This window comes from Aliivibrio sp. S3MY1, from assembly GCF_028765575.1.
GTDB lineage: Bacteria > Pseudomonadota > Gammaproteobacteria > Enterobacterales > Vibrionaceae > Aliivibrio.
Genome location: NZ_JARACO010000001.1, coordinates 346029 through 403699, shown reverse-complemented (window position 1 = coordinate 403699; position 57671 = coordinate 346029). Strand labels below are relative to the sequence as shown.

42 protein-coding genes and 1 pseudogene (2 of these 43 cut by a window edge) are annotated in these 57671 nt (G+C 38.5%); 20 read left to right on the top strand and 23 right to left on the bottom strand.

Translation table 11 applies throughout. The features are described from left to right. On the bottom strand, nucleotides 1-429 hold the 5' end (the start) of the coding sequence (locus PVK62_RS01675) for a peptide MFS transporter (RefSeq protein WP_274442781.1). It extends 1089 nt beyond the left edge of the window; 429 of the gene's 1518 nt are visible here — the first part of the coding sequence; it begins with the start codon at nucleotides 427-429; its stop codon lies off the left edge, out of view. A gap of 360 nt (nucleotides 430-789) precedes the next feature. After that, the gene (locus PVK62_RS01670; protein WP_274442782.1) at nucleotides 790-975 is read right to left on the bottom strand and encodes a hypothetical protein; all 186 of its coding nucleotides are present in this window, start codon (nucleotides 973-975) and stop codon (nucleotides 790-792) included. 468 nt (nucleotides 976-1443) lie between these two features. Between PVK62_RS01670 and PVK62_RS01665 the strand changes: the two genes are divergently transcribed. Next, nucleotides 1444-4284: a M66 family metalloprotease gene (locus PVK62_RS01665; RefSeq protein ID WP_274442783.1), complete on the top strand. Its 2841-nt coding sequence runs from the start codon at nucleotides 1444-1446 to the stop codon at nucleotides 4282-4284. Between the two features lie 212 nt (nucleotides 4285-4496). Further along, a complete protein-coding gene (locus PVK62_RS01660; protein WP_274442784.1) occupies nucleotides 4497-4730 on the top strand; it encodes a D-fructose-6-phosphate amidotransferase in 234 nt (77 codons plus the stop codon). A gap of 164 nt (nucleotides 4731-4894) precedes the next feature. Here PVK62_RS01660 and PVK62_RS01655 read toward each other — a convergent pair whose 3' ends face one another. The 8 genes and pseudogenes from PVK62_RS01655 to PVK62_RS01620 all read right to left on the bottom strand — a co-directional run bounded on the left by PVK62_RS01655 (nucleotide 4895) and on the right by PVK62_RS01620 (nucleotide 13920). Beyond that, nucleotides 4895-5146: a hypothetical protein gene (locus PVK62_RS01655; protein ID WP_274442785.1), complete on the bottom strand. Its 252-nt coding sequence runs from the start codon at nucleotides 5144-5146 to the stop codon at nucleotides 4895-4897. A 274-nt stretch (nucleotides 5147-5420) separates the two neighbouring features. Beyond that, nucleotides 5421-6482, bottom strand: a complete 1062-nt coding sequence (rsgA, locus tag PVK62_RS01650) for a ribosome small subunit-dependent GTPase A (RefSeq protein WP_274442786.1) — start codon at nucleotides 6480-6482, stop codon at nucleotides 5421-5423. Between the two features lie 457 nt (nucleotides 6483-6939). Continuing rightward, nucleotides 6940-7578, bottom strand: a complete 639-nt coding sequence (locus PVK62_RS01645; protein WP_274442787.1) for a 3'-5' exonuclease — start codon at nucleotides 7576-7578, stop codon at nucleotides 6940-6942. A gap of 146 nt (nucleotides 7579-7724) precedes the next feature. Continuing rightward, nucleotides 7725-9338 carry an ABC-F family ATPase gene (locus PVK62_RS01640; RefSeq protein ID WP_274442788.1) on the bottom strand — a complete coding sequence of 538 codons (1614 nt, stop codon included), beginning with the start codon at nucleotides 9336-9338 and terminating at the stop codon, nucleotides 7725-7727. 191 nt (nucleotides 9339-9529) lie between these two features. Continuing rightward, complete coding sequence (locus tag PVK62_RS01635) at nucleotides 9530-11068, bottom strand: methyl-accepting chemotaxis protein (protein WP_274442789.1); 1539 nt, start codon at nucleotides 11066-11068, stop codon at nucleotides 9530-9532. 280 nt (nucleotides 11069-11348) lie between these two features. After that, nucleotides 11349-11447, bottom strand: a pseudogene (locus tag PVK62_RS01630) (rhodanese-related sulfurtransferase); the annotation flags it as partial. Nucleotides 11448-11533: 86 nt separating this feature from the next. Then, nucleotides 11534-12985, bottom strand: a complete 1452-nt coding sequence (locus PVK62_RS01625; protein ID WP_130047082.1) for a catalase — start codon at nucleotides 12983-12985, stop codon at nucleotides 11534-11536. Between the two features lie 62 nt (nucleotides 12986-13047). Continuing rightward, on the bottom strand, nucleotides 13048-13920 hold the full coding sequence (locus PVK62_RS01620) for a patatin-like phospholipase family protein (protein WP_274442790.1): 873 nt from the start codon (nucleotides 13918-13920) through the stop codon (nucleotides 13048-13050). An 846-nt stretch (nucleotides 13921-14766) separates the two neighbouring features. Here PVK62_RS01620 and gfa point away from each other — a divergent pair. Next, the gene (gene gfa, locus PVK62_RS01615; RefSeq protein WP_274442791.1) at nucleotides 14767-15324 is read left to right on the top strand and encodes an S-(hydroxymethyl)glutathione synthase; all 558 of its coding nucleotides are present in this window, start codon (nucleotides 14767-14769) and stop codon (nucleotides 15322-15324) included. 79 nt (nucleotides 15325-15403) lie between these two features. Here gfa and msrB read toward each other — a convergent pair whose 3' ends face one another. Further along, nucleotides 15404-16543: a peptide-methionine (R)-S-oxide reductase MsrB gene (gene msrB, locus PVK62_RS01610; protein ID WP_274442792.1), complete on the bottom strand. Its 1140-nt coding sequence runs from the start codon at nucleotides 16541-16543 to the stop codon at nucleotides 15404-15406. 229 nt (nucleotides 16544-16772) lie between these two features. Between msrB and PVK62_RS01605 the strand changes: the two genes are divergently transcribed. After that, complete coding sequence (locus PVK62_RS01605; protein ID WP_274442793.1) at nucleotides 16773-17879, top strand: M20/M25/M40 family metallo-hydrolase; 1107 nt, start codon at nucleotides 16773-16775, stop codon at nucleotides 17877-17879. Nucleotides 17880-18028: 149 nt separating this feature from the next. Here the strand turns inward: PVK62_RS01605 and PVK62_RS01600 are convergent, their stop codons facing one another. From PVK62_RS01600 to PVK62_RS01590, 3 genes are all read right to left on the bottom strand, one after another. Further along, on the bottom strand, nucleotides 18029-19336 hold the full coding sequence (locus tag PVK62_RS01600; protein ID WP_274442794.1) for an alpha/beta fold hydrolase: 1308 nt from the start codon (nucleotides 19334-19336) through the stop codon (nucleotides 18029-18031). 77 nt (nucleotides 19337-19413) lie between these two features. Continuing rightward, a complete protein-coding gene (locus tag PVK62_RS01595) occupies nucleotides 19414-19761 on the bottom strand; it encodes a RidA family protein (protein WP_130047075.1) in 348 nt (115 codons plus the stop codon). A 355-nt stretch (nucleotides 19762-20116) separates the two neighbouring features. After that, nucleotides 20117-22102: a replication initiator protein RctB domain-containing protein gene (locus tag PVK62_RS01590; RefSeq protein WP_274442795.1), complete on the bottom strand. Its 1986-nt coding sequence runs from the start codon at nucleotides 22100-22102 to the stop codon at nucleotides 20117-20119. Between the two features lie 1165 nt (nucleotides 22103-23267). On the opposite strand from PVK62_RS01590, the gene PVK62_RS01585 reads away from it, so the two are divergent. Beyond that, on the top strand, nucleotides 23268-24491 hold the full coding sequence (locus tag PVK62_RS01585) for a ParA family protein (protein WP_130046015.1): 1224 nt from the start codon (nucleotides 23268-23270) through the stop codon (nucleotides 24489-24491). Nucleotides 24492-24494: 3 nt separating this feature from the next. Continuing rightward, entirely contained in the window at nucleotides 24495-25469 is a 975-nt protein-coding gene (locus tag PVK62_RS01580; RefSeq protein WP_274442796.1) for a ParB/RepB/Spo0J family partition protein, read from the top strand. A 102-nt stretch (nucleotides 25470-25571) separates the two neighbouring features. Here the strand turns inward: PVK62_RS01580 and PVK62_RS01575 are convergent, their stop codons facing one another. Beyond that, nucleotides 25572-26144 carry a nucleoside triphosphate pyrophosphohydrolase family protein gene (locus PVK62_RS01575; protein ID WP_274442797.1) on the bottom strand — a complete coding sequence of 191 codons (573 nt, stop codon included), beginning with the start codon at nucleotides 26142-26144 and terminating at the stop codon, nucleotides 25572-25574. Nucleotides 26145-26277: 133 nt separating this feature from the next. Here PVK62_RS01575 and PVK62_RS01570 point away from each other — a divergent pair, with 133 nt between their 5' ends. The 5 genes from PVK62_RS01570 (at nucleotide 26278) to PVK62_RS01550 (ending at nucleotide 34743) form a co-directional block, all read left to right on the top strand. Beyond that, nucleotides 26278-28404: a GNAT family N-acetyltransferase gene (locus tag PVK62_RS01570; RefSeq protein ID WP_274449329.1), complete on the top strand. Its 2127-nt coding sequence runs from the start codon at nucleotides 26278-26280 to the stop codon at nucleotides 28402-28404. A 208-nt stretch (nucleotides 28405-28612) separates the two neighbouring features. Further along, nucleotides 28613-30004 (top strand): HlyD family type I secretion periplasmic adaptor subunit, encoded by a 1392-nt coding sequence (locus tag PVK62_RS01565; protein ID WP_274442799.1) that lies wholly within the window; start codon nucleotides 28613-28615, stop codon nucleotides 30002-30004. Between the two features lie 24 nt (nucleotides 30005-30028). After that, a complete protein-coding gene (locus tag PVK62_RS01560) occupies nucleotides 30029-30697 on the top strand; it encodes a transglutaminase-like cysteine peptidase (RefSeq protein WP_274442800.1) in 669 nt (222 codons plus the stop codon). A gap of 4 nt (nucleotides 30698-30701) precedes the next feature. Next, complete coding sequence (locus PVK62_RS01555; protein ID WP_274442801.1) at nucleotides 30702-32627, top strand: bifunctional diguanylate cyclase/phosphodiesterase; 1926 nt, start codon at nucleotides 30702-30704, stop codon at nucleotides 32625-32627. A 1-nt stretch (nucleotide 32628) separates the two neighbouring features. Beyond that, on the top strand, nucleotides 32629-34743 hold the full coding sequence (locus tag PVK62_RS01550) for a type I secretion system permease/ATPase (RefSeq protein ID WP_274442802.1): 2115 nt from the start codon (nucleotides 32629-32631) through the stop codon (nucleotides 34741-34743). An 80-nt stretch (nucleotides 34744-34823) separates the two neighbouring features. Here PVK62_RS01550 and PVK62_RS01545 read toward each other — a convergent pair whose 3' ends face one another. Next, on the bottom strand, nucleotides 34824-35429 hold the full coding sequence (locus PVK62_RS01545; RefSeq protein ID WP_274442803.1) for an OmpA family protein: 606 nt from the start codon (nucleotides 35427-35429) through the stop codon (nucleotides 34824-34826). Between the two features lie 2 nt (nucleotides 35430-35431). After that, nucleotides 35432-36754, bottom strand: a complete 1323-nt coding sequence (locus PVK62_RS01540; RefSeq protein ID WP_274442804.1) for a TolC family outer membrane protein — start codon at nucleotides 36752-36754, stop codon at nucleotides 35432-35434. A gap of 541 nt (nucleotides 36755-37295) precedes the next feature. Here PVK62_RS01540 and PVK62_RS01535 point away from each other — a divergent pair. Together PVK62_RS01535 and pdxH are read left to right on the top strand one after the other, a co-directional pair. Continuing rightward, nucleotides 37296-44660: a cadherin domain-containing protein gene (locus PVK62_RS01535; protein WP_274442805.1), complete on the top strand. Its 7365-nt coding sequence runs from the start codon at nucleotides 37296-37298 to the stop codon at nucleotides 44658-44660. A 115-nt stretch (nucleotides 44661-44775) separates the two neighbouring features. Continuing rightward, nucleotides 44776-45411 (top strand): pyridoxamine 5'-phosphate oxidase, encoded by a 636-nt coding sequence (pdxH, locus tag PVK62_RS01530; RefSeq protein ID WP_274442806.1) that lies wholly within the window; start codon nucleotides 44776-44778, stop codon nucleotides 45409-45411. 60 nt (nucleotides 45412-45471) lie between these two features. Here pdxH and punR read toward each other — a convergent pair whose 3' ends face one another. Next, complete coding sequence (gene punR / locus PVK62_RS01525; protein ID WP_274442807.1) at nucleotides 45472-46380, bottom strand: DNA-binding transcriptional activator PunR; 909 nt, start codon at nucleotides 46378-46380, stop codon at nucleotides 45472-45474. Nucleotides 46381-46510: 130 nt separating this feature from the next. On the opposite strand from punR, the gene punC reads away from it, so the two are divergent. Then, nucleotides 46511-47692, top strand: a complete 1182-nt coding sequence (gene punC / locus PVK62_RS01520; protein ID WP_274442808.1) for a purine nucleoside transporter PunC — start codon at nucleotides 46511-46513, stop codon at nucleotides 47690-47692. A gap of 108 nt (nucleotides 47693-47800) precedes the next feature. Here punC and PVK62_RS01515 read toward each other — a convergent pair whose 3' ends face one another. The 3 genes from PVK62_RS01515 to arfB all read right to left on the bottom strand — a co-directional run bounded on the left by PVK62_RS01515 (nucleotide 47801) and on the right by arfB (nucleotide 51883). Further along, nucleotides 47801-49441 (bottom strand): DUF342 domain-containing protein, encoded by a 1641-nt coding sequence (locus PVK62_RS01515; RefSeq protein ID WP_274442809.1) that lies wholly within the window; start codon nucleotides 49439-49441, stop codon nucleotides 47801-47803. A gap of 109 nt (nucleotides 49442-49550) precedes the next feature. Further along, nucleotides 49551-51470: a RecQ family ATP-dependent DNA helicase gene (locus PVK62_RS01510; RefSeq protein ID WP_274442810.1), complete on the bottom strand. Its 1920-nt coding sequence runs from the start codon at nucleotides 51468-51470 to the stop codon at nucleotides 49551-49553. Beyond that, nucleotides 51470-51883: an alternative ribosome rescue aminoacyl-tRNA hydrolase ArfB gene (gene arfB / locus PVK62_RS01505; RefSeq protein WP_274442811.1), complete on the bottom strand. Its 414-nt coding sequence runs from the start codon at nucleotides 51881-51883 to the stop codon at nucleotides 51470-51472. The genes PVK62_RS01510 and arfB overlap by 1 nt, the downstream gene beginning before the upstream one ends. Nucleotides 51884-51969: 86 nt before the next feature. On the opposite strand from arfB, the gene PVK62_RS01500 reads away from it, so the two are divergent. The 5 genes from PVK62_RS01500 to PVK62_RS01480 all read left to right on the top strand — a co-directional run bounded on the left by PVK62_RS01500 (nucleotide 51970) and on the right by PVK62_RS01480 (nucleotide 55201). Next, complete coding sequence (locus PVK62_RS01500) at nucleotides 51970-52326, top strand: YibL family ribosome-associated protein (RefSeq protein ID WP_274442812.1); 357 nt, start codon at nucleotides 51970-51972, stop codon at nucleotides 52324-52326. A 145-nt stretch (nucleotides 52327-52471) separates the two neighbouring features. After that, entirely contained in the window at nucleotides 52472-53434 is a 963-nt protein-coding gene (gene rlmF / locus PVK62_RS01495) for a 23S rRNA (adenine(1618)-N(6))-methyltransferase RlmF (RefSeq protein WP_274442813.1), read from the top strand. 165 nt (nucleotides 53435-53599) lie between these two features. Further along, nucleotides 53600-53851, top strand: coding sequence for a hypothetical protein (locus PVK62_RS01490; RefSeq protein ID WP_274442814.1), 252 nt, complete (start codon nucleotides 53600-53602; stop codon nucleotides 53849-53851). Nucleotides 53852-53934: 83 nt separating this feature from the next. Further along, complete coding sequence (locus tag PVK62_RS01485; protein WP_274442815.1) at nucleotides 53935-54732, top strand: Cof-type HAD-IIB family hydrolase; 798 nt, start codon at nucleotides 53935-53937, stop codon at nucleotides 54730-54732. A gap of 130 nt (nucleotides 54733-54862) precedes the next feature. Beyond that, the gene (locus tag PVK62_RS01480) at nucleotides 54863-55201 is read left to right on the top strand and encodes a cytosolic protein (protein ID WP_274442816.1); all 339 of its coding nucleotides are present in this window, start codon (nucleotides 54863-54865) and stop codon (nucleotides 55199-55201) included. Nucleotides 55202-55296: 95 nt separating this feature from the next. On the opposite strand, the gene PVK62_RS01475 is transcribed toward PVK62_RS01480, so the two are convergent. Beyond that, entirely contained in the window at nucleotides 55297-55734 is a 438-nt protein-coding gene (locus PVK62_RS01475; RefSeq protein WP_274442817.1) for a PACE efflux transporter, read from the bottom strand. 139 nt (nucleotides 55735-55873) lie between these two features. Between PVK62_RS01475 and PVK62_RS01470 the strand changes: the two genes are divergently transcribed. After that, nucleotides 55874-56773 carry a LysR family transcriptional regulator gene (locus tag PVK62_RS01470; protein ID WP_274442818.1) on the top strand — a complete coding sequence of 300 codons (900 nt, stop codon included), beginning with the start codon at nucleotides 55874-55876 and terminating at the stop codon, nucleotides 56771-56773. A gap of 34 nt (nucleotides 56774-56807) precedes the next feature. Here the strand turns inward: PVK62_RS01470 and PVK62_RS01465 are convergent, their stop codons facing one another. Next, a protein-coding gene (locus tag PVK62_RS01465; RefSeq protein WP_274442819.1) for an aspartate kinase crosses the window boundary here: on the bottom strand, nucleotides 56808-57671 show its 3' portion. It continues 564 nt past the right edge of the window; 864 of the gene's 1428 nt are visible here — the last part of the coding sequence; its start codon lies off the right edge, out of view; the stop codon is at nucleotides 56808-56810.

The window sequence follows — 57671 nt, the reverse complement described above, 5'->3', positions numbered from 1 at the left end:
ACCTTGCTGGAAAGACTCTCGGTTAGTCTCAGAATATGAATTACCAAATAGCACGGTTGGACAGGTCGCAGATAAACCACGAGCAAAACCAATTAATGCGATAGATAAAATACTCATTGGAATGTTAAGTTGACTTGCTCCAATACCGAGTAATAAAAAACCAACTAAGTAGGTTGCATAACCAATATAAACGGCACGAAACGCGCCAATAAATTTATCTGCTAAAAAGCCACCAACGGCCGAGAATACCGGCCCAACCGCACCAAACGCCCCCATCATCATGATGGTATCGGATTCACTGTAATTAAGATCATTAAGGAAGAACTTAGTTAAAAGAACAAAGGCACCATAGAAAGCGGCACCCCACAAGAATTGTCTAAGAATAAGAATTTTAGCTATCGTGGGAAATCGTGCATTACTGTCTTGCATACTGCTACTCCAGAATCATAACGACATCGTTAATACCTACTTTTTGTAGGTGTATTTTTGCCTTTATATCATCTGTTTACTTCACCATTTGATACGTAAGTCCCAAACTTAAGCGTCAATTAATTCTCTTTTATAGAATGAGACGCAACCCTTAATTTTATTTACTTTTAACTGGTAAATGTATTAATTATAGCGATATGAGTTAGCCGTTAATCACAGTAGTAGGCTTGAATCCCAAAATAAAATCCATATACAAGACTTTACACTTAGGCTGGTATTCCATAAAAAAAGACAATCACAAACTAATGATTGTCTTTAATGTTTATATCCATGCTAGCTTTACGCTGATTATGATTCAGCTTATTCGACAGGAACTAGCTCAATAAACTCTTGCGTAAGTGATTGTCGAAAGAAATCCGGCATTGAATCCATACTAAAAATAGCGGCATCTTCAAAAATGGTGGTAGAACCACTAAGTGTCCAATAAGAACTTCCTTTGATAGTATTCACTTTGACTTTAAAACGCGCTGGGGTGGTGGTAACCATTTTTCTATCCCTTAAATAACACACAAGAACATGCTACCACTTCCATTTTATGAAACCAGTGTTTTACCTGATGATTTTTATATTACTTCTTTATTGTCAATAACTTGAACGTAAATAGTTATCAGAACGTTACCTTTGAAATGCTGACTGCTTATGATTTCAGGAAAAACATTCGATCAAGTTAACGAATATAAAGTATCTCCAAAAACATTATTAGATTAATTATGGAGGTCATTTGCCTTTAGCAAGAAAGAACAGACCATTAAACGTTACTGAGTTTAAAAGCGATGTTGCTGCCTAATGCCTTAACCCTTCTTACTTTTTACATTAAAAATTTGGAATAAAAATCTTATTTTCAAAACATTTGAATATCTTATTTATGGCTTTGATTTATAACTTATGTGAATACGTAAGGGGTATGTAAAGCACTCTTACTATTTCAATAACAACAATCAAAAAGAGATAGTTATGATGAAAAAGAAAATCCTAGGCGTAATAATCGGAACGATATTATCTACAAGTGCATATTCAGCGAGTCATCCAATAGAAGAAGCAAGCCTTCAAATTACAAATAAAATGGCTGAACTGGCCACTTTAGCCAGTAATCCAGAAAATGTAATCCAAGATGGCGACAAAAAATACCTTGATTATAAAAACCAAAAATTAAGAATCAATTATGACGGTAATGTTATATTTGATTTCATGGATTTTGAATCTCAATTTGAAACCGTATTTGATTTTCTTCCTGCTACATGGGAAAAATATTGGTACGACGGTGGTTTCGATATTTTCCCTGAAGGTTCATCTAGCGCTGAAAAATGTACTTTCGGCCTTTACTCAGCAATGAGAGGCTCAAAAGACAACGAAGGCAACTATATATGGGAACGTGATATGACGACCCATTTAGATACCTCTGCTTGTGCGGATATTATCCCAAAACCAAGCATCATGTTTAACACCAATCAATTAGACAATATGCTTGTAGGTAAATTGTCTGGTGGCGTGTTATTTGCTCAAGCACACATCATTCCTGCAAAAACAGAATCACAAGAAAAACGCATGCATCTGGTGGCTCAGCGTGTCACAAAGGTCATGTTTAAACCGACAGAAGCCTTTCCTTCGTATTCTGAAGTCAGCGTAACAGCAACAGATCGTGATGGTAAAACTCTAGGTACAATAGAGATGAAGCGCCCTGATCAATTAGCGCGTAATGTCATGGCGATTTCAGAGATCACCGATAGCAACATTGATTTCAGTTATGATCCTGAAGCGGTCTTTAATGTCCGTGAAGTCTCAAGTGACGCGATTTCAGACGCCCTTATTGATCACAATGTCGTGCAACTTCGTACGTGGAATGGCCATTGGCTTGGAGAGTTTGCTCTAGAACAAAATAACCCTAAACTTGATGGAAAAACCGTTATCTTTACCTCAAGTGCTGGTTATAACTCACAGGTAAGTTACTACCCACAGCGCTCTAAAACGATTGTAAGCGGGACCTCAACCATATTTAAAAACGTTAAAGGAACATGGGTACTTGAAGACGATTTGATTTTTAATGAGATCGGATACGCAGACGGTTTCTGGTCAGCAGAGTTACCGAAAGAGTGGCTAAATGCCGGCCTACAGCTATCATTTGAAAATCAAGGAAACACGGGTAGATTAACGCAAATAAAAGTTGGCGCACCGACTGAGCTACTAATACATACCATTGATGTAGGTATGCTTGTTGAACCTCGCAACGCATTCCATTTCCAAACGGATAAAGAAGCACAACGCGAGTACTTTGAGACCGCACCAATCAGTAAAATGATCGTGAGTGAATACGAGCCAGTACACTTAACAGAAGTGATGTTGCCTGACGGTACGTTACTAACAGATCTTGACCCAAGTGACGGCGGTTGGCATTCAGGAACAATGCGTCAACGAATTGGTAAAGAGTTGTTCTCTATTGGTATTAATAACGCGAACTATGGTATCCACTCAACGGCTGGTGTTGGTGAAGGTGAAAACCCATATTTAGCCGCTCAATTAACGGCTCATAATACCCGTGGCAACTACAATAACGGCGTGCAAGTTCATGGTGGTTCTGGTGGTGCAGGTATGGTGACACTTGATAGTTCAATCGGGAACGAATTTAGTCATGAAGTCGGCCATAACTACGATTTAGGCCACTACCCTGGTGGGTTTGAGGGCTCGATTCACCGACCATCAAACATGACTAACTCTACTTGGGGTTGGGATTCTGAGCACGATGTATTTATTCCAAACTTTTCCCCAGTAAATAGCGGTGTAGAAAGCTGTTTTGAAGGTCAATGTGTTGAACCATTTAACGATATGTTCAGCTTTGGCTCTGATTCAATGGCTGGTGGATGGGCAATGTATGGTGCACAACGATTCACGCTATATACCCCTTATTCAATGCACTTCATTCAAAAGAACTTAGAAAGCAAAGCCGTCTTTGATGAAACCTCATCAACAGGCTTTAGAAAATGGGATGAAGCAACAGAAACAATGGTTGAGTACACGCACTCTATCGATGCTTTAGAAATCACATCCGTTAATCCATGGGAAGCAAATGAAAAACACATTGCGACCCTATTCGCTGATTTTGATAAAGTAGAGCTTTCAACGTTTAACGGCCATTGGGCACAAGATATGTCGGTTCCTGCGGCATCGTCAGCGAATAAGGGTAAGATCTTTACCTTTAATTCTGATGCAGGTTACAACTCTAACTTAGCCATTAATGGTGAAAACATCGTGGTTAACTACGGCAGTCGTTTGGTGTTTGTCTCTAATGGAGATACTTGGATCCAAAATGGCGAGTATGTGCAAAACAAAGTTATTCGTCCTAGCTCGTTTGGTGTTCCAGTAACGACATTAGTGGGTTATTACGATCCTAAAAACACATTGAATAGTTATATTTTCCCTGCAATGCACGGTTCTTATGGTTATGTTTACCCTGATGACTCTGCAAGCTTAATCGCAAATAATTGTAGACTAGAAGTAAGTATGAAAAATGGCGATGTTCAGAAATTTGCGTTGAAGAACAACCGCCGTAATGCAGATAACATGAACAAATTCCATGTGAACGTGGCTCGTTCTGAAAACCCAGTGGCGGCCTCTGTTGTGTGTGATGGTAAGGTACTTAACTCAATGGCGATAAGCAAACCAACGCTTGAGCCAATCTATACCCTACAAGGTGGAAATAAACTTGAACGCGCAGTGATGCAACCTGTGAGTAATGCACCAAGAGTATTAGCAGAACGCTACGATCCTAAACATTGTGATAATGCTGAGCACAATCATTAATTAATATTCTAAATTAGAAAATTTTATTTCTTATAGAAAACCAAAAGGGTTAAGATTTTTTTTATAAAAAATTTCTTAACCCTTTTTACTTTAATGGCTAAATTGTAAATATTATTTTTCATCTTCTCCCATACTAAATATTGATATAGCTCAAAAAACACCTGCTGATTAAGCGTAAATTAAAATGTACATTACATTTTGAGGGAATAACAATGACTATATCAAAAGTATTTCAAAGAGACCTTCTGGGTTTGGTCTTAGTTTCTTTAACGGCTTTAGTTGCACTTTATGTTCTACTAAATATGTTTGCTTTATTTGCTTACGTAAATAAAGAAACACAGATTGCATCAACTTTCTTAGATCAGTCTTTTTATCTTATCGTCTTTGTTATACCACCTTACTTTATCGAGAAATATATTAAGCATCTGAATGCAGTAATACCGTAAACAATATTGGCTAACAGAAAGAAAAGCTGAATGCTTGGTTGGGATGACAAAGAATGAATTGTAGAAGGGTGGCATTTATCTGCGAAATGATTTATCTCTATTGTTCCTAATTATAGTTTAAAACCGAATATCTAATTAAGAACAATAGAGCTAATACGCTTGAATTAATGCGTGGTACGGCTTGGGCCATTACGCACTAAATCTTGACCCGTTTGGAATACTTCTTCTGTTACCCAACGAGATAATAATAATTGGTGTTTATCATCCAGTACAGCAACAAAGCGACGACCATCTTTATTGTTTGTTGCCATTGCAATACCTGCAACGTTTATTAAACCAAAACCACCATTTTCAACAGAGATTAAAAACGTTTCTAGATCTTCAAGGTTTGTGATCATGCTTGTTTCTTGGTTCATATTGCTATTCTCTTATAGACTCAATCGATAATCACAGAATGGTACGATTTTTACCTTACCAAGGCAATAATTGCTACCGTACAAAACGATTCTTTCTCCCCTAGAGCCTCAACTTTGCTTTATTCTGATAAAATTCACAGCTCACTACTGCCTTCTTCATACAAAATATCATCGAGGTTAATAGCGGACACTTTTCTATACTCAAACAAGCGTAAAAAAGCCGCCAATCAAAGACGGGCGGCTTATTACATAAACTTGATGTTATATCGCCAAATTAGTAGGCGTTTGACTCATAGTCTTTTTTACGAGAACGAGCATCAGCAATAGCGCCATGCACCATTTTGCCAAACGCTTTATCTTTTGCACGTTGCTCAGCTAACGTAGCACCATTAATAGCCTGCTCACGCATCAGTTTTTGATAACTCACTAAGCGGCGCTCTTCTAATTCACCTGACTCAACCGCCTTTAGTACGGCACAGCCTGGCTCTGAAATATGAGTACAATCACCAAAGCGACATTTTTCAGCAAGATCAGTAATCTCACTGAAGGTTGCGCTTACACCTTGCTCACAATCACTTAACTGAAGCTCTCGCATTCCCGGAGTATCCATTAATAGACCTCCTTGTGGCATCAATTTAAGTGCTCGGTGTGTCGTCGTGTGGCGACCTTTGCTGTCGTCTTCACGGATATCACCCGTTTTCAACGCTTCAAAGCCAAGTAAGCCGTTTACCAGTGTTGATTTACCGACTCCTGATGATCCTAAGAAAGCAATCGTTTGTCCATTTTTACAATAACTATGTAAAGCAACTAAATCATTTTTATCAAGGGCATTTACACTGTAAACACTCATCATTCGATTCAGTTTCTGAACTTGGTCTTGCTTGTCATCTGCATCGTCACATAAGTCGGCTTTAGTTAGTACCACAACTGGTTCTACTTCGGCTTCTTTTGCAATGGCAAGATAGCGCTCAATACGACTTAAATTAAAGTCATTATTTAATGAACACACAATCATGACGTTATCTACGTTCGCTGCAATTAATTGCGTTGCAACTTTTGACCCTGGTGCTTTGCGATCAAACAGAGATTGTCTATCCAATACACGTTGAATTCGTAGATGTTCATCAAACAATACCCAATCACCGACACAAACACGATCATCTCCTGATGGTGGTAATAAGCTTACTTGGCCCTGTTCACTCAAAACAATAATACTGCTTCGGTGCTGCTCGATAATTCGACCAGTCTGTAAGTCAGTTAAATCATCTAGAGTCAATTGTTGTTGAAAATAAGGACGCCAGCCTAGTTGTGATAGTGTGAGAATTTGCTCACTCATTTGTTGCTCCATACATATGGTAGATTGTTTACCATTGATAGCCGCTAATGTATTTAATATACGTGCGACTTAGATGCCACTGCACATCAATGGTAAACACTCTTAAACTGTAAATTAACGCTGTTTAAGTGGCTTTTTAACGAAACGAATAGTAGCACCATACATTTAAAAAAGAGCAATAATACTTTTTCTATTAATGCTTATTTTCATCATTTTAAGATCTTGGTAGCAATTATTTGACTTAACTTCTACTGCCATCAATACGTTTACTACTATTATCAAATGTTCAACACTATAAAATATGGTCCTATCCCTCACTGATGTAAAACAAGTTAGCCTTATCATTACGATAAAAATAATTAATGAACCATTGGGCTATATATAACAAAAAAGCCCCATTGAATATCTTAACTCAACGGGGCTTAATCATTTTAAAAACAGAACGCTAATCTTCCTACTAAACGTGTTTTTTTAAGAAATTAACAATCGAACCTTTCGGCGTTTTTCCTATTTTCATCATTAAATCAAAGCTTGGGTTAATAATGCCATGATCACGCTCTAACGCTTCTAGTTGTACTAACCATAGTGAAGCTGTCACCTCAGCATCGGCTAATGCTCTGTGAAAAACACCATCATTTTCAATTTGATGGTATGCCACTAGGTCACCCAATTTATGCGATGAAACCTCTTGAGTTAGTCGTCTTGATACCAGTAATGAACACGCAAAATTACCATCGTAACTGCGCTGGATTAGCTCTAATTCACCATCTAAAAAACGCTTATCAAAGGAGGCATTGTGGGCGACTAAATTGCAGCCTTGGATAAAATCAGCAAACTCATTCATTACGACATCACAACTTGCTGCATCAACTAGCATTCGATTTGAAATACCCGTGTAGTTCTCGATAAATGAACTCACTCTAAATCCCGGGTTCATCAAACCTTGAAAGCGATCAACCACCACTCCATTTTCTAATTTAACCGCACCAATTTCTATTGCACGATCGCCCTGATTAGGAGATAAGCCTGTGGTTTCGAAATCGAGTACGACGACGGTATTTGCTGGGACTGTTTTGTTAGATCGAATTACTGACACAAATAATTTCCAAATAAATAGTAAGAATGGAGTTACGTTAATCGTAAGAATGAAGCAAAAGCATATTGAATTAGATCAAAAAACGCGAGCTGATAACCAGTCTCGCGTTTTTAAATATACTTAATACTTATCTTATAAAGATAAGCTTATTTAGCAATATTAACCTGTAGCATTTTAGTTTGGTGATCTAAGTACTCTTCATAAGTACCTTGGAAGTTCACTATTTTCTTATCTTTAATATCAATAATTTGTGTCGCTAGAGAAGAAACAAACTCACGGTCATGGCTTACAAAGATTAATGTGCCAGTGTACACTTTTAATGCTTCGTTCAATGCTTCAATCGCTTCCATATCCATGTGGTTGGTTGGTTCATCCATAACAAGTACGTTGATGTCTTGCATCATTAACTTGCCAAATAACAGACGGTTTTTCTCGCCACCAGAACAGTTTTTAGCTTGTTTATTTGTATCGTCTGCTGTGAATAGTAGGCGGCCCAAAATACCACGAACCATCAAGTCATCATGCTTAACGGTACGCCACTGAGAAATCCAATCAAAGATGCTTAGATCGTTATCAAAATCAGCGGTGCTGTCTTGTGGGCAGTAACCGAATGTTGCGTTTTCTGACCATTTAACAATACCTTCGTTTTGCTCTAGGTCATTCACTAAACAACGTAAGAAGGTTGTTTTACCCACACCATTCTCACCAATGACAGCAAGACGAGTGCCCGCTTCTAGTAATAAATTACCACCTTCAAACAGAACCTCACCATCAAAGCCGTGACCTACATTCTCAAGCTCTAGTGCCTGACGATGCAGTTTTTTGCCTTCACCAAAGTTAATTGATGGGCTCATGCGGCTTGATGATTTCACTTCATCCAGTGAGATCTTGTCCATTTTCTTTGCACGAGAACTTGCTTGTTTCGCTTTCGATGCGTTAGCACCAAAACGGTTTACGAAATCTTGTAGCTCACTGATCTCTGCTTCTTTTTTCGCGTTACCCGCTAACAGTTGATCACGAATTAAGCTTGATGCTTCTAAGAAATACTCATAGTTACCTGGGTAAATACGCAATTCACCGTAATCGATATCTGCCATGTGCGTACATACAGAGTTTAAGAAGTGTCTGTCGTGCGAGATGATGATCATGGTACATTTACGTTTGTTTAGCTCTTCTGCTAACCAATTGATCGTATTAATGTCCAAGTTGTTGGTTGGTTCATCAAGTAACAAGATATCTGGATTTGCAAACAGCGCTTGTGCTAGTAACACACGCAGTTTCCAGCCTGGAGCAACTTGCTGCATTAAACCAAAATGAAGCGATTCATCAATACCGGCTTGAATTAGGATATCACCTGCACGGCTCTCTGCGCTGTAACCATCCATTTCAGCGAATTCGCTTTCAAGTTCAGCTACTTTCATGCCATCGTCTTCACTCATTTCTGGCAATGAATAGATGCGATCACGCTCTTGTTTAATTTCCCAGAGTTTTTTGTCACCCATGATAACAACATCAACTACGTTGTATTTTTCAAACGCAAACTGATCTTGACTCAATACGCCTAACTTTTGTCCCGGCGTCATTGATACGTTACCTGAACTAGGAGTTAATGCACCACTAAGAATCTTCATGAACGTTGATTTTCCGCAACCATTCGCACCGATCAAACCATAACGGTTGCCGTTGCCAAATTTTGCTGAAATGTTTTCAAATAAAGGCTCTGCGCCAAATTGCATTGTGATGTTGTTTGATTGTATCAACGAAATAATTCCTAGGGTTTACTGACAAGTCATGATTGAGCTATAGAGAGCCGAAAGATGAAGGACGAAAGTATGATGAATGAGAAAATATAGCCGCGGATTATACAGAGATCTTGATCACAATGTCGAGGAATATGATGTTTTAATACGCAATAAAAAAGCCTTAACTCTCATTAAGGCTTTAGCTTATATTACTTATCTTCAAAACGCTGTGCTAATTGATAAAATTCATTCACTTGATTTTTTAACTTCTTAGATGTGCTATTTACCGAATAAGTAGTCTTTAAATTTTGCTCTGCCGTTGAAGCAATAGATTGAATGTAAGTATTCACATCACCAGACAGTTTACGTTGCTGGTCTGCTACATTTTCTATTGACGTCATTAATTGATTCATTGATTGCATCATTGAGTCAACTTCAGATAATCGTTGCATGCTCACCTCTCCCATGTCATTGCATAGTTCAGTTTGCTGTCGGTTAGACATAATCTCTAATTGCCAAGATTCAATCATCGAAAGCATGGAAGTAACACTCTCTTTTATCTGAATTGTTGCATTAGAAGTACGACTAGATAACGCTCTAACTTCATCGGCAACGACTGAGAAGCCCCTTCCTTGCTCTCCCGACCTTGCTGATTCAATCGCTGCATTTAATGCGAGAAGATTAGTTTGATTAGCTATACTACCTATCTCTTCCATAAGTTGATTGACTTCTTTTGCTTGTGAACTCAATTGCTCTGTCATTTGTGTAGCAGATTTCGCTTGGATCGTCAATTGCTCTAAATTTACATTGGTTTGGCTTATACTCTCTTTTGTTAACCCGCATGACTTAATCGTCATATTAATGAGTTCATGGGCCTCATTAGTACTAAGTGATACATCATCAGCTAATGATTTAACCTGCTCTGTTGCTGCACGAACGTAATAAATATCTTTTGTTTGCTGTTCTAATTCCTGCGTCACCAATATTGCCGTTGAGCTTAAGTTATCAGCTAATTCTTGAAGCGGTTTTGCTGAATCTGTCATTCTACCTAAGACGGTTCTAATTCGAGATGAGGATAATTTCAAATGAAAATCAGCAATCGAAAACTTATTATTACCAGAAAAAATAAGACGGCTAACACTGTCATATTTCGCATGTAATTTTTTTAATTGACGCGGAGTATCAATAAGTTCTTGGCGAAAAAATAGGATTACTACACACATAGGAAGAACGCTACATAACAATGCCATCGATCCATTTAAATTGAATAATGTCGATAACACTGGAACGGTCAACGCCCCTAGTAATAGCAAATAACGCAAAGTATCATTTATTGAAAATGACCACCCTTGTCCACTGTTCTCTGCTTTTAAAAGGCCCACGTAAGCTTTTTCAGCAATAATAACCCATTCACGTTTAGGTTTCACTCGCACAGACTGATAACCAATTATAGTATCATGTTCATAAATAGGCGTAACGTAGGCATCGACCCAATAAAATCGACCTGATTTTGCTTTATTTTTTACTATTCCTCGCCATGCTTTTCCCTGTTGTAAGTTTCTCCACATGTCTGCAAACGCTGCTTTAGGCATTATTTCATGACGAATAATATTATGATTTTTACCTTCAAGCTCTTCCTTGCTGTATTCCGCAATACGACAGAACGCTTCGTTACAATAAGTAATAACACCTTTAAGATCAGTAGTAGATACAAGTTGCTCATCATCACTTAAAAAAGTTTCAATCATTTTTGCCTACAATATAAAAAAAAAATTAATAAAATTTCCTTTATCATAGATGCATTTCACTATTTACCACAATAAAAACTACATTTAATGACGAAAAAAAGGTATTTATTTGTCCAAATCATGGTTCAAATCATTGCATTATAATTAATTTCATAATACGGCCCCGTTTTAATATGCCTTTATATTAACGCGAAACACCCCATTCTCAAGAGTTATAAGATTAAACCTATTTACCATGCGTTTGATTGATCTAGGGTACTCAACCCAACCATGAGCTTGCGATCCCACCTTCAAGATGATACCCCTCATCAAACCCTTGTTCTTTCATGTAAGCTGTCGACTTCTCACAACGAATACCATCTGTGCAAAACATCGCTACACTGGTATTAACAATGTAAACAGACATAAAAAAAGCGCTGAATATAATATTCAACGCTTTGATTTATAGTTACTTAATACAATAATTTACGAGTTAAATTCACTCACATCAATATCAAGCAATTTACCGATACCTTCGCCATAAGCAGGATCAGCTTTATAACAATGTCTTAGGTGACGAAGTTGAATTTCTTTTGGCACACCGTTTAGATTACGCGCAGTGTTATCAAACAAGATCGCTTGTTTCTCAGCGGTCATTAAACGGAATAGATCGCCAGGTTGTGAGAAGTAATCTTCATCTTCACGGTGATCCCAATGTGCAGCTGCGCCGTCTAAGTTTAGTGGTGGCTCAGAAAAATCTGGTTGCTCTGCCCATTGGCCTTCGTTGTTTGGCTCATAGCCTAATGTGCTACCGAAGTTACCATCAACACGCATTGCGCCATCACGGTGGTAACTATGTACTGGACAACGAGGTGCGTTCACAGGGATATGCTGGTGGTTTACACCTAAACGGTAACGTTGTGCATCACCATACGCAAATAAACGACCTTGCAGCATTTTATCAGGAGAGAAGCTGATACCCGGAACCACGTTTGCAGGGTTAAATGCCGATTGTTCAACTTCAGCGAAGAAGTTTTGTGGATTACGGTTTAGCTCAAATTCACCCACTTCAATTAATGGATAATCTTTGTGTGGCCATACTTTAGTTAGATCGAACGGATTATAAGAAACCGTCGCCGCTTCTGCCTCTGGCATGATCTGAACTTTTAATGTCCATTTAGGGAAATCTTGGTTATCAATGCTTTCTAGCAAATCACGTTGATGACTTTCACGATCATTACCAATTACTGCACCCGCTTCTGCATCAGACAAGTTTTTAATGCCTTGCTGAGATACAAAGTGGAATTTCACCCAGTAACGCTCGTTATCACTGTTGATAAAGCTAAACGTGTGGCTACCAAAACCATGCATATGACGGTAAGTGGCAGGAATACCACGATCACTCATCACGATCGTTACTTGGTGAAGCGCTTCAGGTAATGATGTCCAGAAATCCCAGTTGTTTTTCGCGCTTCGCATATTTGTGCGAGGATCACGTTTAACCGCGTGGTTTAAATCAGGGAATTTTAGAGGATCACGTAAGAAGAATACGGGTGTGTTGTTACCCACTAAATCCCAGTTACCTTCTTCTGTGTAGAATTTTAGCGCAAAACCACGGATATCACGCTCTGCATCTGCTGCACCACGCTCACCAGCTACGGTAGTAAAACGAGCAAATAGCTCAGTTTGTTTACCAATTTCAGAGAACAGTTTTGCTTTTGTGTACTTTGTGATGTCATGAGTAACCGTGAATGTACCGTAAGCACCAGACCCTTTTGCGTGCATGCGACGCTCAGGGATAACTTCACGATCAAAATGCGCCAGTTTTTCTAAAAACCACACATCTTGCAATAATTGAGGACCACGTTTACCCGCAGTTTGAACATTTTGGTTATGTGCAACAGGACAACCTGCTGCTGTAGTTAGCTTTTTAGTCATGTTTATTAATCCTTTAGTGCAATGGTTAAGCGATAAAATGTAAATAAAAACTGTTAAAAGTATTAAACGCAAAAATGACAGTTTTCAGTATTTAAACCAAAGGTTCCATCACGGCTAGATAAATGATTTAAGCCAGATGATTCCCCCATTTTGTAACCTTCAATGAGTGTAGTCGATTTCATCGTAAGTCGTTTTACTGCAAAGTCTTCTGGTGGTGCTATCACTCGAATCATCGTACCTTCAGGCGGATTACGAATAAATTCCAATGACTGATTATAATTCTCAGCACGAACAAGCATGGCTTGCGCTATTTGTGGGTAACGAGCTAATATTTTAGTCATTAACCAAGGTGAACGTGCAGGTTTCATTTCATAACTTAAAGGGTGAGACAAAATTACGGTAATGTCTCTCGCCCCTCGACGGTACGCTTCTTTTACTGGTATTGAGTCAGCTACTCCACCATCAGTATAACAACCACCAGAGAAGCAAGGTGTTGATTTATAAGCGATAGGCAGCGCTGTTGTTGCTTCGAGTACATTATTTAAATTACTTTCTTTTACTTGGTAGTAATCGGCGTTGCCACTGTCAATATTGGTTACCGCCGCATACATAGGAATAGAAGAAAATAAGCACTCTGAATTTAAGGGATGTCTTCTGTTCGACTCCTCAATTAACCATTTCACATCAACAAGATCACCACCACGAGCAAATCGTGTAGGATTAAAAAAGCGTTTGTGGGTTGCAAGTTTCGTAATGACATCAAAGCTACGTTGAGGGGCATTAGAAAGATACCCTATTAGATTCGATGCTCCGGCAGAAACTCCAATGGCAAAATCATAAGGCATAAATTCTTTCTTCATAAAAGTATCCAAAACACCGCTAGCAAAAATGCCACGCATTGCTCCGCCTTCTACGACTAATGCACTCTTCACCATACTCTCTCTTTAACCCCTAAAATACTGTGGAGATAGAATAAACACTAAAGAGAATAAGAGCTAATCGCTTATACTTATAGCTGTGATTTATAAAACCTATCAACATTTAGATTTATATCATGGGGTGCGTACCATAATAACGCTTTTTCACAAAAAAAATAGTGGTCTAAAAAATAAAAAAGGCTTAATGATTAGGTATTTATACTCATTTATTATAAAAAAAACAAATCCATCAATATTATGAATATCTGATGTAGAATCAAATAATCGGAGAGACTTAAAAAGAATATTTAACACCAACTTGAGTTGAGGTTTCATTCCTTTCTAAATCCCCACAAAAAATCACGATAACTTATATTACCAACCATGGCTCAGCGATGTTAATTAATAGACAAAACACATATACGAAAAAAAATACAATCACAAAATGAATAGTTGAACTTAATTTGATTACAAATATTTATTCGCCAAAAATTAAAAATGAATAAAACGCTCTTTCAAATCCAGTCATATAAATTCAATCGAGATAATTTATACGAGTTCCGTCCCTCAAGATAAAAAATATCGCACATCCAAACAATTCGATTAAAATCAATAATATAACTAAATACAACACCTACCGAACAACAACACATAAGTAATAGTTATAATTTATTAACGCAGCATTATTACAAAATAGTAATAATCATTTACTGTTTTCAGTATTGTTTCAAGAGCAAGAAAGGCGAAAAATAGCCCCATCGTTTGAACACTCAAACAACAAAAGTAAATAACTAAATATTAATTAAGGTTCAAATCTTGAACAAAACACTACAAAAAATACTGAATGTATTGACAGGAAAAAAAATGACTAAATTACACCCAGCAATTGACAATGGCTTTGCAGCGACAGATGAAAACTTCACAGGTGGTACTCTACACTGCCAATGTAAAAGCAATAAAGTGACCGTTAAATTAACAGCACAAACAGCTCATAACCATGCTTGTGGCTGTTCTAAATGTTGGAAACCTGAAGGCGCTATCTTCTCTCAAGTAGCAGTAATTTCACGTGATAACGTTGAAGTCATTGCGAACGCAGAAAAATTAGTGGTTATCGATGAAGCGGCAACAATCAAACGTCACGCTTGTAAAGAATGTGGTACTCACATGTACGGCCGTATTGATAACGAAGGTCACCCATTCTTCGGTTTAGACTTTGTTCACACAGAGCTATCAGCTGATAAAGGTTGGTCTGCACCACAATTTGCTGCATTTGTATCATCTATCATTGAAACAGGTACTGATCCTAAAGATATGGATGCTGTCCGTGCTCGTTTTGCTGAACTAGGCCTTCCAACTTATGATTGCCTATCTCCAGCACTAATGGATGCTATTGCAGCTCACATCGCAGCACAAAATAAATAAGATTATCTCTATTTATAATAGCTAAATACCCCCGGCTTAACCACTGATGAGCCGGGGGTATTATTAATTTATATATTGATTAAGACTCAAATAATGGGAGGTATTCTCCATAACCTTCTTTCTCTAAATCCGCTTTTGGAACAAAACGCATTGCTGCGGAATTCATGCAATAACGTAATCCTGTAGGCTTAGGCCCATCACTAAAAACATGCCCTAAGTGTGAATCAGCAAATTTACTGCGGATCTCGGTACGTTTACTGAATAATGAAAAATCATCTTCTTCAGTTATATATGCTTTATTGATTGGTTTGGTAAAACTTGGCCAACCTGTGCCTGATTTGTATTTGTCTGTTGATGAGAATAACGGCTCACCACTGACGATATCAACATAAATCCCCTCGGCTTTATTATCCCAATACGCATTATCAAATGGACGTTCTGTCCCTTCTTTTTGTGTTACGTAATATTGTTGTTCAGTCAGCATCTTCTTAATTTCTGATTCTGATGGTTTACTGTATTGCTTTACATTTTGAGCCATTTTTTGCTCATCAATGTACTGACGTAATGTTTTTGGATTATCTTCTCTATCTTCTCCGAACACTGAATCTAGATATTTATCACGACCTGAACCATTACGGTAATACTTATAACGAATTGGATTACGTTTGTAATAATCTTGATGGTAATCTTCTGCTGGCCAAAACTGTTTAAACTCAATTAACTCTGTAGCTAAAGGCTTTGGATAAATTTTCGCTGCATCAACCGCATTCATAAACTCTTGAGCAATCACTTGCTGATCTTCATTATGGAAAAAGATAGCAGGACGATATTGTGGACCTCTATCAACAAATGAACCTTTACTATCCGTTGGATCCATATGCCTAAACAGCTGATCAAGCACCTGCTCATAACTTACGATCTTTGGATCAAACGTCACTTGGATCACTTCTATATGACCTGATTTTCCTGATGACACTTGTTTATAGGTTGGATTTTCAAGCTCTCCTCCTGAATAGCCTGAAACGACATCCACCACCCCATCTAACTTTTCTAAATCAGATTCAGTACACCAAAAACACCCCCCTGCAAGAGTGGCAACCTCATAATCCCCTTTCATTGTCTGAGTCATGTCTTCAGCGGTAGAAAAGAAACTTGTTATAACAGCAAAAAATGAAGCAAACAGTAGAGCAACTGTTGTGATTTTTAATCGTAATTTCATAGCAACCTCTTTATGGTTTCTTATTAATATAGTTATCAGAGTGATGTGAATCTAAAAAGTTGCAAAATATTATCAATTATTAATTATGTGTTATAACTTTTAATTATTAAGATATAACGCATGGCTATGCTAGATAAGTCGGACGATTTATTGATTCAGTGCATCTTTTTCTGCACTTTCTTTCGTTAGAGTGATCTTATTATTCCCTATCAATAAAAGAAGAGATGCCATGACTCAAGTAAATCAAGAACGTTTAGTAAATCACTTCCTAGATATTATTCAGATCGACAGTGAATCAAAAAATGAAAAAGCAATTGCAGAAGCATTAGCAGAGCAATTAGGTGAACTTGGCTTTACGGTATCAAAACTACCAGTACCTGAGCATGTATCAAATGGCTTTAATATTTACGCAAAATTAGAAGGCTCATTAGAGGGCAGTATTGTATTTAGCTCTCACATGGACACTGTAACTCCGGGTAATGGCATTGAGCCAATGATTGAAGATGGTGTGATCCGCTCTAAAGGTAATACTATCCTTGGCGGTGATGATAAATCAGGTATTGCTGCCGTAATGGAAGCGGTACGAGTGATTAAAGAAAACAATCAAGCACATAAAACACTAGAGCTTGCTTTTACGGTTTATGAAGAAGGTGGCTTACACGGTTCTAAAAACTTTGATATGAGCTATATTCAATCTAACCACGCTATCGTACTCGATTCAGGTGGCCCTATTGGCACTATCATCACTTCTGCTCCTGGCCAACAAAACCTAAAAGTAACCATCACAGGCCGTCCAGCACACGCAGGTTTAGCGCCAGAAGAAGGCATCAATGCCCTAACGGTTGCTGCTGATGCCATTACTAATATGACATTGTCTCGCATTGATGAAGAAACAACAGCTAACATTGGTGTGGTTCGTGGTGGTCAAGCAACCAACATCGTTATGCCAGAGCTATACATCGAAGGTGAAGCTCGCTCTCTAGATGATGAAAAGTTAGCTAAACAAGTTGAGCACATGGAATCAACCTTTAAAGCAGCAGCTGATAAACACGGTGCTGAAATCGAGATTATCTCAACGCGTGCTTATAATGCTTACAAAATTTCAGACGACAATGCACACGTTGCAAGTATTAAAGAAGCGTTTGAAAGCATTAACATTAGCCCATTTACTAAATCAACGGGTGGTGGCTCTGATGCAAACGTATTTAATGAAAAAGGCTTAACAACGGTTAACCTTTCTACAGGTATGGCGAAAGTTCATACTACGGAAGAGTTCATTAAAGTATCAGATATGGTAGACATTACGCGCTTTGTTGCGGCATATTTGACTCGTTAAGATAAACTTTATCTATAAATACAAAAAGCCCCCTAAGTTCATTTTATTACGAATTTAGGGGGCATTATTTTAAGAAAACACACTATATATAAGAAGCATGATCAAGGGATCGAATCCTGCTTGATCATGCTTCTGGATCAATAAAAAACTTATTGAATGGCTTTAATATCTTCAGCCATTGATATTAAAGTTGATAAGATCTTCTCCCCATCGACTCGCAAACCATTGTGCTCATACTCACTGGTCATCCATGCTCTAGCGTTAGGAATAGACTTTAACGTTTCACGAGAGAAATCAAACTCAACAAACATATCATTGACATACGTTGCCGCAGCCATGGGAACGGTGTTCTTTGCTAATTGCTCAATATTGTATAAATTTGGCCAATCAGACTTTGCCGCCAAAAGCTCTGCAGCTTCTTTTAATGGCTTTAAGGTTTCAAGCTGGTCAAAGAACCATGGATAGACCATTTCACCGGTAAAACGCAGTGGAGCGCCTTTCTGGTAAGTAAATTGAGGGTAACTCTCTCTAACACGGTGTGCAGACCAATTTGAGGCATTATGTTGGCAATAAATCGACTCATGTAAAATCGCATACAGTGGATTAGTTAAATGCGCTTGTTGTGAAAGTACATAATTTAAAAAGCCATAACCTAACTCTTGTTGGCCATTTACATCGACAAAAGCCGTTTCTAATTGGAAATAGAGCTCTTCTGCTCCTCCCGCCATACCAAAACAGATCCCCATTTGTTGAAATTGCTCAACGGTGAAGATCTGGCCATTAGGCAAAGTAACCGAGTGATCGAGTAAGCGGTTTGCAATGCGATCACACAGCTCTTGCGCTCGTGGGAAGCGAGCAAAGAATTCACTATTTTTATCTAACGTTCGTTTATATGTCGCGTGGTAAACATCATCAATATCACGTGTAATAGAAGGGATCCCACCAGTAATATACGAAGCCAGTAAACTATCTGGAAATAATGATAAGTAAGTTAGTGAGCAGAACCCACCAAAACTCTGGCCAATGATGGCCCATTTATCAACGTTAAAATACTTTCTAATCGCTTCAGCATCACGAACTATATTATCAGCTCGAAAGTGGCTTAAATATTCTGCTTGTTTTATCGGATCTAAGTGCTGGATCGTTTGAGTTGTGATCGGAGCGCTTAATCCCGTACCGCGCTGATCTAATAAGATCACACGATATTGTTCTAAAGCACGCTTTAACCAACCAGAATTACTGAGTGGACGAGCAGCAGGAAAACCAGGCCCACCTTGAAAATAAACTAAATACGGAAGATCACGATCGCTATTTTCTGCTTTTACTAATTCTCTAGCATAAACGGAAACATGATCAGGGGTAGCGGTGTAATCATCATAATTAAGAGGCAAAGAAAAATGATGAGATTGATACTTTACACCATCAAGATAAAACGCGGGTTCTGAATGATTGAGCATGACATTTCCTTATATCAAGCTTACTTAGCTACCCAAAGATAAACTAAGTAAGTTATTATTTTAGCTATCTATTTTTATTATTTTTCAGCGGCAACTACTGATATTTCAACAAGAAGCGCTTCACGAGCCATGCTCGCTTCAACACACGCACGCGCTGGAGCGTGACCTTCTGGTACCCATGCATCCCAAACCGCATTCATTTCAGCAAAATCTTTCATATCTTTAATGTAGATCGTGGCTGACAACATATGCTCACGAGAGCTGCCTGCTTGATCTAACAATAGATCCACTTTATCAAGCATGGTTTGCGTCTGTTCTGCTATGCCCTTCGTCGCATCTGCACAAACTTGACCACATAGATAAACCGTCCCGTTATGTTTAACGATACGACTCATACGCTGCTTTGTTTCTTGACGTTCAATCATGCTTACCTACTTCTAAAATATTAAGGTGTAATTTAGAGTGCTAGAGTAATAAAAAATGAAAGAAAATACGAGGACTCTTCGCGCTAAAGCCTTATTTCATAATGGAAGAATGATCATGGCCCCATAAGATACGGGAAGTGCGGTAAGGATTTATTAGCAGATAAAAAAACGGCGAGCACTAGGCTCGCCAATACGATTATTGAAACCAATAACAGTTAAGATGTGTAACAATATGAGCCAATCTTTCGATTGGTAAAGAACAAAGGTTGTCTATTCATTAGAGATCATAACCTTTGAGCATGTTGTTTTGTCATCGCTTTGTCAGAGTAAGGCTATAACGTTGTCAATAATTTGACTACCCTGCCATCTCATCCAATGCGCGTAATACATCTTGATCATAGTTCTGTGAAAACACTAACTTACAGATCTTTCTCCGTACCGCTAAACCTGCGATCAAATTCTCGATTGATAAGTGCTTACCATGATCTTGGCTATTATAGAATTCAATTGTCTTACTGAGTGTCTCATAAGGTAAAACCTCACCTGCCACCTGCAAATAGTCTAATTTTTCCAATAGCTCTTTACACTCTTCTGAAATGGATGAAGAACTGTGGCCTGTCATCGCTGATAGTGCCGTGATACTTCTTTCTAATGCTTGATCTGATGTATATTTGGTCAATGTGATGGTTAATTCATCCGCATTAATCTCAGCAGAATGTTTACGAAGCTTCACTCTGCGACCTAAACGACCTGATTTGTTAAGGGTATTTCGTTTAATGGGTTCAAACTCACCATCGATGATCGTTGACAGTTGATCTATCGCTTGTTTTGGCATGATCTCATTGCGTAATGGGTTTGGCATTGTTGGTGCCATATTACGTTTACCAGCATTCGTCGTTCTTGCTCGCGAATAACGGATCACTTCCTCAGGATCGCAGCGAATATCTACTTGATAATCTGGTAATTTTTCATTGCTATCTAGCATAGAGATCGTGAGGTGATAACCCCATAAGTTCACAATAAATAATTCATCAGTGACTTTATCTTTGGCAAGTTTTTTTAACTCACGAATAAGATCTAATGAAAATCGTCTCCATTCAACATTACGGGCGAGTTTTTGATTTATTTCACTTAAGAGTAGGTTATCAGTCATTCGACGCGCTAGGCGGCTTCTGAAGAAGCTATAGAGCTGAAATACCAACGTATGTTGCTTTAAAATCTCTGGTGGGAACAAAAAGAAGTAATCTTTGGTTAGTAATTCATCGTAAAACGAAGGTTCCCACACCAAAATATACAAGTTAGGCTTAATTTTGATCTCGCCATCTTTGCCTTCTTTTGGCGCTTCATCAGATGCGGTAATCGTTCGAGCTAAGAAGCGAAATCGATCACTTTTAAAGCCTTTAGGCATATTCTCACTTAGCCAACGGCCAGTAAGTTCATGTAGTTGAAAGTCTGTAAATTCAATACGATCAATACTTTCGCGGATTGAATCACGTGCTGGTCCAGAATCTTTCTTACCACGTAACGTTAAGATATCGGTAATATAAATCGGTGTTTTATTACCCATTGTTTTGGTTTGAATATGATAATCATCTTGATGGTGATCGTGATATTGAACCGTTAGAGTAAACAGGGCAAATAACGTCATCAGATCATCAACAGTCATGATGTTTTTTGATGATCTAGTTTCAATGATCGCTTTGGTTCCTGAAATGGCAACCATTGCTTTTTGATAGTTCTTACGAGTACGTGGTGGCGCTAAAGCTTGATCTATGATCCCTGCCCAATTGGTCGGAGATACAACAAATTGATCAGCTTCATCTCTCATGCTTGGCGGAATACCTAAACCATGCTCAGTAAGAAATTGACGATTTACTTGGGTCTGAGCAAGTGCTTTAGAACGTTTTTGTTTTTCTTGTTCATGGCTTTGTTCAGATTTTAAACTTGTAATACCTAATGTTGAAATTAACGAGGACGGATTAATAAACTTGTGCAGCATTGTTTTTCCAGCTAATCCTTGCTCAAAACGAACTGGATATTGCTCAAATAATCCGATACTTACAGCAGTTCTTAATCGTTGCTGAATGGCTGCTCGTGTTAAATGTCCATCTGTTGTTTCGATAACTTCTGTTGTTGAAACTAAACCATCAGGCGAAGAGAATCCTTTTAATGAAATTAAATTCATTAATTCTAAAATACTTTTCGTAACACCTTTAAAATGTTGATATTGAGTGATCCAATCAACAAGGTTTGTTGGTATTTCGAATAAGTGTCCACCCTTGTGATCTCTTGGAAGAGGGATGTAGATCTTTTCGTTATCTGCTGTTTTTATATGATTCATTTTCAACTGACATTCATTGTATTTTAATCATTCTTTCGCATAGATTAAAGGAATTAGATCTTTAAAGAAAGAAAAAAATTATTATTCTTTTAAACTGATCTTTATGATTAATACTGATCTATATGATTATATTGATCTATGATCTGAATGGTTTTTTGCTTTCAAGTTATTGTATTTAAAGAGTTAATTATTTTGCGCAATGAAAGCATGATCAAGGTTTTTTTGAAAGCATGATCATTATTGGTTCGGATCTATGATCACAAACAGACTAAAAGCATGATCATAAAGATTATGAATCAATGATCATCATTTTAATGAAGAATGATCAAGGTCTAAACACAAGTTATCCACAGAAATGATCTTGATGATTGGGTTTACGATCTTATTCTTATTTGAAATGATGGCTTTTGAGTTTATTTACGTAGTATTTTTATTGGTTTCTGTTTTATTACTATTTTATGGGATGTTTTACACCATTTTTCGTAAATATTTAAAGTTAATCTAGATCCAGAAGAATGATCAAGTGATTTATTAATTGGATCTATTTCTCTATTTTTGTCTTGATCTTGCCTTAACCCTTATAGGATATACATTCTCTGTAATTTATATAGCCCTTACCATGCTTCCGTGTTTAATTTTATCTTGATCATGCTTCCTTTAATTGACATTCAATTTACAGTGAATATTGGCTCTCAATGCGATTATTTATCCCTTGATCATGCTTCATTATTTCCTTCTTCGATTGCCATTACCTAAGTTGGTTCGGGTAATCATTCATTTTATTTCTATAAGTGAGAACTTTAGGAGGTAGATTAATTTTATTATTAGCAGTAATTATTTATAATAAAATCTGTTTTCTAAATATAATTTTCACTTTTTATATTGAAAATACACTTCCCGTAATTTGTTTGATATTTATCACGCTTCCGTAAATTTACACTGTAAATCTACTCACTTGTGACACTGTAACACTTTTGTTTTTGTGATGTTCGTGGTTAGTTATAGACTAAATATTAAGTCCGTATTTAACATAAATGACAGCTTTGTTAGGATAATTATCTCTTTTTAATGTATGTCACATTATTAAATTCACGTTCACCAATTTGTTGTAATTGTATGCTATTGCTGTACAATTCATTTCATAGTTATATTAATGGCGAATATTATGAACAGAGAAAAAACCATTGCTAATTTAGCTGCATTGGCAGAGCAGACTCAACAGGTACAATCCGACCGTATCGAATTGGTTCTTGAAGAAAGAAATAACGAACATTTCCCTCCAATGTCGAAAGCAATGATGGAAACTCGTTCTGGCTTAACAAGAAGGAAACTTGATGAAGCGATTACTCGTTTAGAGTCTGAGGGTCATCAATTTACAAAAAATAATGCCAATCATTATTCGATTTCATTAACTGAGGCACATATGTTGATGGATGCGGCAGGAATGCCAGCGTTTCATGAACAGAAAAAAAATGCAGGTAATAAGCCTTGGGTTGTAAATGTTCAAAACCAAAAAGGTGGTACTGGTAAGTCAATGAGTGCAGTACATCTTGCTGCTTGTTTGGCGCTAAATTTGGAAAAACGTTACCGTATTTGTTTAATCGATTTAGATCCTCAAGGCTCACTACGTCTTTTCTTAAACCCTCAAATTAGTGTTTCAGAGCAAGATACCATCTATTCAGCGGTAGATATTATGCTGGATAATGTCCCTGAAAATGAAGTTATTGATGGTCAGTTTATGGCTAAAAATGTACTTCTAAATACACAATATCCAAACTTGAAGACTATTTCTGCTTTCCCTGAAGATGCGATGTTTAATGCAGAAGCGTGGCAAGATCTATCAACAAATGGTTCATTAGATATTGTTAAGTTATTAAAAGAAAAGGTGATTGACCCAATAGCTGATCAATTTGATGTAATTATGATTGATACAGGTCCGCATGTTGACCCATTAGTTTGGAACGCAATGTATGCATCAAACTCACTGTTAATACCATGTGCTGCAAAACGTTTAGATTGGGCATCGACAGTAAACTTTTTCCAACATTTACCAACTGTATATGAAATGTTCCCTGAAGATTGGCATGGATTAGAGTTTGTTCGTCTTATGCCTACGATGTTTGAAGATGACAATAAAAAGCAAGTATCAGTGTTAACTGAAATGAATTATTTATTGGCTGATCAAGTCATGATGGCGACTATTCCACGAAGCCGTGCATTTGAAATTTGTGCAGATACTTATAGTACTGTTTTTGACTTAACAGCTGCTGATTTTGAAGGTGGTAAGAAGACACTGGCAGTTGCTCAAGATGCCGTTAAGAAAAGTGCATTAGAATTTGAGCGTGTTCTTCATAGTCATTGGAATTCTTTAAATAAAGGGGAGTACTAATCCATGGCAATTAAAACTTCTGATCTAAACGCAAAATTGTTTGGAAAGACAAATAAACGCCGAGCAACAACGCCTGTTGAAGCGCAAAAAGCAGCAAAATCTCAAGCTCAAGTGATTGAACTTGCAGTTGCTGGTGAAGATATGGTTACCTTTGAGTTACGTAAAATCCCAGCAAAAGACGTGCGTAATTCTACGGTTGTTTTTTCTGAAAATGCTCGTGAGCAATCATTTTTAACTGAACATGCATTATCGGATATTTTAACGACACTGCGTGATCGCGGTCAGCAATACCCTGCAGTGGGTCGTATTGTTGAAGGCGGAAAAATTGAGGTTCTTGACGGTAGTCGTCGTCGTATGTCATGTATTTTGGCAGAGCAAGATTTCTTAATTTATGTCGCAGAAGGCATTAATAGCAAACACGCTAAATTTCTTTCAGATGTAGCTAATGCTCATAAGCCATTATCACTGTACGAGCGTGGTAAAGAGATGCATGCCATGCTTTCTAGAGGCGATGTTGCAGATCAAAAAGAGCTAGCGAAAGTATGCCAGTGCAGTGAAGCATTAGTGAGTGGCGCATTAAAAGCAGCGACTCTACCTTTAGAGCTTCTTCAAGCATACCCAAGCGTGAGTGAAATTGGTCGTCCGACTGTTGTTAAACTTCATAAGCTCTATAACACGCTCTCAGAGGAAGAACAAAAAACCTTACTTGAGCAATGTGCAGGTGAGCAAGGGGCTGTTTGGACGCGTTCTACAGCGCTTGGCGTAAGTAGAATGACGAAAGAAGTGACAGAACTTATTGAAGTTTGGATTGAAGATTTATTACCAAAAAGAGAAGCGGCTAAGCCATTAAGTACTGAATTGGTAAAAGGTCGAGCTTCATATAAACGTAAAGGTTCTGCTTTGACTCTGAATTTGAAAAAAGTCGATGACGCATTAATGGAAGATATTTTGGCGTACATTAGTCAAAAAGTATCTTAATCAGTTTATTAGCCATTAATTATAATAATAAAAAAGAGCCCGGTTTAGTTAACTAAGCCGGGCTCTTTTTTGTATTTTTATCGCTGTTTATCTATTCTAAGACTATACTAACGGCGCAAGATCCGCTGGTCGGTAGTTTACTGATTTTAAAACCTTACCTTGCTTAATTACTTTGTTTTCTAATTCTACATTTTTAGCGCATTTAGCAATGACGAATCCACCTTTTTCAGTCGACATCAGTTCAATTCCTTGCTCTGCATAGAACGCTTTTGTTGCTTGATATTCATCTTCTGTTTTACACACTTTACTCATGTTACTTGAATGTACTTCATCCCAACATGGTACAAAATCGATATCTAAGTTTTTTGCAACGTTTAATAGAAGGTCAATTAAGTATGAGATACTTAGGTTGTCTTCTAAATTCTTCGTTCCTAAATGTACCGCACGTCCCATTAAAACATAAACAGTATCGACAATAGCATCAGCTTGTTCAATTTTGCTGTCGGCTTCTGCTAGTTCTGTTAATTCTTCGATTGCTAATGAGGTGTGCAATAAGTCATTTTTTTCATCTAATGATTCAGGTGCTTCTACTGCTAAGTCAAAGGTACTTCTAAATTGTTCGATGTCTTGATATAGCTTTTGGTAGAGAGGTTGGGTAAGTTGACTTAAATGCATGGTTATTCCTAAATGATGAAAGCTTAAATGTAGTAAGCATTATACCTTTTCCCGATTTGTCTCGTCATACTTTCTTTTCTTAATAGCTAGAAAATATTCATCTCATGCTACAATTTATGCATAATATCTTCTTATGTTAATGGACTTTTCTGCAATGCTTTCTGCACTGTCATTTCTCAATACGTTATCTTCTTATGCTGCGAATGGTTATATCCGTTATCCCATTTTGCTTGAAGGTTCAAAGCTATGGTGTGAATCATTATTAGATTCTTTTTTTATTCAGCAAAGTTCTCGATTTACTAACGTTGAATTATACGGTGATTTAACTATTCCGGGGCACTCGGCTTTTCCTATTAAGTCAGCTTTAAAGAAATTAGGCCAAGAAACCGATTGTTTGGTGATCGATATTTCTCATGAATTTAATGCGAACGCGATTAATGCAATATGTGGAACCGTTGTTGGTGGAGGCCTCGTTTTTTTTATTCGTACTGATACCTCTTCACTTTCTTCAGTGGTTAGTCAGTGGCTATCGCACTTTATAACTCAAATGGTGTGCTTAAAAGAAACAGAGAGCGACTACATATTACCTAAACGTCCTCTTTCGAACGATAATATGTCTAAATGGCATGACACGGTTTATCGCTCAACGGATCAAGAATTAGCAGTGAAAGCGATTCAAAAAGTCGTTTCTGGTCATGCAAAGCGTCCACTTGTAATGACAGCAGATCGTGGAAGAGGAAAGTCATCCGCTATTGGAATTGCCATAGCTGACTTAGCGATGGAACGACCGTTAATAATTGGCGTAACCGCACCACAGCGTGCAAGTGTCGATGAAATATTTATACATGCTGAACGCATTGCCCAGATCAACTTGGCTGCTGTAACTAATCAAAAAAATAAGTTAATGATTAATGACTCTCAGATTATTTATATCGCCCCCGATGAGTTGCTTCAAAATCCACAGACATTGGATTTATTATGTGTTGATGAGGCAGCCGCAATTCCAGCACCAATGTTACTTTCATTAGTCGAACAATATTCTCGTATGGTTTTTTCTACCACGATTAATGGCTATGAAGGAACAGGGCGAGGCTTTGAGATTAAATTCAAAAAACAACTTCACAAGAAAAGGCCAAATTTTCGTTCAATTGAAATGAAGCAATCCATTCGGTGGAATAATAACGATCCGTTAGAAGGGTGGTTATCGTCTGTATTTTTACTTAACCATAATAAGGCCGTAGATTCTGTTCAGATAGTTGAACCTTTATCAAAGATTGATTATCACTGTTTACCCGTGTCCCAGTTAGTTTATGACAGTACGCTTTCTCAGTCACTGTTTTCTCTTTTAGTATCGGCTCATTACCAAACATCGCCAAACGATTGGATTTCTTTATTAACGGATCCAACGTTGCTCTGTTGGGTTGGAATAGAAAGAAGCAATAATCAGTTAGTGTGCTGTGCTTTGCTTTCTAAAGAAGGAGAGCTAGAGCTTGATGTAATCCATGCCGCTCAACTTGGAAAGCGACGACCAAAAGGACATTTAGCAGCAATATCTTTAACTCAAACCTTGTGTATTGATGAGCCTGCTATTCAATCGAGCGTTCGTATTATGCGAATAGCAGTCAATCCAAGCTTGCAACAACGAGGTATTGGATCGAAATTTATTAGGGCGATAGAAAATAAATATAAACAAGAGGGGGTAGATTATCTTAGTACCAGTTTTGGTTCGACAACAGAGCTTAATTACTTTTGGCAAGCTCTTGGCTTTCACTTTATTCGTTTAGGTATTACAAAAGACAAAGCGAGTGGAACACATTCTTTATTAGCAATAAAACCATTAGGTCAAAAAAGTATTAATTGGGTATCTATTGGCAATGAGTATTTTTATACCTCATTCCCTGAGCAGCTAATGTCGACATTTTCAGATCTTCCATACCAGGACGTATTTAGTCTTTTACGTGGCGTTTCAATCAAAGATACGATGTCGTCTTTAATTATTAAACGACTGACTACTTTCGCGTTAGGTGGCTTAGGATACGAATTACTTCAATATGAACTGCGTCAATTCATTCTCGCTAATCTAGCAACGCTTGTTGATTTATCTGAGTCTCAAAAAGAACTGGCAGTGACCAAAATTATTCAAACCAAAGAATGGCCCGTAGTTATAGAAAGGTGTAATTTAATTGGTAGAAAAAATGCGGAATTGCAATTGAGAGAACTCATAAAATGCATGTTAGATAATTTACACTGTAAATTGTAAACCCACTCACTCTACTGCTCTAATTTACAGTGTAAATTGAATTTATAACCTACACTCAATTTACACTGTAAATCATTCCTTCTTACTTATTCAAAAATGATTCAAGCTTCAAAATATAACTAATAAACCTTAGTGAGTTACAGTGAAATACGATACTCTAATGTAATGGAAATGTTATTCATTAACACGGTAGTCTAGGGAGTTGGAAATGAATGAAAAGGGATTGAATCACCTTAATAAAGAAGAGCTTGAATTTGTTGATGACAAAACGGCTGCGCTACTTCTTAACACCCCCACAAACGCTAAAATACTTCTATGGATAATTGCTATCTTTTTCTGTATTGCTGTTGCTTGGGCTTCATGGGCTGAAATAGATAAAGTAACCGTTGGGCAAGGAAAGGTAATACCATCATCTCAATTACAAGTCGTACAAAACCTTGAGGGTGGTTTAGTAAAGGAGATGTTGGTTAAGGAAGGGGACCAAGTCAAAAAAGGTCAACAACTATTATTAATTGATGATACTCGTTTTCGCTCTGACTTCAGAGAGCGTAAAAAGCAACTCGTAAACCTAACAGCAAGTGCAATGCAATTATCGGCCTCAATGGACAGTATTTTAATTCAGGACATTAACAGCCGTAAACGCTGGAAAGACTCTGTCATTATCTCAAAAGGTAAATTGAAGTTTGATGCTGAGTTTATGGAAGAGAACCCAATTGTAGCCAAAAGGCAGTTGGCAGAATATAACGCGGATATGAATAACTTAAAAAACCGTATCTTTGTATTTGACCAGCAAGTAAGTCAAAAACAGCAAGAGCTTGTCGAAATTAAATCTCGAGTAAGAAGTTTGAAAGCAAGTTATGGTTTAGCGAGAAAAGAATTTGATATAACAAAGCCATTGGCTGATGAAGGTGTAGTCCCTCGAATAGAGTTACTTAAATTACAACGACAAGTTAATGATACGAAACGAGAGCTAACATCAACGGAATTGAAAATCCCAGTATTAAGCTCTGCTATTCAAGAGGCGGTGTTAAACCGAATTGATGTCGCTCTTAAGTTTCGCTCTGAACAACAAGAAAAATTAAACAGCATTCAAGATAAGCTTTCGGCATTAACAGAATCACAAGTGGGTTTAAAAGATAAAGTTAATCGTACTGTTGTCCTTTCTCCTGTAACAGGGACGATTAAGAAAATTTATATTAATACGGTTGGAGGGGTTATTCAGCCAGGTATGGATCTGATAGAGATTGTTCCTACAGAAGACACATTATTAATTGAAGCTAAAATAGCCCCACAAGATATAGCATTTCTTCGACCAGGGTTAGCGGCCATTGTTAAATTCAGTGCTTATGACTTCACTCGTTATGGTGGCTTAAAAGGAACACTAGAACATATTAGTGCGGATACGATCCAAGATGAAGAAGGAAATAGTTTTTATTTAGTCCGTGTTAGAACATCACAAGATGATTTAGCCGAGAAAGCGCAATTCTACATTATTCCAGGAATGACAACTTCGGTAGATATCATTACAGGAAAGCGCAGTATTCTTGATTATTTACTTAAACCTATAATTCAAGCAAAAAGCTCGGCATTAAAAGAATAGTATGGATAGAGAGAGTAAAAACAGATGAGGATAAAATGGTTATTCATTTTTCCTCTTGTCATATTTTCACTTACGTCTATCGCTTTAACCAAACAAGAAAATAATTGGATTAAAGCCGTAAAAGATGAATATGGTGAGAGAGCATCGAGACGAGTGAATGCATGGCGTGAATTGATTGCAATGCTCGATAATAAAAGTGAAAAGAAACAGCTTGAAGAAGTTAATACATTTTTCAATCAACTTTATTTTGTCGATGATATTAGGTTATGGGGAAAGAAAGATTATTGGGCGACTCCTCTGGAGTTTTTAGGGAGTAACGCTGGAGATTGTGAAGACTTTACTATTGCGAAATATTTTTCTTTATTAGAGTTAGGTGTTCCTGATAAAAAATTAAGATTGATTTACCTTAAAGCGTTAGATTTAAATCAATTTCATATGGTCCTTGCTTATTACCCAACGCAATCTTCAGTACCATTGATTTTGGATAACATTGATAAAGAAATAAAACCAGCAACAGAGCGTACCGATTTATTACCAATTTATAGTTTTAATGGTCAGTATCTATGGCTAATGAAAGGTAAAGGAAACGGACAACAGGCAGGAAAATCATCACGACTAAGTTTATGGAATGATTTACGAGTAAGAAATAAGGACCTGCGATTAAACCACCCAATTATAAATTATGATGAGTAGTGATATGACATTATATAAACAGCTAGTTTCATGGATGACAGCCGTCTTTTTACTGTTGATGATCTCTGTCTTTGCCATTGAATTTCGAACCACACAAACCTTTCTAGAAAATCAACAGCGTTCAGAAGTGAATAATACAATCAATACGGTAGGACTTGCTCTTGCGCCTTATTTAGAAAATGAAGATAAGATTGCGGCGGAGTCTGTAATTAATGCTCTATTTGATGGTAGTTACTATTCTGCAGTGCGGTTAACGTTGTTTAATACTAATGATGAAATTGTTCGTGTTTATCCATTAACGGTAAACTCTGTACCTAAATGGTTTTTAGATTTTAATTTATTCAGAACTATTTCTGAAAACCGGATTATTACCAGTGGTTGGTTACAACTGGCTGAAGTCGAAATTGTGACTCACCCTGGTTATGCGTATCAACAACTTTGGAAGGCACTAACCGAGTTAGCATTTACTTTTTCCATCGTCATTATTCTGGGAATTATTATTATTTCGTTTGTAGTGAAGCGTGCATTAGCACCTTTGCAGTTGATTATAATTAAAATGAAAGAAGTAGCAGAAAATAATTTTAGTAATGAATTAGCTAAACCAAAAACTAAAGATTTAGAAGCGGTAATTAATGGTATTAATGCGATGTCATTACAGATAGCACAAAGCTTCCAATCACAAGCAAAAGAAGCAGAGAGGCTAAGAGATAAAGTATACCTTGATCCAATATCAGGATTAGGTAATCGAGCATTTTTTATGGCGCAATTAAATACATGGTTATCTGAATCTTCAAAAGGCGGTATTGCATTATTTCGTGTTAACTTTATAAATAAAGTCTATGAGGAAGAGGGGTATGAAGCTGGTGATAGGAAAGTTAAAGAATTATCTGATTTATTAAAAGCGACACTACCTTCATCGAATGTCATTATGACACGAATAAATACTTATGAATTTGGTTTTATCTTTCCAAGTATTGAAGAAGGCGAATTAAAAGTAACGGCTGAAAACATCATCGCTTATACGCAAGATATCAAAGGCGATCCAACAGCAACCGCTCCTATTGATGCGGACTTAGGGGTTATATTTAATGAATCAAGGAAAACATCAACAGAGATCCTCTCACTTGCTGATAATGCGTTAGCTCAAGCTCATTCTACGCCAGAACTATTATTTGGCTATATTGCTGATGAAAGTGATCATGAATTAATGGGTAAACAGCAATGGAAACAGTTTGTTGATGAGGCGATTAATGAGCATTTATTTGATTTCACATTACAGCTAGCCACAACTCAAGAAGGAAGTATTTTCCATCAGGAAGTTTTTTCTGCAATTGAAAAAGATAATCAACGATATTCTGCCAATCAGTATCTATTTGCACTTGAGCAATTGAATGAAACGACCTTATTTGATCAATTTGTTATACGCACAATGGTTGAACGTATTCTTGCTAAAGAAATAACTCAACCGGTTGCAATTAACTTAGCCAATACTAGTGTCGAAAATCCTAGCTTTGTCCTTTGGCTAACTAATTTACTTAAAAAAAATATGTCTATTGCGTCATTATTTCATTTTGAAATTCAAGAATCATCGTTTATTGAGAATGGGGATCAGACCGCGTTATTATGTAATGTGATCCGTTTTTATGGTGCAGAGTTTGGTGTTGATAATTTTGGACGTAATTTTGAATCTCTTAAGTACATTAAGTTATTTAGGCCAAAATATGTGAAGCTTGACTATTTATTTACTCATCAGTTAGATAATGAAAAACAACGTTATATTTTGGCATCGATTTCAAGGACAGCACAAAATTTAGGGATCATTACCATTGCCTCACGAGTAGAAAACAAACAGCAGTTAGAGTTATTAGCTGAACATAATATTGATGTTTTTCAAGGCTTTTTTGTTAATGAAAAAGTGAAGGGGCAATAATATGAAAGATTCATTATTACACTCCTTATGTTACGTAGGACGCTATTATGGGCAGCTAAACTCACCTGAGGCGCTTATTAATGGGTTACCCTTACAAGATGGTAAATTAACCCCTTATTTGTTTTCTCGTGCTGCTGAGCGTGCAGGATTAGTAGCAAAGGAAAACCAAGCATCTTTATTGAGTATTCCACGCTTAGTTTTACCTGTTGTTCTGCTACTTAAGGGAGGTGAGTCGTGTGTATTAATTGGCTTTGATGCAGAAAATAAGCAGGCTGAAATCATTACTGAGAGTTCAGATATGTTGCCGATTTCTATCTCAATTGAAGAGTTAGAATCACAATATATCGGGCGGTATTTTTTACTTAAAAAGCAATTTAGATACGATGAACGCTCCCCTGAGATACTAAAGAAACGTGAAGGTCACTGGTTCTGGAGTACTCTATTAGAATCTAAACATATTTATCGTGATGTATTTATTGCATCTATCTTGATTAATATATTTGCTATTGCAACACCCATGTTTACTCGTCTTGTTTATGACAAAGTTGTGCCTAACCTTGCGTTTGAGTCTTTATGGGTATTAGCTTCTGGTATTTTTGTTGTTTTTATTTTTGATTTCATTCTTAAATACGTTCGAGGCTATTTTATTGATATTGCAGGGAAAAAGTCGGATGTATTGATATCTTCCAAACTATTTCAGAAAATATTGGGGATTCGAATGGAGGCTCGTCCCCCTTCGGTTGGCGCCTTTGCTCGACACCTACAAGAGTTTGAATCGATCCGAGAATTCTTTACATCAGCAACTATCGCTTCTCTTATTGATTTACCATTTGCTTTCCTTTTTTTGTTCGTGATTTATTTAATTGCAGGGCCAATTGTTTTAGTACCAATTGTGGGGATTTTATTATTATTAATTCATGCGGCGATAATTCAAGGGCCACTAAAGAAAACAATTGAGGAAGGATCTCGACTTGCTTCTCAAAAATATGCCAATTTAATTGAGAGCTTAGTTGGTTTGGAAACATTAAAAATCTTCAATGCCCAAAGTAAATTTCAATATAAGTGGGAAGAGGCCGTTACTCATATTTCGAATTGGAGTATCAAAAGCCGTCGTATTACAGATTCAATTCAGAATATGGCGGGCTTTGTACAACAAGCTGTTAATATTGGAATGATCATTGTTGGTGTTTATCTTATTGCTAATGGTGATCTGACTATGGGGGCATTGATTGCATCAACTATGCTGAGTGGTAAAGCTATTGGCCCTCTTGTTCAAATATCTTTATTATCGACACGTTATAATCAAGCTAAGTCATCGATGACTATCATTGAGCAATTAATGGCAATGCCTGATGAGCAAGAGGAAGATAAGCGCTATATCCATCGTCCAATTCTTCAAGGGAAAATTGAATTAGATAAAGTGAGTTTTAATTACCCGGAATCTCAAGTATCTGCGGTTCGAGATATTAGTCTTACCATTAATCCTGGAGAAAAGGTAGCGATCATTGGTCGAATTGGTTCAGGTAAAACAACCTTAGAAAGGCTAATTATGGGCTTGTATCAAGCGACAGAAGGTTCTGTTCGTATAGATGATACCAACATCTCCCAACTTCATCATGTCGACGTACGACGTAATATAGGCTGTGTACCGCAAGATATTACGTTGTTTTATGGTTCAATCAGAGAGAATATCATTTTAGGGCGAGAATTATCTGATGATGCCGAAATGATGGATGCTGCAAATCGTGCTGGTGTTACTGCATTTACTCAACAAGATCCTGCGGGCTTAGAGCGTCAAGTTGGTGAGGGAGGCTTATTATTATCAGGTGGTCAGCGCCAGTCAGTAGCTATTGCTCGAGCTTTAATTGGTCGTCCACCCGTATTACTAATGGATGAGCCAACCAGTAGTATGGATAACCGATCTGAGCTGTTATTTAAGAATCAGCTATCACATTTAAAGCCATCAGAGACCTTAATATTAATTACTCATAAATCATCTATGTTAGAAGTTGTAGATAGAATTATAGTGATGGAAAAAGGGCATATCATTGCTGATGGGCCTAAAAATCAGGTGCTTAATGAGTTGAAAACAGGAAAAGTAAAAGCTGCGAGTTAGTATTTTCTCTTGGAAAACCATAAAGGCAGTGATAATTCACTGCCTTTTTTATTAACTCGATTTAGTAAAGTTAAGAGAGGTTATTTCTTTTTACGTGTAAATATATTCCATTCGTTTACAACATCACCTTTAAAGCCTACAACCGTTGCCACGACACGACGGTTTAATGCATGACTTACTGCAGAATCACCTTCAGCGGTTAATAATGTATCTCCAAAGCCAATGGTTTCAATTCTATCGGCATCAACACCATATTCAATTAGAGCGACACGAACTGCAGCAGCACGCAATTTTGAAAGATGGATATTATATTCAGCGTTACCTTGCTTACTTGCAAAGCCTTGAAGTTGAATGGAGGTTTCTGAGTATTCGGTAAGAAAATCAGCCATTGTTCTGATTTCTGTTTTAAAGATCGGAGAGATCTCTGATGAATTATTAGCAAAAAGGATCTTAAGATCTTTTTGATCTGAGTGCTCTACATAGTTAGCACAGCCATCATTATCAATTTCTGCACCACGTGGTGTTCCCGGGCAAATATCTCGAGCATTAATGACTCCATCATAGTCATCATCCCTTAGATCGGCAATCTGATCTGACTTAGGAGTCTCAATGTAGTCTTTATCACCAGAGACACAACCAGTCAGAAAGAGAGAAGCAATAAGTGCAGGGTAAATTACTATTTTCATTCTTATTTATCCTCTTCTTCAGTTTTTTTCGAATCCCACTCTTTTGGTGTATCTATTAACAATGAAGGTAACAGTGTTCCAGTGGCATGTAATACTCTGAATTTTGCAAACTGTTCTGCATAGTGAGCGTCTAAATAGGATTTACGCGCTTCAAACAATTCATTTTCAGTATTCAATAAATCCAGTAGCGTTCGCTTTCCTATACGATATTGTTTCTCGTACGCAATAACAGTGTCTGAAGCAGCATCAACATGATCGGCTAGAAATTCTTTTTGTTGTAGAGTCAAATCTAAAGCACTCCAAGAAAGTCGAAATCCTTCTTCAACATTACGATAAGCACTGTCACGAAGATCTTTTGCCATATTTAATTGATAAGCACTTTTATCTGACAGTGCACTGTCACTACCACCGTTATATAAGTTGTAACGCATTCTGACCATGGCAGAAAATTCATCACTACTACCTTCTATACCGCCAGCATCATCGCGCCATGTTTGAGCCGCTTCAATTGAGAAAGTTGGATAATTTGTACTTTTTGATTGAGCATATTGAAATTTAGCCGCTTTAATATCTGATTGAGCCGTTAAGATTACTGGATGGTGTTCGTAAGCGCGTTCAATACCTTCTTGCATACTTAGTGGTAATGTTCTTGAGTCTGCTCGTGGATAAATAAGGCTCTGAGGAGGAGAGCCTACAATTTGCATGAAGACTGTATGTGTATCAAATAAGTTATTTTGAGCAGCAAGTAAATTACCGTGCGCTCTAGCAATACGTGCTTCTACTTGAGATACATCAGCAGTTGAACCTACACCAGAGTTCGCCCTCTTCTTAATGTCTTTGTAGATTTTCTTATGAATAGCGAGGTTACTTTCTGAGAGCGTTAGTATTTCTGTCGCTTTTACCGCGTCTAGATAGACTTGTGAAACATCAAGCGCTTTATTTTCAGCTAAAGAGATAAGCTGCAAGCGAGCTGATTCTGACTCTGCTTCTGTTCGGTCCATATCGTTAATTGTATTAGAACCATCCCAAATTAATTGAGTTAGCGATAAGGTCGCATCTTTTCGGGTCATGTCTGTTGAAGGTGTTGAAGTACTATCTGATGGATTAATACTTTCGAATCCAATACCTGCATCTAAATCAATTGACGGCAAGTAATTACCTGAGACACTCTCATTATCAGCAACAAAGCTTAAATAAGAATTGTATGCTTTTTTAACTTCTGGGTTTGTTGTTATTGTTTGATGTATTGCTTGCTCTAACGTTTGAGCTTGAGTAGATACGCTCAAAACAAGCAAACTATTGGTTGCAAGTTTTATCCATTTCAAAGTGCTTCTCCTAATCATCGTATCTTGTTACTGAACGTGACGGTTAAAACGTATAGGATTAATATAGGTAATACTTTAGCGTTAAACCAATGTATGTGCTTTGTTTTATGTTTATTAAATAAATGCTATGTCATGTTTAATTAAAAAGCAAAAATCAAATCGTTAAATCTGATTAACTTAATAGCCTCTGACATTTTAAAAGCCGTTTATTTGATGGGGTTTTGAAATTCGCAATATAAATTAGGATAAAAAGTCTCAAAGTTAAGACAGTATAAAGGTAAATGTTATAATTTGTTTCAATATCTGTATTTATTTGTTTTTTTTTGATGCCTGTTTTATGGAATTAATATCACGTTTTGTGACGTATCTAGTATTTTTAGAAATTAAAACGATTTTTAAGAACATATATTCGATATTCCGTCATTTATTAACAATGCTTGCATGTAGCTATAATGTTAATTATGTGGTAATTAACATTGATAAGGTTAATGTCTGCATTGCAAAGTGGTGCTATTGGTAAATGGATTTGGGAATTAACGTCATGGCTTCTAAAATATCAGAAAATACTAAACAAAATATTGTAATTGATAAGAATGGTAATTTAAAACTGATAAATGCGGGCGAACCGCTTTTGTCTGGTGAAATCGTTATTGGAAATGACCCTGATAACTTTTTAGTGGAAGTTACTGATTTATCAGAAATAAGTGATGATGTTAATGCGATTTTAAATGCAATTTCTGATGGGGAAGATCCAAGTTTAGTTACTGAAGCTCCTGCTGCGGGTGAAAACAGTGGATCAAGCTTAACGGTTTCTACTGAGATCGAACGAATAGGAAAAAGCACGGTTGCTGAAACTAACTTTGACACATCTTCTCTAGAATCCATTGGTTTATCAAAATTCCAAAGTTTAACATTATTGGAACAATATAGGGTGTATAGAGAGACTGGAGATCTTCTGATTCCAGATCCAATCAATGGCCTAGTTAAAACCGCTCCAGGTATTTCCATCGCTGAAATTGATGCAAGCGGTGTGATTAATGAAAAGAACGCAGAAAATGGCATTCAAGTTGAAGTGACGCTACCTGCAGGGACAGAGAAAGGTGACATTATTGAGCTGCGAGATAGTGATGGGAAGGTGGTTGGTGAGCATAGACTAACTGAAACAGATATCACTAACGGTAAGGTGGAGATCACCGTACCAACAGCAGAGAATGATGGCGATTATGAATACGTGGCAGACATTACGGATCCTGAAGGTAATACTGGACCGATATCGGATAAAGTCGGTTTTGAATTAGACACGATGGCTCCGGGTACAGATCCAACCGATGGTGATAGCAACCAAAACGCCCCAATTCTTGTTATTGGTGAGGTGGATGATAATGGAGTGATCAACGAGGAGGACGCCGCGAATGGTATCCAAATTGAGATTACCTTGCCAAACGGGGTTGCGGAAGGCGACACAATTGAGCTGCGCGATGGCACAGGCACTGTAGTTGGTGAGCACAAGCTAACAGAAACAGACATCACGAGCGGTAAAGTGGAGATCACGGTATCGGCGCCAGAGAATGATGGCGACTACGAATACGTAGCAGACATCACGGATCCTGCGGGCAATACAGGCCCAGTGTCAGACAAAGTGGGTTTTGAATTAGACACGATAGCGGTAGGGCCTGTGAGCGATAGCGACACAGACAACAATACCGTCTCTGAAAATGCCGCCATCGGGGATGTAGTCAACATTACAGCGACCGCGACAGACGCGGATGGTGACACGGTGAGCTACAGCTTGAGCGATGATGCCAATGGCTTGTTTGTTATTGACCCAGTTACAGGCGTGGTCACGGTGGCGGGTAATCTTGATCATGAAACCGCGGCAAGTCATACCATCACGGTGGTTGCTACTTCGACTGATGGCTCAACCAGCAGCAAAGACTTTACCATTGGCGTGGATAACGCCGATGGCACGATAACTGGTCAAGGCGATACCGATAATGCGGTCGGTCCGGTAGCAGACACTGATAGTGATGCGAACACGATTTCAGAAAATGCCGCCATCGGGGATGTGGTCAATATCACGGCAACGGCGACCGATGCGGATGGCGATACGGTGAGCTACAGCTTAAGCGATGATGCCAATGGCTTGTTTGTTATTGATCCAGTTACAGGCGTGGTCACGGTGGCAGGCAATCTTGATCATGAAACCGCGGCAAGTCATACCATCACGGTGGTTGCGACTTCAACTGATGGCTCAACCAGCAGCAAAGACTTTACCATTGGCGTGGAGAATGCCGATGGCACGATAACTGGTCAAGGCGATACCGATAATGCGGTCGGTCCTGTGAGCGACAGCGACACAGACAACAATAGCGTCTCTGAAAATGCCGCCATCGGGGATGTGGTCAATATCACGGCAACGGCGACCGACGCGGATGGTGACACGGTGAGCTACAGCTTGAGCGACGACGCCAATGGCTTGTTTGTTATCGATCCAGTTACAGGCGTGGTCACGGTGGCAGGTAATCTTGATCATGAAACCGCGGCAAGTCATATCATCACGGTGGTTGCGACTTCCACCGATGGCTCAACCAGCGAGAAAGATTTCACCATTGGCGTGGAGAACGCCGATGGCACGATAACTGGTCAAGGCGATACCGATAATGCGGTCGGTCCGGTAGCAGACACTGATAGTGATGCGAACACGATTTCAGAAAATGCCGCCATCGGCGATGTGGTCAACATCACGGCAACGGCGATCGATGCGGATGGTGACACGGTGAACTACAGCTTGAGCGATGATGCCAATGGCTTGTTTGTTATCGATCCAGTTACAGGCGTGGTCACGGTGGCAGGCAATCTTGATCATGAAACCGCGGCAAGTCATACCATCACGGTGGTTGCGACTTCCACCGATGGCTCAACCAGCGAGAAAGAATTTACTATAGGTGTGGAGAACGCCGATGGCACGACAACTGGTCAAGGTGACACCGATAATGCGGTCGGTCCGGTAGCAGATACCGATAGTGATGCGAACACGATTTCAGAAAATGCCGCAATCGGCGATGTGGTCAACATCACGGCAACGGCGATCGATGCGGATGGTGACGCGGTGAGCTACAGCTTAAGCGATGATGCCAATGGCTTGTTTGTTATCGATCCAGTTACAGGCGTGGTCACGGTGGCAGGCAATCTTGATCATGAAACCGCGGCAAGTCATACCATCACGGTGGTTGCGACTTCCACTGATGGCTCAACCAGCGAGAAAGATTTCACCATTGGCGTGGAGAACGCCGATGGCACGACAACTGGTCAAGGTGACACCGATAATGCGGTCGGTCCGGTAGCAGATACCGATAGTGATGCGAACACGATTTCAGAAAATGCAGCAATCGGCGATGTAGTCAACATTATAGCGACCGCCACAGACGCGGATGGCGATACGGTGAGCTACAGCTTAAGCGATGATGCTAATGGCTTGTTTGTTATCGATCCAGTTACAGGCGTGGTCACGGTGGCAGGCAATCTTGATCATGAAACCGCGGCAAGTCATACCATTACGGTGGTTGCTACTTCCACCGATGGCTCAACCAGCGAGAAAGATTTCACCATTGGCGTGGAGAACGCCGATGGCACGATAACTGGTCAAGGCGATACCGATAATGCGGTCGGTCCGGTGAGTGACAGTGACACGGACAACAATACCGTCTCTGAGAACGCAGTGATTGGGGATGTGGTTAACATCACGGCGACCGCGGCCGATGCGGATGGCGACACGGTGAGCTACAACTTAAGCGATGATGCCAATGGCTTGTTTGTTATCGATCCAGTTGCAGGCGTGGTCACGGTGGCGGGTAATCTTGATCATGAAACCGCGGCAAGTCATACCATCACGGTGGTTGCGACTTCCACCGATGGCTCAACCAGCAAGAAAGATTTCACCATTGGTGTGGAGAACGCCGATGGCACGACAACTGGTCAAGGCGATACCGATAATGCGGTCGGTCCTGTGAGCGACAGCGACACAGACAACAATAGCGTCTCTGAAAATGCCGCGATCGGGGATGTGGTCAATATCACGGCAACGGCGACCGACGCGGATGGCGATACGGTGAGCTACAGCTTAAGCGATGATGCTAATGGCTTGTTTGTTATCGATCCAGTTACAGGCGTGGTCACGGTGGCGGGTAATCTTGATCATGAAACCGCGGCAAGTCATACCATCACGGTGGTTGCTACTTCGACTGATGGCTCAACCAGCAGCAAAGACTTTACCATTGGCGTGGATAACGCCGATGGCACGATAACTGGTCAAGGCGATACCGATAATGCGGTCGGTCCGGTAGCAGACACTGATAGTGATGCGAACACGATTTCAGAAAATGCCGCCATCGGGGATGTGGTCAATATCACCGCGACCGCGACAGACGCGGATGGCGATACGGTGAGCTACAGCTTAAGCGATGATGCTAATGGCTTGTTTGTTATCGACCCAGTTACAGGCGTGGTCACGGTGGCGGGTAATCTTGATCATGAAACCGCGGCAAGTCATACCATCACGGTGGTTGCGACTTCGACTGATGGCTCAACCAGCAGCAAAGACTTTACCATTGGCGTGGATAACGCCGATGGCACGATAACTGGTCAAGGCGATACCGATAATGCGGTCGGTCCTGTGAGCGACAGCGACACAGACAACAATACCGTCTCTGAGAACGCAGTGATTGGGGATGTAGTCAACATTACAGCGACCGCGACAGACGCGGATGGTGACACGGTGAGCTACAGCTTGAGCGACGACGCCAATGGCTTGTTTGTTATTGATCCAGTTACAGGCGTGGTCACGGTGGCAGGCAATCTTGATCATGAAACCGCGGCAAGTCATACCATCACGGTGGTTGCGATTTCCACCGATGGCTCAACCAGCGAGAAAGATTTCACCATTGGTGTGGACGATATAGATGAAATTGCACCAGACGCTCCAGCGATCACAAACATTACAGATGACTCTGCAGCAAGTGATAACTCTATTGTTACTATTCACGGAACAGGAGAACCAGGAGCAACCATTGCGATTTATATCGTAGATGGTGATGGTAAAACTCAACAAGGCACAGCACTTGTTCAGCCTGATGGAACTTGGGTATCTGACTTTAGTGGTTTAGATGAGATGGTTCATTATCAGGTAACCGTTGTTCAAACAGATGCAACGGGCAATACAAGTGAAGAATCAGATTCAATACAATACTTCAATGGAGATTTTATAAATACCGATAATCTTGATGATTATGCATTACTCGGTGATGGAGATGATACCCTCTATTTGAATAATGACGACTTAAACGATCGTGTCGTTGTAGATGGTGGTGCAGGTACAGATACCGCTGTACTTAACTCAAACCTATCAGAGTGCCAAATTAGTGTTAATGAGCATGGTGAAATTGTCATCATCGATAAAGATGGCGATGAAAATATCTTCAGAGATTTTGAAGAATTTAAATTTAATGATGATCATAAAACAATAGAAGAATTATTAACGCCAGAAGTCACTATTATTGATGATAAAAATAATAATGGGGTTCTAACTAAAGCTGAACTTGAAGGTAGAGTAACTGCAACAATAGTATTACCACCAGCAGCAACTGCAGGTATGCTTCTTCTGATAACTATTGATGGGCAGGCAGAAGAGTACACATTAACTCAAGGTGATATAAATGCAGGATCATTAACAAGAGAAGCGGATGCACCAGCAAGTGGTAATAAAGTAAATATTTCAGCAGAATTATCACTTGGCGATGATAATTTTGTTGGTTCAGATGAAGTGATTTATCTTGAAAATAGCGCTCCGATTGCAGGGAACGATAGCTTTTCCGCTCAAGAAGACAAACCTTTTGTTATTAGCTTGCAGGACTTGTTAGGCAATGATTCTGACTTAGATGATGACTTACTATCACTAATAAGCATTACTAACCCATCATCTGGTTCAGCAATTATTAATTCGGATGGTGAAATTGAATTTACACCAGCACCAAATTTTAGCGGTGAAGTTACTTTTGATTACACTATTAGCGATGGAAAAGGTGGTAGTGATACAGCAACAGTAACAATCAATATTGATGCTGTTGCAGATACACCAAATTTAACTATCGCAACACAATCAAAAACGCTACTAGAATCAAGTTTTGAAGATCAACCTGAAGACGATAAAAAACAATTCTCATCAGGAGTTGATGGATGGACGCCAATAGAAGGTGAAGATGCAATAGAAACTTGGAACAGCGGCTCTAATATGAGCGAAGGTGGTATTGTTCATGGTAGTGATGGTAAGCAATTTATTGAATTAAATTCATCTTCAAATTTTGATTCAACTAAAGGCATTGAAAGAGATATAGATACTCAAGAAGATAAACTATATACACTTACTTTAGATGTTGCTCCTCGCCCAGGCTATGGCTCTGAATATAACTCTTTTGATATTGTAGTTGATGGTGTTGTTGTTGGTTCGTGGAGTGGAAGTAGCCCTAAAGACCAAGGATTAGATTGGAATTCAATCCAAGTCAGTTTTTATGGGTCTTCTACGCCTCAAAATATCCAATTAGTATCAACAGGTAAACATCATAATTCAGGTCGTGGTGTATTGATAGATAACCTCGATATCGAAGAGCATAATGGAGTTCAAGCTGGTAATGAAGGAGCTCAAACTCATATTATACTGAGTGATTATATTGATGCTAACCTTAATGATACCGATGGTTCTGAAGTATTAAGCTACGAAATTGCTAATTTACCAGTGGACGCATTTGTATTGGTTGATGGTATTTATATCACTCCAGAAAATGGCAAAGTCACTTTAACTGCTGATCAATTATCTACTGGAAAAATGGTAATTAATTCTTCTTATACCGGATCCTTTACTCTTGCCGTTACGGCCGTTGCTACAGAAACATTAAATGGTGATACGGCAAGAAGTGAACCACAATTCTTAGAGTTAATGATTGTTGAGTCTGGTACCAATACAGACCCAATCGACACTTCAAAAGTACAAGGTGGAGATTTTGCGGATCAAATTACAAAAGGTTCGGTTCAATCGATTACTCCTGGTGTTCATGGCCAAACCTATATTATTGATGATGCAAATGTGATTAATAGTGGTGCTGGTAATGATCATGTTGCGTCAGGTGCAGGAAACGACATTATTCACTTAGGAGACAGTCATACTGCAGGTTACGATGAAACTCAAAGTGCATATGATATAGCAGATGAAGAAAGGGCTTTATTTGCAACTGGTTCTGATGCGAGTAAATTAAATGATCAAGATTTAGAATCATTCATCTCTGGTTATTCTCCTGTAGCACATATTGATGCTGCGCATGCTGGAGCTGGCGATGATCATGTGTTTGGCGAAGGAGGGATTGATTTAATTTATGGTGCTGAAGGTGATGATTATTTAGATGGCGGCTCAGGTGATGATGTTCTGCGTGGCGGCTTAGGAGATGATATTTTAACTGGCGGCTCAGGTAACGATATCTTAATTGGTGGGCTTGGTAATGATATTCTTACCGGTGGTGCAGGAGAAGACATCTTTAAGTGGGTTGATCAAGGAGCTGATACAGGTACTGACACCATCAAAGACTTTACTGTCGGTGAGGACTTAATTGACCTAACTGAAATTATCAGTGGTTTTGATGAGGAAATGAATATGACTGATCTTTTAGGTCATATAAAAGTATCTGAAAGCGGAGATGATCTAACTCTATCCATTACAGATGATGCAGGTAACGCCCATGAAATCATTGTTGAAGGCGCAGTTGATTCATTTGGATTAGAAGACGCTAACTTCTCTAATCAATCAGAAATACTGACTAAATTGTTGAACGATCAAATGTTTAAATTAGATGATATTACTTAATTAGTGTATCAATCTTAAATTAAGGGCCTGTTTTTGGTCCTTTTTTATTTTAGCCCCTTGTTTAAGGCTGTTCAAAAGAGCACAATTTCAACAAACAAGTCGAAGTGAGATTTACATGGAATTAGAAGATATTCGTCGTGATTACAGCCTTGGGGGCTTACGTAGAGCTGATTTACCGCAAGAACCTGTTGATTTATTTGAACTGTGGTTGAAGCAGGCGGTAGAAGCAAAACTAACTGACCCAACAGCGATGACTGTGGCGACGGTTGATAAAAATGGACAACCATTTCAACGTATCGTGCTATTGAAGCATTTTGATAAAACAGGATTTGTTTTTTATACCAATCTTGCTTCTCGAAAAGCACAGCATCTTGAAGAACACAGCAAAATTTCTTTGCACTTTCCTTGGCATCCTCTTGAGCGACAAGTTCATATTACTGGTACGGCAGTAAAGCTTTCAGCGTTAGAAAATATGAAGTATTTCACTTCAAGGCCAAAAGAGAGCCAAATTGCAGCATGGGCTAGTAAACAAAGTAGCCGATTGACCGCTCGTTCGGCACTTGAAGGCAAGTATCTTGAACTGAAGCAAAAATTTGCTCAGGGCGAGATCCCTGTTCCTAAATTCTGGGGCGGTTTTAGAGTTAATATTGAATCGATAGAGTTTTGGCAGGGGGGCGATCATCGTCTGCATGATCGATTCATATACAGTAAAGATCAAGAAGAATGGGCGATCGACCGATTAGCGCCATGATCTTGACGTGATCGTGATGATTTAAAAAATGCCGATGATCATAAGATCATCGGCATTTTTTTATATCTCTTTTAACCATTCAGTATTCAGTTTCTCCGTTTCCCCGAGATAATCTAATAACCACTGAATCGCAATGGATTGATTGTTTGTATTCCAGGCTAAGCAACACGGACTTGGAGCAATGTTATTTTCAATTTTTTTATTAATAATCTTCCCTGCCGAGAGTAAGCGTTTAGCTTTATGGCTTGGCATTACTCCCACACCTAAACCATCAATAAAACATTGCTCAGCACTGTGCCAGTTAGGAACGATTAAACGACGTTGATTATCCAATTGCCAGGTTGTTCTTTTTGGCAGCATACGAGATGTATCTTCTAAACAGATCACGGGGTATTTCATTAATTCAGAATCAGGAATCGCACCATTATAATTTGCAAGAGGATGAGAGATACTCATGACAAAATCCCATGAAAGCTCTCCCATAGGGCGATAAGAGAAATTACCACCAATAGGTATTGTTGCCGTTGCTCCAATGCAAATATCAGCTCTGCCTGTCATTAGGGCATCCCACACGCCATTAAATACTTCCATGGTGAGTTGCAGCTCGATATCAGGAAAAGTAGCATAAAAATCACGTACTAATTGATTTACGCTATCTTCACGAACTACAGTATCTAAAGCAACCGAGACACTTTGTTGCCATCCATTAGCAACACGTTGTGTATTTAAACGAATATCTTCCATCTCTTTAAGTAACTTTCTTGCTTGCTCTACAAAATATTCACCGGCAGCGGTTAATACGACTTTGCGATGTAAACGAGTAAAAAGAGTTACCGTTAATCGATCTTCTACAGACTTAATTGTATAGCTAATTGCACTTGGTACTTTGTGTAACTCTTCTGCCGCGCGGCTAAAGCTACCAAGACGAGCAACGGACTCAATCGTGATTAATTCATGATAAGAAAACATAGAAAACCTGATGGTGAATTGAACACATCAAAAATATTGATGCTAAGTGCAAATTATATCGTTTCACAAGAGTAGCAACTAGCACATAGAATGCAACGGATTTTAAATATGTTCAGCTTTGGAGAAGAACATGGAAAACAAAAAACAGTCGATTCCTTATATCTGGCTTGCTGGCCTAAGTATGTTGGGATTTTTAGCAACAGATATGTATTTACCTGCATTCGATATTATTCGTGGTGATTTGGCAACAACCGAAAGCATGATTGGTTTAACCCTTAGTATTTTCTTGTTCGGTATGGCGATAGGTCAACTTTTTTACGGTCGTTTGACTCAAAAACTAGGCACTAAAAAATCGTTAATCATTGGTTTAAGCATTTTTGCAATCAGTAGCTTGGTTGCTTCATTTTCAACCAGTGTCGAAATGTTACTTGTTGCGAGATTCTTTCAAGCATTAGGTGCTTGTAGCGCTAACGTAATTTGGCAAGCTATGGTGATCCAACGTTATGATGCAAAAACGTCTCAACGTATTTTCGCAACGATTATGCCACTAGTCGCTCTTTCTCCTGCATTAGCTCCTTTACTGGGTGCTGCTATTGAGAAGTTCTATGGTTGGTCGATGATTTTTGTTACGTTAACTATTATTGGTGTTGGCTTAGCAGTAAGAACGTTTGCTGATAAAGAACCTGTTCAAGAGGTTAACTCTAATGCGAAAACCATTACTTTTCGTGATGTTATCAAGTCAAAAAAATTCACAGGTAATATGCTGATTTATGCAGCAAGCTCTGCAATCTTCTTTGCATGGTTAACTGGCTCGCCTTTTGTTATGACTCAAATGGGTTATTCAGGTGCTGATATCGGTTTGAGCTACATTCCACAGACCATTGCATTTATTGTTGGTGGTTATGGTTGTCGTTGGGCACTAGAGCGCTTTGAGAGCCAAAAGGTACTTCCTTGGATCTTAAAGTTATCTATTGCGAGTGTGAGCGTGGTATTTTTAATTGCATGGCGCATGGAACCGACATCAATCATTCCAATGCTAATCCCATTTTGTTTCTTAGCAGCAGCGAATGGCGCGGTTTACCCTATTGTAGTAAACAATGCATTAATCGACTTTAAAGAGGGCAGCACAGTTGCTTCAGGTCTATTAAACTTTTTACAAATGTTATTTTGTGTAGCAGCAAGTGCGATGGTATCAAGCATTAGTTATTTAGGTCCAATCTCAATGGGTAGCGTGATGCTACTACAATTGGTATTCCTATTTATTGGTGCGGTTTTGGTATTTAAATCAAATAAAGAAGAAAATAGGGTATAAGCTGGGCAATAATCAGCTTAGAACGTCGACTCTAGTTAGAGTAAATAAAAATAGCATTGAGCGTAATTGCCAATGCTATTTTTTTGTCTATAAAATACTAGACGATGTTTATTTTTTGCCTATCATCACCGGCTCGATATCAATCTCATATCCAGAATAAGAAACCTTACTTGGACTATATTCTCTTTTTGTCACTAGGTGCTCTGTATTGAATTGGATATCTACTCGTGGAAAGATTTTATTCGTAACAAAGATATGATTTGTCTTAAGGTTAGAGTTAAAAGTGCTCTGTTCTTGTTTTAATGCTGATATTAACGTAAGTAAATCTTGATTGGATTTTTCTTTTGAGCGGAGGATTTTTTCTGCTAATTCAGGAGCTTGTCGTTCAATATTAATTTGTTCAATTTTTATGATTTGTGAACTTACATCATCATGACGCTTTTGAAGTGCGTGAAGTGTCTCCTTGTGAGCATTAAAATCATGAAAAGCTTGGATTTTAGTATAAGCCCCACCTTCAATACCTAAGTTTGCAGTCTTAATAAAACCATTGGCTGTAGCCTTTCCTCCACTAATTGTGCCGTGTTTTTCTGTATGATCAATGACAAAGATAGAGCCTAAGGATTTAAGGGTACAGTGGTTTGCATGCAGAGTAATATGAATGTCGTTGTGTGCCATTATATGCGCATTTTGAGCCAGTTTTGTTGTTACTTTCCCCTCTGCCGTGACACTACAAGTTAATGGTTCTTCGTCCGCTACAGGTCGACCAATGATGCCATTTATCACGGTAATATCACCTTTGGCGTTTACTTCTGCATTTTCAATAAACCCGCCAACCGTAATACTTCCTTCTGCGGATACTTTCATTCCAGGTTCAATATCTTCCTGAACGAAAATGCTGCCGTTAAATGAGACATGACCTGATGTTGCGTTAATACTTTTTACCGTCAGAAGATTATCAATCGCGATACCTGAGGCATGAATTAGAGGTGTGCCATCAATATCTGCAAGTAGTAGATTTGGATCGACTGCTGAGATAGAAGAGCCGGGGTAAAGTTGAAAATTAGAATCGACTCCAGAAGCCGCAATGACGGTTTTACCTGTTATGGTCAGGCCGTTTATTCCCTGAGTTGCAGGTGTTTTTTTCATTAAAGGTGTATTTTTTGTAACGCTAATCACCTCACCGAGATTTCGCATGTCGACATACCCATCATCGGTCTCTTGTGGCTTTAATACACGTTCAAGAATATTAGGGACAAGTGTTTCAAAGATTGTATCTTGTCCTGCTATTGGTTCACGTCCAATAGCAATAATATCTGAGATTATTTCACCTGGTGCGAGATCTTTGCTTTTTAGCAATAATGCTTTGAGATTGTCTTTATTAATTCCTTTTAAGATATGTTTATTTGTTAGCGCTTCAATTATTAATGGGCCGCGTAATGGTACGCCTCCATAAGCGCCAGTTACTGTCATTATAGCGGCCATTTCATCTTCTTGTACCTCAATAGATAACTGCGCATCTAAACGTTGTGAGATGAGAGTTCCATTTACGTTAGATACATTTCCATTTTTAATCGATGAAATTATAGTTTCTATTTCACTATCAAAGAGATAATAATTATTTACACCTGTATTTTTTAAGGCTTGATAAATATGACTTGCTTCAATTTGGTGGGGTGATTCAGTATTTTCAGGAATAACAAAATGTACGGTAGATTTGTTATCTGATAAGACTAAGAACTGCTCAATCATATTCTCTCCAAAGAAACTTTTATAGTTTATTGAAGAGAATATTATCACTTATAACGTATGGGGTTTATATTATGTGTTGTAAGTGCAAACAGACTCACAATTTATAAACTTAACCATTCAGTTTTCCAACTAATTCAAGCACTTCAAAAAATGGTTGTGACTCAAACTTTGCATAACCTGACATTTTATTCGCTCTTATCTTCGTTGTCAGTGGTGTTGGAATACCGCATAAAAATCGAGCGAAAACGGCATTGGCTAATGGTTCTTTACTGTTGTTTTGTAACTCTTGACACCAATGTTTTACCTGTTCATCATCAGCAATAAAATGAGCAGTATCTCTTGGTAAGTGAGCACCTTCAGAGCGACAAGCAGAGCAGTGGCCACATTGTTTTGGTGCATTAAAGTCGGCGAAATAATTCGCTAAAGAATGGCTTAAGCATGTTTTAGTTTCAAAAAAATCAAGCATCGCATGAATTCGCTTAATTTCGCTCTCTTCTTTATTTTTAAACAGTTGGTGTTGTTCTTGAGAAAGAACATGAGTACTTTCTACTTTATTAAGTACTTGATAAACCTCAGTCATTAATTTGCTTTCAAGTTCTATCCAACCTTGTTCATGGAAATAATCTAGTGCTGCAATTACGCGTTTACGCTCCCCTTGATATCCCATCCAAAGCGCATCAAAATCAACGGTGTGCCATGTTTTGGCTTTTGGCGAACACTGAAAAATAGTCGAAACAAAATGCTGACGTTCTGTTTGAAATTTAGCAAGAATGTCATTAATTGGAACCAAGGTTTTGAATCGATAGTCCGCGTAATAGCTGAACTTTGCTTGAATGATCTTTTTGAGCTCTAAGTACACCAGTAATGTTTTTAAAGGTAACTGACGAACATTACTGTCTTTAGATAAACGAAGTAATTGGGTTTCCCATGTATCAGACGATTTATAAATATCATCCAGTACATATTGAATCGCTTCTCTATCAGGCGTATCTCCATAGACAAAGTTTTCTAACACATTCAGACCAGAAGTATTAGCAAGGACAGTACAAAAAGAAGGATAACCGTCTCGTCCTGCTCGCCCAATTTCTTGCGAGTAGTTTTCAATCGATTTAGGTAAATCAAAATGGATCACCTGACGAATATCTGATTTATCAACACCCATACCAAAAGCAATCGTCGCAACAATACAATTAATGTCACCATTCATGAATTGGTGCTGTATCGTCTCTCTGATGTCGTGCTTTAATCCTGCATGATAGGCCTTTGCTTGGATACCATTTCCTTGTAACCATTGCGCCACGTTTTCCGCGGTTTGTTGTAGCGTGACATAAATAATGCTTGGTTGATTTGGTCTCTGTTGAAGCGTCGCATAAAGAGCTGAGCGCTTTTGTTGTTCTTCAACAGGAATAATGGAAATATCTAAGTTCGGGCGATAGAAACCCGTAATCACAATATTGTCTTTTTCTATGTTGAATTTTTTACTCATGTCTTCAATAACGGCTGGCGTTGCTGTTGCCGTCAGAAGTAAAACGTGAGGAATATTTAATGCTTCTCTATCTTGAGGAAGTTTAAGATAATCGGGTCTAAAGTTATGACCCCATTCAGAGATACAGTGAGCTTCATCTACCACTAATAAAGAGATATTAATTTGAGCAATGAATTGACGAAAGCGTTCATTCTTCAAGCGCTCTACCGAGATCATTAAAATCTTAATTTCCCCGTTTCTAACCCCTTGTAAGATAGCTTGGGTCTCTTCACGAGTTTGAGTAGAGTCAATAGACGCCGCTGAAATGCCTTTGCTTTTAAGAAAAGTAATCTGATCTTTCATCAAAGCAAGTAAAGGGGAAATAACAAGCGTGAGGTTAGGGAGTAATAATGCAGGTAGCTGATAACATAATGATTTACCAGAACCGGTAGGAAAAATAGCAGCAGACGAGTGACCATTAAGCACTTTCTCGATAACTTGCTGTTGGCCGCCTCTAAGAGAATCAAAGCCAAATACCTCTTTTAATGTCTGCTGATATGTCATTAGTAATCTACCTTTTTTCTCATACTTTTAGTTTGGCCGCGTTGTGTTTTGTTATCAACTCGTTTGCGTTGAGAGCTGCGTGTTGGTTTTGTTTCTCTGCGTGCTTTTTGCGTCTCTGCTGCCGATTGAATTAATTCTTTTAAGCGTTCAAGTGCATTATCACGATTTTTTTCTTGAGTTCTAAACTGCTGCGCTTTAATTACTATTACCCCTTCTTTAGTGATACGACTATCTTTCATTTTTAATAGTCGCTCCTTATAGAAGGCAGGTAACGTCGATCGTGCAATATCAAAGCGTAAGTGAATGGCACTTGAGACCTTATTCACATTTTGTCCACCCGCACCTTGTGCCCGAATTGCAGTTAGCTCTATTTCCCAATCGGCTAATTCGACTTGGTTTGAAATGGTTAACATGTAATAAACCTATGATCGTTGTTCTAATAGAGGTTATACTATCAGGTAGCGTCGATACGCACCATTTTCAATACAAAGGTAATTTCATGAGTGTAAAAGAAGAACTGCAAAAAATTCATAACCGTTTAGATCGTTGTAAGCACCGTTTAGATGCTGCACGAAAGCGTGACGATCAACCTGTCGTTAAACAGTTTTTGCATGAAATCCAAACGCTAGAAAAGAAAGTAGCAAAATTAAATGGTAAAAAGCAGTTTGAAACAGGTAATAAGGGAACAGAAGTTCGCAACCTTGAGTTCAAGCGTGCAATTACTAAAGCAGAACAAGCTGATATGGGTAAACTGAAAAAATCAGTTCGCGGTTTAGTTGTTGTGCACCCAATGACTGCGCTTGGTAAAGAGCTAGGACTTAAAGAAATGACAGGGTTCGCACCACAAGCGTTCTAATAACTTTTCATTTCAGACTAAAAACACAAGTATGTGTTGAAATATAAATAGCCATGATATCGATAAGAGCATGGCTATTTTTTTTAAGTAATTCATTCATACATCAGCTATGATGTCCGCTATTATTCATTATCAGTAAACTTACATGACTCATTCTAAATTTGCTCCTACAAAAACACCGATGCATCCTCGTAATAAACATAATGCTAATTATGATTTTCCTGCGTTGATTGCAACATCTCCTGAACTGAAAGCATTTGTTGAAACGAATCAATATGGTAATGAATCAATCAACTTTTCAGATCCTCTTGCTGTTAAAGCATTGAACAAAGCACTGTTAGCGCATTTCTATGATGTTCCATTTTGGGATATTCCAGAAGGTTATCTATGTCCACCAATTCCTGGTCGTGCGGATTACATTCATAACATTGCTGATTTACTTGCAATCACAAATGACGGTGAGATACCAACAGGTAAAAATGTTCGTGGTTTAGACATCGGTGTTGGTGCTAACTGCGTGTACCCTATCATTGGTCACCGTGAGTACAAATGGAACTTTGTTGGTTCTGATATTGATGTTCAAGCACTAAAAATGGCATCGTTCATTGCGAACAACAACCCAAGCCTGAAGAAGGGTATTGAGTGTCGCCAGCAAAAAAATGAAGAGAATATCTTTAGAGGTGTTATCAAGCCACAAGATGAATTTGCGTTCACTATGTGTAACCCTCCGTTCCATGCATCAGAAGCAGAAGCAACAGCAGGATCTGAGCGTAAACAACAGAATCTAGCGACAAACAAATCGAAGAAAGGTCACGCTTACAATGAATTAAAAGGCGTGAAAAAACTGAACTTCGGTGGCCAAAAAGCAGAGCTTTGGTGTGAAGGTGGTGAATTAGCATTCATTACTAAAATGGCAAAAGAAAGCTGTGAATTTGCGCTGCAAGTTCAATGGTTTACGACATTGATTTCTAAGAAAGAAAATGTAGAAGCTTTACATCAAGAGCTGGCACGATTAGGTGTTAAAACTATTAAGACGGTTGATATGGCTCAAGGCCAGAAAATAAGTCGTTTTGTGGCATGGACATTCCAAGCCAATGTAAATTTGTAAGCGATTTAATTCATTATCTATCAATGGGTTAGTTATAAAGTGTTTTTAAGTTTGACTCAACGTAGATTAGAGATACGTCAGTAACAACCTCTGCGATTTAACATTAATAATTTCAATCATTTAACTGTCAGAATATGCAGAATCCGACAGTTAAATGGTTATTTTATGAAATCTAAAACTCTTCTTGCTTCTTTGATTAGTGCTGCTCTACTTGTAGGTTGCAATGATGAAGCCATCACAAAAACGTCTCCTCAAGCCCAGCTACGAATTGCTGAAGTGAACCTTTCTTATATTCGTATTATTGCGCCATTCTCTGGGTGTTTCGCAGAGCGAGTGATTAAACTAAAAGGGGCTTTCGTGGATCCTTTTTTATTTACAAAAAGAGTGATATTAACCTCTCATTTTGAACTAGAGTAGTTCGGTTCCCATAATGCTAAGGTATATACTCTTTTGTCATTATCGACGCCTCAGCGCCTTCAATTTATTCTGAGTATTAATCAATGCAAAAACACAACGTAAAATTTATTGCTGCCGATATGGATGGCACGCTACTTAATGAACAGAGCCAATTAGACCCAAGTTTTTTCGATCTTTATCAGCAATTAGAAGACAAAGGCATCATGTTTGCCGCAGCGTCTGGACGTCAATACTACAGCTTATTAGAAACCTTTGAGCCAGTGAAAGATCGCATGATGTTTATTGCAGAGAATGGCACGCTAGTGATGCATCAAGGTAAAGAGCTATACAGTTGCTCGATGGACACACCGTTGATAATTAACATCATTCAAACAGCGCGTTCAATCGAAGGTACGCAGATTGTACTTTGTGGAAAAAACTCAGCCTACATCGAAACCCAAGATCCAAAAGCGTTGGCTGAGTTTTCAAAATACTACCAACGTTGTCAGTATGTAGACGATCTTCTTGCGGTTGATGACGAGTTTATCAAAGTAGCAATTTGTCATTTTGATGGCACAGAAGAACATGTTTATCCTACTATTAACGCTAAATTTGGAGAGACTCACCAAGTGGTGGTGAGTGCTAAAATTTGGTTAGATATAATGAATGCAGAAGCCTCAAAAGGTGCTGCGATTAAACATTTACAAAATACACTTGGTTTTAGTTTTGAAGAGACAATGAGCTTTGGTGATTACCTAAATGATTTAGAAATGCTGCAAGAGAGTTATTATTCTTATGCGATGGAAAATGCGCATCAGCAAGTAAAAGAGACGGCCCGCTTTATGGCACCAAGTAACAAAGACGCAGGCGTGTTTACGGTGATTAAAGAGCAAGTACTATAAAAATTAGAATTTGAATAGAATGCCATAAGTTGGCCTAATGAATGTCCGGAAATAATTTAGCCACTAAATTTCTACTAGGTTCTTCCTTAATAGTGATAAAATCCTCACACCAGAATAACCGAGAAACTTTATGTTTATCCATCATGTTAACGACATCGACTGGTTAGTGATTACTGCTTTTGAAGAACTGAAACCCATGTTTATCGAAGAAGCCGGTGCGATTCCATCTTGCTTCTCTATTAGTAGTGAATTGAGCCTGATTGATCAAGCTAAGCGCACTTATGGGTATTTACCTACATTCCGTGGTGTAATTACTGATACTGGCACATTTCAAAGTCAGGATAACGAAGAAGATTTACTTCCACAGCTTGCTTGCTTAGTTGAGGGGCGTGGTCGAGTATTTATCTATCATGGTGGCTTTGTGGCTTTTGTGGATGACGAGCAAACCTTTATTACCCGAATGGATTGAAAATTATTCAGTTCAGATACCGAGTATTAAAAAACAAACAACCCGCCAATCAGCGGGTTGTTTACTATCTAGCTCTCTATATCACATCGAATTTATCACGCGGTGACTGACTCATCCCTTGCCATTCTTTTTAGCAATACTGCTCGTACATTATCGTATACCCAGTTAAAGGTGAATGCGTAAATGGTGATAAAGATAGTCACGCCAATATCCATTATAAAGGCTTCCCAAATGCCTACGTTTAATAAGTAAGCCATCACAGGTACAGTTGCGAACAATAATCCTAATTCAAACAATACAACGTGGAAGATGCGTAATGAAAGGGTGCGTTGTGTTTTCTCGCCAGTGAAGAATTGATCGAAAATCCAATTATAAATAAAGTTCCAGATCATCGCGATAGTGGCAACGACTATCATGGTTCCTGATAGGTCGGTAACGTCGTGATTAGTAAAGATAGCTAACCCAAGAATAGACAGTGATACCGCCAATACCTCAAATAATACAGCGTGGAAAATACGTTCAGTGGTTTTCATAGCGATGACTCTTAATAATTATTGATACATTTAAAAATAATGAATCAGCGATTATAGAGAGCAAATAAAAGAGATAAAGTTAACAGCTATCACGAGTTGTGATAGCTTGGTTCCTTAAATTATTTATTGAGCTAATGCCATGTACAGTTTTGAGCAATTAAAAATCTTTGTCACCGTGTGTGAGTGCGGTTCATTCTCTGCCGCAGCTCGTCAGTTAAAGCGCGCTCAATCAGGTGTGAGTCAGGCCATTGCCAATTTAGAGATCGCCATTAACCAAGAACTGTTTACTCGAGAGAAGAACACACCAGTGCTGACAGAGAAAGGCAGAGCGTTATTGCCGATTGCTCAATCTATTTTGCATCAACAAAAGTACTTTGATCAAAAAGTAGAGTCGCTAGAAAGAGAGCACGAATATGAGTTAGTCATTGCCATTGATGAGAGCTTAATGAATGACGATGTATTACAAATATTGGCAGCATTGGCAGATAAGTTTCCTGTGACGGATTTTGAGATCATCACAACCTCAACTTTTGATGTTGAAGAGTTAGTAAAAAAAGGCAAAGCCCAAGTTGGGATTGTCTATGCAGATGGTGAGCTAAAAGTAGACATGGATTTCTTTACTCTAGGTCATGTGCGTTTTTTGACGGTTGTGTCTCCAGAGCATGAGTTAGCCAGTTTGCCTGTCGTGAATGATGCAGCATTGAAAGGGCACAGACAATTAGTACATCGTAGCTCAAAACGAAAAGAATTGTGGTTCAGTTATGGGATAAGCTCAAAGTTGTGGTACGCCAATACGCATCAAACCTTGATGGATCTTGCTTGTAAAGGAGTGGGTTGGACGATAGTACCAGAGCATAGTGTTGCAAGCTTACTAGAGCAGAATAAACTTGTGGCACTGCCGATTGCACATGAATTTGATGGTTGGCTTACCCCTATGGGTTGCTTGGTGTCGCGTAGTCATGTTTTTGGCCCTGTATTAGAAGAGTTATTGTCCTCTTTACAAACGATTAGCCAAAAAAAACCGCCAGCTCATTATTAATGAACTAACGGTTTATTTACACTGTAAAACGGAACTAAGCGACCTGTTCAGTTTTTACTTGTGTGGTGGCTATATCTTCACAAAATTCGTGGTGCAGCGCTCGAATAGCGTTTTGATAGTCTTGATCGCTTACTACAAATTGCACGTTTACGTTACGCATAGACGCATGCAGAGCAACAGGGGTGACGTCATTATTCATCAATGATAAAACCCCTTTTGCTAGTGCTTTGTTAGTATCAATCTGAGAGCCAATCACCGAAATTAATGCCACCATACGACCTTTAATAGAGGCGTTTGGATAGCGTTTTTCTGCTTTGTATAACAGTTTATTGAGATTTTCAGTGCTACCGCCAAGGTAATAAGTAATTGAATTAGCATTCATTTCTTTACCAATTAAACTCACTTGTGCGTCTGAGATAATTTCCATTAACTCATAGCCAACGTTATCCACTTGGCCTACCATTGCTTGATCAAACAGATGTAGGGCAAACACTTTTTCTTTACCTGCAATGATCTCGACTTTGTTGGTTTCTGGCTGGTAATCTGATGAGATTAATGTGCCTTTGTGTTCTGGCTCAAAAGTGTTTTTAATCTGGATTTCAATATTGCTTTCGCGAAGCCCTGCCGCTGCATTAGGGTGAATCGCTTCCATTCCTAAGTTTGCTAATTGATCAGCAACATCGTAATTGGTGCGACCAATCGGGAATACCTTATCTGTGCCTACAACACGCGGATCGGCTGAGCTTAAGTGATATTCTTTATGAATAATGGCTAAATCAGCATTGGTAAGTGAGGCGATACGACTAAAGGTCATTTCACTGTAACCACGATCGTATGTGCCCATTAAGCCTTCTTTGCAATAGGCATAGCCAGTAACAATCGGCAGCTCTGTGGTGAT

Excerpts from the sequence above, each read along its gene's own strand:
- PVK62_RS01670 (WP_274442782.1), bottom strand. The coding sequence starts at position 975 with ATGGTTACCACCACCCCAGCGCGTTTTAAAGTCAAAGTGAATACTATC.
- PVK62_RS01665 (WP_274442783.1), top strand. The coding sequence starts at position 1,444 with ATGATGAAAAAGAAAATCCTAGGCGTAATAATCGGAACGATATTATCT.
- PVK62_RS01660 (WP_274442784.1), top strand. The coding sequence starts at position 4,497 with ATGACTATATCAAAAGTATTTCAAAGAGACCTTCTGGGTTTGGTCTTA.
- PVK62_RS01655 (WP_274442785.1), bottom strand. The coding sequence starts at position 5,146 with ATGAACCAAGAAACAAGCATGATCACAAACCTTGAAGATCTAGAAACG.
- rsgA (WP_274442786.1), bottom strand. The coding sequence starts at position 6,482 with ATGAGTGAGCAAATTCTCACACTATCACAACTAGGCTGGCGTCCTTAT.
- PVK62_RS01635 (WP_274442789.1), bottom strand. The coding sequence starts at position 11,068 with ATGATTGAAACTTTTTTAAGTGATGATGAGCAACTTGTATCTACTACT.
- PVK62_RS01625 (WP_130047082.1), bottom strand. The coding sequence starts at position 12,985 with ATGACTAAAAAGCTAACTACAGCAGCAGGTTGTCCTGTTGCACATAAC.
- PVK62_RS01620 (WP_274442790.1), bottom strand. The coding sequence starts at position 13,920 with ATGGTGAAGAGTGCATTAGTCGTAGAAGGCGGAGCAATGCGTGGCATT.
- gfa (WP_274442791.1), top strand. The coding sequence starts at position 14,767 with ATGACTAAATTACACCCAGCAATTGACAATGGCTTTGCAGCGACAGAT.
- msrB (WP_274442792.1), bottom strand. The coding sequence starts at position 16,543 with ATGAAATTACGATTAAAAATCACAACAGTTGCTCTACTGTTTGCTTCA.
- PVK62_RS01605 (WP_274442793.1), top strand. The coding sequence starts at position 16,773 with ATGACTCAAGTAAATCAAGAACGTTTAGTAAATCACTTCCTAGATATT.
- PVK62_RS01600 (WP_274442794.1), bottom strand. The coding sequence starts at position 19,336 with ATGCTCAATCATTCAGAACCCGCGTTTTATCTTGATGGTGTAAAGTAT.
- PVK62_RS01595 (WP_130047075.1), bottom strand. The coding sequence starts at position 19,761 with ATGATTGAACGTCAAGAAACAAAGCAGCGTATGAGTCGTATCGTTAAA.
- PVK62_RS01590 (WP_274442795.1), bottom strand. The coding sequence starts at position 22,102 with ATGAATCATATAAAAACAGCAGATAACGAAAAGATCTACATCCCTCTT.
- PVK62_RS01585 (WP_130046015.1), top strand. The coding sequence starts at position 23,268 with ATGAACAGAGAAAAAACCATTGCTAATTTAGCTGCATTGGCAGAGCAG.
- PVK62_RS01580 (WP_274442796.1), top strand. The coding sequence starts at position 24,495 with ATGGCAATTAAAACTTCTGATCTAAACGCAAAATTGTTTGGAAAGACA.
- PVK62_RS01575 (WP_274442797.1), bottom strand. The coding sequence starts at position 26,144 with ATGCATTTAAGTCAACTTACCCAACCTCTCTACCAAAAGCTATATCAA.
- PVK62_RS01570 (WP_274449329.1), top strand. The coding sequence starts at position 26,278 with ATGTTAATGGACTTTTCTGCAATGCTTTCTGCACTGTCATTTCTCAAT.
- PVK62_RS01565 (WP_274442799.1), top strand. The coding sequence starts at position 28,613 with ATGAATGAAAAGGGATTGAATCACCTTAATAAAGAAGAGCTTGAATTT.
- PVK62_RS01560 (WP_274442800.1), top strand. The coding sequence starts at position 30,029 with ATGAGGATAAAATGGTTATTCATTTTTCCTCTTGTCATATTTTCACTT.
- PVK62_RS01555 (WP_274442801.1), top strand. The coding sequence starts at position 30,702 with ATGACATTATATAAACAGCTAGTTTCATGGATGACAGCCGTCTTTTTA.
- PVK62_RS01550 (WP_274442802.1), top strand. The coding sequence starts at position 32,629 with ATGAAAGATTCATTATTACACTCCTTATGTTACGTAGGACGCTATTAT.
- PVK62_RS01545 (WP_274442803.1), bottom strand. The coding sequence starts at position 35,429 with ATGAAAATAGTAATTTACCCTGCACTTATTGCTTCTCTCTTTCTGACT.
- PVK62_RS01535 (WP_274442805.1), top strand. The coding sequence starts at position 37,296 with ATGGCTTCTAAAATATCAGAAAATACTAAACAAAATATTGTAATTGAT.
- pdxH (WP_274442806.1), top strand. The coding sequence starts at position 44,776 with ATGGAATTAGAAGATATTCGTCGTGATTACAGCCTTGGGGGCTTACGT.
- punR (WP_274442807.1), bottom strand. The coding sequence starts at position 46,380 with ATGTTTTCTTATCATGAATTAATCACGATTGAGTCCGTTGCTCGTCTT.
- punC (WP_274442808.1), top strand. The coding sequence starts at position 46,511 with ATGGAAAACAAAAAACAGTCGATTCCTTATATCTGGCTTGCTGGCCTA.
- PVK62_RS01515 (WP_274442809.1), bottom strand. The coding sequence starts at position 49,441 with ATGATTGAGCAGTTCTTAGTCTTATCAGATAACAAATCTACCGTACAT.
- PVK62_RS01510 (WP_274442810.1), bottom strand. The coding sequence starts at position 51,470 with ATGACATATCAGCAGACATTAAAAGAGGTATTTGGCTTTGATTCTCTT.
- arfB (WP_274442811.1), bottom strand. The coding sequence starts at position 51,883 with ATGTTAACCATTTCAAACCAAGTCGAATTAGCCGATTGGGAAATAGAG.
- PVK62_RS01500 (WP_274442812.1), top strand. The coding sequence starts at position 51,970 with ATGAGTGTAAAAGAAGAACTGCAAAAAATTCATAACCGTTTAGATCGT.
- rlmF (WP_274442813.1), top strand. The coding sequence starts at position 52,472 with ATGACTCATTCTAAATTTGCTCCTACAAAAACACCGATGCATCCTCGT.
- PVK62_RS01490 (WP_274442814.1), top strand. The coding sequence starts at position 53,600 with ATGAAATCTAAAACTCTTCTTGCTTCTTTGATTAGTGCTGCTCTACTT.
- PVK62_RS01485 (WP_274442815.1), top strand. The coding sequence starts at position 53,935 with ATGCAAAAACACAACGTAAAATTTATTGCTGCCGATATGGATGGCACG.
- PVK62_RS01480 (WP_274442816.1), top strand. The coding sequence starts at position 54,863 with ATGTTTATCCATCATGTTAACGACATCGACTGGTTAGTGATTACTGCT.
- PVK62_RS01475 (WP_274442817.1), bottom strand. The coding sequence starts at position 55,734 with ATGAAAACCACTGAACGTATTTTCCACGCTGTATTATTTGAGGTATTG.
- PVK62_RS01470 (WP_274442818.1), top strand. The coding sequence starts at position 55,874 with ATGTACAGTTTTGAGCAATTAAAAATCTTTGTCACCGTGTGTGAGTGC.